54 protein-coding genes and 1 riboswitch (1 of these 55 running past the window's edge) are annotated in these 57671 nt (G+C 32.8%); of the genes, 23 read left to right on the top strand and 31 right to left on the bottom strand.

Features of this window, described 5'->3' with window-relative positions; all coding sequences use genetic code 11:
* From OEA66_RS07790 to OEA66_RS07780, 3 genes are all read left to right on the top strand, one after another.
* On the top strand, window positions 1–764 hold the 3' portion of the coding sequence (locus tag OEA66_RS07790) for a hypothetical protein (protein ID WP_267280835.1). It extends 775 nt beyond the left edge of the window; only the last 764 of its 1539 coding nucleotides appear in the window; the start codon falls outside the window, past its left edge; it ends in the stop codon at window positions 762–764.
* A 129-nt stretch (window positions 765–893) separates the two neighbouring features.
* Entirely contained in the window at window positions 894–1400 is a 507-nt protein-coding gene (locus tag OEA66_RS07785) for a thermonuclease family protein (RefSeq protein WP_267280834.1), read from the top strand.
* A 404-nt stretch (window positions 1401–1804) separates the two neighbouring features.
* Entirely contained in the window at window positions 1805–2446 is a 642-nt protein-coding gene (locus OEA66_RS07780; RefSeq protein WP_267280833.1) for a TerD family protein, read from the top strand.
* 102 nt (window positions 2447–2548) lie between these two features.
* Here the strand turns inward: OEA66_RS07780 and OEA66_RS07775 are convergent, their stop codons facing one another.
* From OEA66_RS07775 to OEA66_RS07760, 4 genes are all read right to left on the bottom strand, one after another.
* A complete protein-coding gene (locus tag OEA66_RS07775; RefSeq protein WP_267280832.1) occupies window positions 2549–3619 on the bottom strand; it encodes a leucine-rich repeat domain-containing protein in 1071 nt (356 codons plus the stop codon).
* Window positions 3620–3622: 3 nt separating this feature from the next.
* Entirely contained in the window at window positions 3623–4993 is a 1371-nt protein-coding gene (hisS, locus tag OEA66_RS07770; protein WP_267280831.1) for a histidine--tRNA ligase, read from the bottom strand.
* A gap of 143 nt (window positions 4994–5136) precedes the next feature.
* Entirely contained in the window at window positions 5137–5598 is a 462-nt protein-coding gene (locus OEA66_RS07765) for an HRDC domain-containing protein (RefSeq protein WP_267280830.1), read from the bottom strand.
* 22 nt (window positions 5599–5620) lie between these two features.
* Window positions 5621–5953 carry a single-stranded DNA-binding protein gene (locus OEA66_RS07760; RefSeq protein WP_267280829.1) on the bottom strand — a complete coding sequence of 111 codons (333 nt, stop codon included), beginning with the start codon at window positions 5951–5953 and terminating at the stop codon, window positions 5621–5623.
* Between the two features lie 254 nt (window positions 5954–6207).
* On the opposite strand from OEA66_RS07760, the gene OEA66_RS07755 reads away from it, so the two are divergent.
* Both OEA66_RS07755 and OEA66_RS07750 read left to right on the top strand, forming a co-directional pair.
* Window positions 6208–6747, top strand: a complete 540-nt coding sequence (locus OEA66_RS07755; RefSeq protein WP_267280828.1) for a DMP19 family protein — start codon at window positions 6208–6210, stop codon at window positions 6745–6747.
* 210 nt (window positions 6748–6957) lie between these two features.
* A complete protein-coding gene (locus tag OEA66_RS07750; RefSeq protein ID WP_267280827.1) occupies window positions 6958–9276 on the top strand; it encodes an outer membrane beta-barrel family protein in 2319 nt (772 codons plus the stop codon).
* Between the two features lie 415 nt (window positions 9277–9691).
* Here the strand turns inward: OEA66_RS07750 and OEA66_RS07745 are convergent, their stop codons facing one another.
* Both OEA66_RS07745 and pnuC read right to left on the bottom strand, forming a co-directional pair.
* Window positions 9692–10708: an acyl-CoA dehydrogenase family protein gene (locus OEA66_RS07745; RefSeq protein ID WP_267280826.1), complete on the bottom strand. Its 1017-nt coding sequence runs from the start codon at window positions 10706–10708 to the stop codon at window positions 9692–9694.
* 130 nt (window positions 10709–10838) lie between these two features.
* A complete protein-coding gene (pnuC, locus tag OEA66_RS07740) occupies window positions 10839–11438 on the bottom strand; it encodes a nicotinamide riboside transporter PnuC (protein WP_267280825.1) in 600 nt (199 codons plus the stop codon).
* Window positions 11439–11844: 406 nt separating this feature from the next.
* Here pnuC and OEA66_RS07735 point away from each other — a divergent pair, with 406 nt between their 5' ends.
* From OEA66_RS07735 to OEA66_RS07700, 8 genes are all read left to right on the top strand, one after another.
* Window positions 11845–12441: an HPP family protein gene (locus OEA66_RS07735; protein ID WP_267280824.1), complete on the top strand. Its 597-nt coding sequence runs from the start codon at window positions 11845–11847 to the stop codon at window positions 12439–12441.
* Between the two features lie 5 nt (window positions 12442–12446).
* The gene (locus tag OEA66_RS07730) at window positions 12447–12785 is read left to right on the top strand and encodes a hypothetical protein (protein WP_267264660.1); all 339 of its coding nucleotides are present in this window, start codon (window positions 12447–12449) and stop codon (window positions 12783–12785) included.
* A 10-nt stretch (window positions 12786–12795) separates the two neighbouring features.
* Window positions 12796–13701, top strand: coding sequence for a TIGR01777 family oxidoreductase (locus OEA66_RS07725; RefSeq protein ID WP_267280823.1), 906 nt, complete (start codon window positions 12796–12798; stop codon window positions 13699–13701).
* Window positions 13702–13836: 135 nt separating this feature from the next.
* Window positions 13837–14418, top strand: coding sequence for a GDP-mannose pyrophosphatase NudK (nudK, locus tag OEA66_RS07720; protein ID WP_267280822.1), 582 nt, complete (start codon window positions 13837–13839; stop codon window positions 14416–14418).
* Window positions 14419–14449: 31 nt separating this feature from the next.
* Window positions 14450–15022 carry a hypothetical protein gene (locus tag OEA66_RS07715; RefSeq protein ID WP_267280821.1) on the top strand — a complete coding sequence of 191 codons (573 nt, stop codon included), beginning with the start codon at window positions 14450–14452 and terminating at the stop codon, window positions 15020–15022.
* A 7-nt stretch (window positions 15023–15029) separates the two neighbouring features.
* On the top strand, window positions 15030–15566 hold the full coding sequence (locus OEA66_RS07710) for a hypothetical protein (RefSeq protein ID WP_267280820.1): 537 nt from the start codon (window positions 15030–15032) through the stop codon (window positions 15564–15566).
* A complete protein-coding gene (locus tag OEA66_RS07705; protein ID WP_267280819.1) occupies window positions 15553–15933 on the top strand; it encodes a VOC family protein in 381 nt (126 codons plus the stop codon). The genes OEA66_RS07710 and OEA66_RS07705 overlap by 14 nt, the downstream gene beginning before the upstream one ends.
* A 207-nt stretch (window positions 15934–16140) precedes the next feature.
* Window positions 16141–16524, top strand: coding sequence for a hypothetical protein (locus OEA66_RS07700; protein ID WP_267280818.1), 384 nt, complete (start codon window positions 16141–16143; stop codon window positions 16522–16524).
* Between the two features lie 8 nt (window positions 16525–16532).
* Here OEA66_RS07700 and OEA66_RS07695 read toward each other — a convergent pair whose 3' ends face one another.
* Window positions 16533–16994 carry an Lrp/AsnC family transcriptional regulator gene (locus OEA66_RS07695; protein ID WP_267280817.1) on the bottom strand — a complete coding sequence of 154 codons (462 nt, stop codon included), beginning with the start codon at window positions 16992–16994 and terminating at the stop codon, window positions 16533–16535.
* 153 nt (window positions 16995–17147) lie between these two features.
* Window positions 17148–17331, top strand: a riboswitch (cobalamin riboswitch).
* Window positions 17332–17696: 365 nt separating this feature from the next.
* On the opposite strand from OEA66_RS07695, the gene metE reads away from it, so the two are divergent.
* Entirely contained in the window at window positions 17697–20021 is a 2325-nt protein-coding gene (metE, locus tag OEA66_RS07690) for a 5-methyltetrahydropteroyltriglutamate--homocysteine S-methyltransferase (RefSeq protein WP_267280816.1), read from the top strand.
* A 51-nt stretch (window positions 20022–20072) separates the two neighbouring features.
* Here the strand turns inward: metE and OEA66_RS07685 are convergent, their stop codons facing one another.
* From OEA66_RS07685 to OEA66_RS07670, 4 genes are all read right to left on the bottom strand, one after another.
* On the bottom strand, window positions 20073–21074 hold the full coding sequence (locus OEA66_RS07685; RefSeq protein ID WP_267280815.1) for an NADP-dependent oxidoreductase: 1002 nt from the start codon (window positions 21072–21074) through the stop codon (window positions 20073–20075).
* Window positions 21061–21849, bottom strand: coding sequence for an SDR family oxidoreductase (locus OEA66_RS07680; protein ID WP_267280814.1), 789 nt, complete (start codon window positions 21847–21849; stop codon window positions 21061–21063). The genes OEA66_RS07685 and OEA66_RS07680 overlap by 14 nt, the downstream gene beginning before the upstream one ends.
* A 223-nt stretch (window positions 21850–22072) precedes the next feature.
* Entirely contained in the window at window positions 22073–22777 is a 705-nt protein-coding gene (locus OEA66_RS07675; protein ID WP_267280813.1) for an SDR family oxidoreductase, read from the bottom strand.
* 123 nt (window positions 22778–22900) lie between these two features.
* Window positions 22901–23992, bottom strand: a complete 1092-nt coding sequence (locus OEA66_RS07670; protein ID WP_267280812.1) for an alkene reductase — start codon at window positions 23990–23992, stop codon at window positions 22901–22903.
* Between the two features lie 108 nt (window positions 23993–24100).
* Between OEA66_RS07670 and OEA66_RS07665 the strand changes: the two genes are divergently transcribed.
* The 3 genes from OEA66_RS07665 (at window position 24101) to OEA66_RS07655 (ending at window position 25708) form a co-directional block, all read left to right on the top strand.
* The gene (locus tag OEA66_RS07665; RefSeq protein WP_264750058.1) at window positions 24101–24517 is read left to right on the top strand and encodes a winged helix-turn-helix transcriptional regulator; all 417 of its coding nucleotides are present in this window, start codon (window positions 24101–24103) and stop codon (window positions 24515–24517) included.
* A gap of 164 nt (window positions 24518–24681) precedes the next feature.
* On the top strand, window positions 24682–24975 hold the full coding sequence (locus OEA66_RS07660) for a hypothetical protein (protein ID WP_267280811.1): 294 nt from the start codon (window positions 24682–24684) through the stop codon (window positions 24973–24975).
* A 286-nt stretch (window positions 24976–25261) separates the two neighbouring features.
* Window positions 25262–25708 carry a KTSC domain-containing protein gene (locus OEA66_RS07655; RefSeq protein ID WP_047444253.1) on the top strand — a complete coding sequence of 149 codons (447 nt, stop codon included), beginning with the start codon at window positions 25262–25264 and terminating at the stop codon, window positions 25706–25708.
* A 95-nt stretch (window positions 25709–25803) separates the two neighbouring features.
* Here OEA66_RS07655 and OEA66_RS07650 read toward each other — a convergent pair whose 3' ends face one another.
* Together OEA66_RS07650 and OEA66_RS07645 are read right to left on the bottom strand one after the other, a co-directional pair.
* Window positions 25804–26604 carry a Cof-type HAD-IIB family hydrolase gene (locus OEA66_RS07650; protein ID WP_267280810.1) on the bottom strand — a complete coding sequence of 267 codons (801 nt, stop codon included), beginning with the start codon at window positions 26602–26604 and terminating at the stop codon, window positions 25804–25806.
* A 312-nt stretch (window positions 26605–26916) separates the two neighbouring features.
* Window positions 26917–27789, bottom strand: coding sequence for an AraC family transcriptional regulator (locus OEA66_RS07645; RefSeq protein WP_267280809.1), 873 nt, complete (start codon window positions 27787–27789; stop codon window positions 26917–26919).
* Window positions 27790–27943: 154 nt separating this feature from the next.
* On the opposite strand from OEA66_RS07645, the gene OEA66_RS07640 reads away from it, so the two are divergent.
* A complete protein-coding gene (locus tag OEA66_RS07640; protein WP_267280808.1) occupies window positions 27944–28540 on the top strand; it encodes a T9SS type A sorting domain-containing protein in 597 nt (198 codons plus the stop codon).
* Between the two features lie 655 nt (window positions 28541–29195).
* Here the strand turns inward: OEA66_RS07640 and OEA66_RS07635 are convergent.
* The 12 genes from OEA66_RS07635 to recQ all read right to left on the bottom strand — a co-directional run bounded on the left by OEA66_RS07635 (window position 29196) and on the right by recQ (window position 43698).
* Window positions 29196–32384, bottom strand: coding sequence for an efflux RND transporter permease subunit (locus tag OEA66_RS07635; protein ID WP_267280807.1), 3189 nt, complete (start codon window positions 32382–32384; stop codon window positions 29196–29198).
* A 6-nt stretch (window positions 32385–32390) separates the two neighbouring features.
* Window positions 32391–33452, bottom strand: coding sequence for an efflux RND transporter periplasmic adaptor subunit (locus OEA66_RS07630; protein ID WP_267280806.1), 1062 nt, complete (start codon window positions 33450–33452; stop codon window positions 32391–32393).
* Window positions 33453–33457: 5 nt separating this feature from the next.
* The gene (locus tag OEA66_RS07625; RefSeq protein WP_267280805.1) at window positions 33458–34810 is read right to left on the bottom strand and encodes a TolC family protein; all 1353 of its coding nucleotides are present in this window, start codon (window positions 34808–34810) and stop codon (window positions 33458–33460) included.
* An 85-nt stretch (window positions 34811–34895) separates the two neighbouring features.
* Window positions 34896–35489 (bottom strand): TetR/AcrR family transcriptional regulator, encoded by a 594-nt coding sequence (locus OEA66_RS07620; protein ID WP_267280804.1) that lies wholly within the window; start codon window positions 35487–35489, stop codon window positions 34896–34898.
* 150 nt (window positions 35490–35639) lie between these two features.
* The gene (locus OEA66_RS07615; protein WP_267280803.1) at window positions 35640–36464 is read right to left on the bottom strand and encodes a CvfB family protein; all 825 of its coding nucleotides are present in this window, start codon (window positions 36462–36464) and stop codon (window positions 35640–35642) included.
* Window positions 36465–36577: 113 nt separating this feature from the next.
* A complete protein-coding gene (locus tag OEA66_RS07610) occupies window positions 36578–37063 on the bottom strand; it encodes a hypothetical protein (protein ID WP_267280802.1) in 486 nt (161 codons plus the stop codon).
* Window positions 37064–37162: 99 nt separating this feature from the next.
* Window positions 37163–38566 (bottom strand): dihydrolipoyl dehydrogenase, encoded by a 1404-nt coding sequence (gene lpdA, locus OEA66_RS07605; RefSeq protein WP_267280801.1) that lies wholly within the window; start codon window positions 38564–38566, stop codon window positions 37163–37165.
* Window positions 38567–38728: 162 nt separating this feature from the next.
* Window positions 38729–39079, bottom strand: coding sequence for a hypothetical protein (locus OEA66_RS07600; protein ID WP_267280800.1), 351 nt, complete (start codon window positions 39077–39079; stop codon window positions 38729–38731).
* Between the two features lie 54 nt (window positions 39080–39133).
* Window positions 39134–39781, bottom strand: a complete 648-nt coding sequence (locus OEA66_RS07595) for a hypothetical protein (protein ID WP_267280799.1) — start codon at window positions 39779–39781, stop codon at window positions 39134–39136.
* Window positions 39782–39795: 14 nt separating this feature from the next.
* Window positions 39796–40881 carry a glycosyltransferase gene (locus OEA66_RS07590; RefSeq protein ID WP_267280798.1) on the bottom strand — a complete coding sequence of 362 codons (1086 nt, stop codon included), beginning with the start codon at window positions 40879–40881 and terminating at the stop codon, window positions 39796–39798.
* Between the two features lie 343 nt (window positions 40882–41224).
* Entirely contained in the window at window positions 41225–41419 is a 195-nt protein-coding gene (locus tag OEA66_RS07585; protein WP_267280797.1) for a hypothetical protein, read from the bottom strand.
* A gap of 74 nt (window positions 41420–41493) precedes the next feature.
* The gene (gene recQ / locus OEA66_RS07580; protein ID WP_267280796.1) at window positions 41494–43698 is read right to left on the bottom strand and encodes a DNA helicase RecQ; all 2205 of its coding nucleotides are present in this window, start codon (window positions 43696–43698) and stop codon (window positions 41494–41496) included.
* A gap of 146 nt (window positions 43699–43844) precedes the next feature.
* Here recQ and OEA66_RS07575 point away from each other — a divergent pair, with 146 nt between their 5' ends.
* The 4 genes from OEA66_RS07575 (at window position 43845) to OEA66_RS07560 (ending at window position 49540) form a co-directional block, all read left to right on the top strand.
* A complete protein-coding gene (locus tag OEA66_RS07575; protein ID WP_267280795.1) occupies window positions 43845–44804 on the top strand; it encodes a KpsF/GutQ family sugar-phosphate isomerase in 960 nt (319 codons plus the stop codon).
* A 157-nt stretch (window positions 44805–44961) separates the two neighbouring features.
* Complete coding sequence (gene tatC / locus OEA66_RS07570) at window positions 44962–45789, top strand: twin-arginine translocase subunit TatC (RefSeq protein WP_267280794.1); 828 nt, start codon at window positions 44962–44964, stop codon at window positions 45787–45789.
* A gap of 141 nt (window positions 45790–45930) precedes the next feature.
* A complete protein-coding gene (locus tag OEA66_RS07565) occupies window positions 45931–47562 on the top strand; it encodes a M1 family metallopeptidase (protein WP_267280793.1) in 1632 nt (543 codons plus the stop codon).
* Between the two features lie 121 nt (window positions 47563–47683).
* Window positions 47684–49540: a M61 family metallopeptidase gene (locus OEA66_RS07560; protein ID WP_267280792.1), complete on the top strand. Its 1857-nt coding sequence runs from the start codon at window positions 47684–47686 to the stop codon at window positions 49538–49540.
* 649 nt (window positions 49541–50189) lie between these two features.
* Here the strand turns inward: OEA66_RS07560 and OEA66_RS07555 are convergent.
* From OEA66_RS07555 to OEA66_RS07535, 5 genes are read right to left on the bottom strand one after another with little or no spacing between them, the layout of a single operon-like run.
* Window positions 50190–51086, bottom strand: a complete 897-nt coding sequence (locus OEA66_RS07555; protein WP_267280791.1) for a GLPGLI family protein — start codon at window positions 51084–51086, stop codon at window positions 50190–50192.
* A 5-nt stretch (window positions 51087–51091) separates the two neighbouring features.
* Window positions 51092–51916 (bottom strand): GLPGLI family protein, encoded by an 825-nt coding sequence (locus tag OEA66_RS07550; RefSeq protein ID WP_267280790.1) that lies wholly within the window; start codon window positions 51914–51916, stop codon window positions 51092–51094.
* An 8-nt stretch (window positions 51917–51924) separates the two neighbouring features.
* Complete coding sequence (locus tag OEA66_RS07545; RefSeq protein ID WP_267280789.1) at window positions 51925–53988, bottom strand: M56 family metallopeptidase; 2064 nt, start codon at window positions 53986–53988, stop codon at window positions 51925–51927.
* Between the two features lie 11 nt (window positions 53989–53999).
* The gene (locus OEA66_RS07540; protein WP_267280788.1) at window positions 54000–55973 is read right to left on the bottom strand and encodes a M56 family metallopeptidase; all 1974 of its coding nucleotides are present in this window, start codon (window positions 55971–55973) and stop codon (window positions 54000–54002) included.
* 1 nt (window position 55974) lies between these two features.
* Window positions 55975–56340 (bottom strand): BlaI/MecI/CopY family transcriptional regulator, encoded by a 366-nt coding sequence (locus OEA66_RS07535; protein ID WP_267280787.1) that lies wholly within the window; start codon window positions 56338–56340, stop codon window positions 55975–55977.
* 329 nt (window positions 56341–56669) lie between these two features.
* Here OEA66_RS07535 and OEA66_RS07530 point away from each other — a divergent pair, with 329 nt between their 5' ends.
* Window positions 56670–57239: a hypothetical protein gene (locus tag OEA66_RS07530; protein ID WP_267280786.1), complete on the top strand. Its 570-nt coding sequence runs from the start codon at window positions 56670–56672 to the stop codon at window positions 57237–57239.
* A 54-nt stretch (window positions 57240–57293) separates the two neighbouring features.
* Here OEA66_RS07530 and OEA66_RS07525 read toward each other — a convergent pair whose 3' ends face one another.
* Window positions 57294–57530 carry a glutathione synthase gene (locus OEA66_RS07525; protein ID WP_267280785.1) on the bottom strand — a complete coding sequence of 79 codons (237 nt, stop codon included), beginning with the start codon at window positions 57528–57530 and terminating at the stop codon, window positions 57294–57296.
* Window positions 57531–57671: the final 141 nt, after the last annotated feature.

Below are 57671 nucleotides of genomic sequence, written 5' to 3'. Positions count from 1 at the left end.
CTTTAAAAAAGAAAATCGAACAAAATGAGCAAAAGCATTCTGAAAACAGCAAAATAATTGAGGAATCAGATCGTAATCTTACAGCTTTGAATAGTCTATATCAGTCTTTTTTAAGAAAATCTGATGAATTAATTTCAAAATTGAGCCAGGAAAAAGAATTGGGTGACATCAGTTACTCTTTTAATCAACTGGAAAAAGAATTTATTCAAGAGAAAAATAAATTAAATTCTGCACGGGAAATTTCATCTTTTTCTACTACAAGAATAGTTTTACCCAAACCGACCAGTAGATTTATTCAAGAAGAAGAGCAGAAAGAAAGAAAATTGGATATTTTCAAAATCATTTCATTAATTTTAAATTTAATTTTAATGGGTGGAGTAATCGTTTTTTACACAATGTTTTATGAAAAACCACAGGAACAAATTCCCATTAACATACCTGAAAATAAAGAAAATGTAACTCCTGAAACCATCATTTCAGATTCGGTATCAAATAAATTGAATCCTATACCCAATGCTGTTGCAGAAAATAAGGAAAACATAGCAGAAATGTTTAAAAAATTCGATAGCACATCCAAAATAAACTATGTTGTTGAAGTTATTTTCGAAAAGAATAAAAGCATTAAAGATGTTTATCAATTTCAGAAAAATGATTACAAAAAATTACTTTTTGAAAGAAATATCAATGCTTTCAAAATAAATAATTCTGATACTATTTTAATAAATAAAGATTTACTATTGCAAATTCTGACTTATAAAAACTAAAATTTTCAATATCCTTAATATCTTCTTAGGTTCTAAATTTCCTGAGAGTATTTTTTATAAGAATAAAGGTTCCTATCAAGTAAACTAAGAATCCTTGGATAACAACAATAAAATACTTATCTTGGAATAATGTACAAAACTTTAATTCTCCTGTTTTTCCCACTCATACTCTTTTCTCAAACCAAAACCTACAAAGTAATTGGTGTAAAAGATGGTGATACGGTTGAACTTTTGATGAATGGAAAACCACAAGTTGTAAGATTATCAAACATTGATTGCCCTGAAAAGAAACAACCTTTTGGAAATAATGCAAAACAGTTTGTATCAGATTTATGTTTTGGGAAAATGGTGAAAATCTCAACAGACAACAAGAAAGACAGAAATAAAAGATTGATTGCAGAAATCATTTTATCTAATGGCAAAAACATCAATAAAGAATTGGTTAAAAATGGTTTAGCTTGGCATTTCAAAAGATATTCAAAAGACAACAGTTACGATATTTTAGAAAAACAAGCACAAAAACTAAAACTTGGTTTATGGAAAGACAAAAATCCAATAGCGCCATGGGATTGGAGAAAATCACGAAAATCAACTTCACCTAAATCTACTAATACGGTATCTTCCAAAAATTTTTAAGAATTAAGGGGGGATTTTAAATCCTGATTTATATAAGTATTCCCAAATTTTCAATTAATATGTGAATTTTCTCTGATTTGACTGATTTAAACAATAGTTAAAAAAAATCTACATTTTAATATTAAATATTGCTTAAATAATTAAAAATATTAAGCTTATTTCAAAAAACTATGTTAAATTTGTCCCAAACTAAGAGCTAAAAACCTAAATTAACAACTGTATTTCAAATTATTGAATTAAACAATAATCCACACCTTATCCTTTATTATTTTTATGAATTTTGGTTAATATATTAAATCAAAACTATAATTGTATTTTATTTTTTTATCGTTAAAAATACTTTTGTTTTAAACACAAGCACAACTTGAGATTAGTTTTTTTAGTGAAAATTTATATTAAAAATTATGACCGCAATTTTAGAGAAAAGCCAGGCTATCAATATCTTTGAAGATTCTAAGAGCAATGATGTAAGTTATACATTTGGAATTAATTGGGGAAAAGTAGAAATGCAAAAACGTAACTTTTTAGGAATTAAAACACGAAAAGTAAGTTCAGATATAGACCTCGATTTTACCTGTGTTATGTTTGATTCACAAAAAAAAGCAATCGACTGGATTTACTCGCCGAAATATAACAGTTGGTTGATTCAAAACAATTTTCCTTTAGGGAAATTTCAGTCAAAGGATGGTGCTTTTAAGCATTATGACAAAAGTTCAAATGAAAATTCTGATTATAAAAAACTGATCGAAGTAGATCCTGCAAAAATAAGCGATGATATTTACACTATTTTCTTTTATTTAAATATTGATGCAAGAAGTGCGAAGCAAACCGATTTCTCTTTAGTTGATTCTATAGAACTTAAAATTAATCGTCCGGAAATTGATAAAACGCTTTCTGAATTTAAAATTCAGCCCAACAATAATAAAAAGAATAAAGGAACTTTAGTTTTGGGTAAACTTTATCGTGACAACGGAAGTTGGAAATTTATGGCGATGGATAAAGCTATTGATGAGAAAAGATTTATCCGTTTTACACGAGGTTTTTAATCGTTTCTCTTAAATATTATAGAGTAATTCTCTACATAAAAAAATTCCGGCTGTTTTGCAGTCGGAATTTTAATTTATACTTATCAAGTCTTTCTATCCTGATTAGTTTGTCATATTAATTCTTAGATTCGGTAATAGCATTTGTACTTTATCAATCTCAGAATTCGGAACACTATTTCCTTTTAAATAAATTGTCTTCAGTTTTTTCATTTTCTCAATTCCGGCAGGAAAGACTGTAATTTTATTGTTTCTGAGATCTAAAACCTCAAGATTTTCAAGGTTATAGATTTCCGTCAAATCTTCATTAGAAATATTATTATCATTGATGAATAAACCTGTTAAGCTTTTCATTTTAGACATTCCTGAAGGAAAAGATTCAATCTTGTTTTTGTAAATATCCAGTCTTTTTAAGTTCTCAAGTCCATAAATTGAAGCAGGAAAAACTTTGAAAAAATTATCATGTAAATTTAACGTTTTAAGTTCGCTTAGTTTTGAAAAACTGTTGGGTAATTTTTCAAGACTGTTATTTGAAAGTGATAAATCCTGGAGATTACTTAGACTTCCTATTTCTTCTGGAAGAGCGGTCATTAAATTGGCTGAACAAGAAAATGATTCAAGATTCACCAAGTTTTTAATCGTTGAAGGCAAATTAAGCTCTTTCGATTTTACATTTTCTCTGCTTCTTTGGTCTAATCCTCGAGTAAGCATTAATTTTTTCAGCGTCTTCAATTTTCCTATTTCTTTCGGAAAAGAGAAGTAGCTGTATCTTATAAATTCAAGTTCTTCAAGTCCTTTCAAATTGAAAATCTGTAAAGGCATTGTTTCGCTTCGCATATTATGAATATTCAAAACCTTAAGATGATCTAAGGACGAAAATTCCTTTGGGAAATCTGTAATACCGTGACCTCCAGTTATGACAAATTTTTCAAGATTTTTAAAATTTGATATTTTCGGAGGAATAGATTTCAAATTATCAGACTCACTGATAATTAAAGTTTTCACATTCCATGAAAAAATATGATCGGGAATCTTATCAATTTCTCTTAGCAAAACACGGTCACTCTCTTTCGACAAATCCATTTTTTCCGGAGGTGGCATCTTTGGAGATTCATGATATTGTGCTAAACTCAGATTAAATAAGAAATAAAGCGATAAAAAGGAAAATTTCTTCATCGTTTAGCTCTTTAAAAATTCTTCTAGAGAAACCGTTTTCTGTTCTCCAGCTTCAAGATTTTTGAAAGTTACCGTTCCATTTTTAAGTTCTTCCTCACCTAAGAAAACAAGGTTTTTAATCCCTTTCTTTTCTGCATAAGTAAATTGCTTTCCGATTTTAGCATTTTCGGGATACAATTCTGCAGAAATTCCTTTTTCTCTTAATTGAATGATTAGTTTTAAAGCGTCTAAAGTTTCTTCACCTCCAAAATTTGCAAAAAGATATTCTACGTTTGAAGTGGCATCTTCAGGGAAAAGATTCAGTTCTTCCATTACAAGATAAATTCGGTCTAGACCGAATGAAATCCCAATTCCAGGTATATTTTTCACTCCGAAAACCTCTGTAAGATTATCGTATCTTCCTCCACCGCCGATAGAACCCATTAGTGCTTCATCCGCTTTCACTTCAAAAATCGCTCCTGTATAATAATCCAATCCACGAGCTAAAGTAATATCAAAAACTAAATTTTGAATATCAACCCCAAGATTTAAAGATTGGGTAATCACAAATTCCAATTCTTCAACACCTTTCAATCCGATTTCGTTTCCTGCAAATTTTTCTTTAAGTTGAAGAAGATTTTCTAAAGCATCATCAGATTGATTAAACAGGAAATCTAGTTTATCAATAGAATCCTGAGAAATTTCTCTTTCCAGAAGTTCTTTCACTACTCCATCTTTACCGATTTTATCTAATTTATCTAAAGCAACCGTAAAATCAATTAATTTATCTGTAATTCCGGCATATTCCGCTAAACCTGAAAGGATTTTTCTGTTGTTGATGTGAATCGTCACTGAAACTTTCAGTTCAGCAAAAGATTTTAAGTATAATTGAATCAAATCAACTTCCTGCAAAAGACTTTCGCTTCCCACAACATCGGCGTCACACTGATAAAACTCTCTGTATCTCCCTTTCTGAGGACGGTCTGCTCTCCAAACCGGCTGAATCTGATAACGTTTATAAGGAAAAGTAAGCTTTCCATGATTCATTGCAACGAATCTTGCAAAAGGTACGGTTAAATCATAACGAAGCGCTTTGTCTGTAAGATTTTCTGAGCTGAAAGGTTTATCTAAAGCTTTTTGAAAATCATTCTGCATTTGAGTTTTTTTGTCATCTTTAGCTTCATTAATACTTGAATTTAAAATCTTAAAAATCAAACGATCTCCTTCTTCTCCATACTTCCCTGTTAAAGTAGAAAGATTTTCAAAACTTGGTGTTTCCAGAGGCTGAAAACCAAAAAGTTCAAAATTTTTCTGTAATATATTGATGATGTATTTTCTTCTAGAAACTTCCAAAGACGTAAAATCTCTTGTTCCTTTTGCTAAACTTGGCTTCATATTATATGCGTAATGAATAATAAGTAATGAATAATTGCTTGCAAAAATAAGCAATTGAAAGGACTTTTAAACCAACAAAAAGCCAGAGGTTTTATTCTCTGGCTTTCGGTTTATCATTTGTGTTTTATTGTTAAATACACTTTTCATACACTTTCTAAAATTTCGAGAATTTCTTCGCCATAATTTTCAATTTTATGCTTTCCGAAACCTTTAATTTCTAAAAGCTCTTCTTTCTTGGCTGGTTTATATTTCGCAACAGATATAAGTTCTTTGTTTGTCGCAATAAAATAAGTAGGAAGATTCTGTTCTTTTGCTTTTTCAGAGCGCCAAAGTTTGAGAGCATCTAAAATTTTTATTTCATCATGATTCAGAGTTTCGTCTTCTGCAGAATATTTTGCAGCTTTAGAATCTTTTACACTGGTTTTATTAATAATAGATTCTATGTCATTAAAATACAGTACAACCGACCAAAACTGTTCGTCATGTATAAATGCTGTTTCAGTTTTAATAATTTCGTGATTTTCCAAGAAATTATCAATTACCTTTTGATCTTCACGTAGAAATTCGTCAGCAATTCTGATTTTTAAAACTTTTATTTTCATCATTTATGAATTTAAAGTTGATCAATTATTTACCACCTAAAAGCAGAAGTTCATCTACTCTTATTTCTGTAATATATCTTTTCACGCCGTCTTTATCATCGTACGATCTGTACGTTAACTTTCCTTCGATGGCAATCTCTTTTCCTTTCGGAACATATTTCTGAAAAATCTCAGCTGTTTTTCCGAAAGCAACCAAGCTGTGCCATTGTGTTTCTTCCACCTTCTCGCCTTTTGCATTGGTGTAATGGTCATTTGTAGCCAATGATACGGAAACTTTCATTCCTCCGTTTTCGAAGTTTACTGTTTCAACTTCTTTTCCTGTGAAACCAATTAAGGTTACTTTGTTTCTTAGTGACATAACTTTGTATTTTTTTAAATTAATATTCAGATAAGAGACGTTCACTTGTTTTCTCAAATCTCTGTTGCAAAGATTCGTCAGATTCGAAAATTTAGTCGGTGATAAACTATTTAAATTCGTTTGTAGTCGTTTGAAAACGGATTAATAATTAAATATCAATTAATTATCATCTTTATTATTTTTCTTCAATTATTTATATATTGTTTTATATTTAAACTTTATCAGAAATATTAAAAGAATAAGAAAACTTTAAAATGAAAAAATTAGATAAAATTATTGTTTCAGACAACTCTTACAAAAGTAGCGACCCATACAAATTAATTGAATCAAACATTTCTGTAATTAATTTGTTAAGAGATGAGAGAATTCACCCGGAATTCTATCATCCTGATTCCAGAATCAGCTACTACCTCGACTATTATCTCGCACAATACAATAATGGTAACTTTTCTCAATTTGTCTGGAATTCAAAATGGGAAAATAAATTAAACAATGAAATTAGAGGCGGTTTGAAAATAATAGGCGCCGAAAAGCATTTAAAACTATTTATTGAACAAAGTGAGAAAGTAGATTCCCTTTCGAAACCTCAACTTCAGGATTTTTTAAAAAGTGAATATTTCGGAGATAATTCTACAAGAGACTCTCTTAATAACGATGAATTTTATAATTTAAATGAAGATTTGATTACACTAAATTCACAATGGTTGAGAGATCACCCGGATTTATTAGTTTTAAGTATTAGTGATATGTTCACCGAATTAGAAAAATGTATTGGAAAAAAAATAAATCATTAAACAGAAAATCAGCATTGCCACCAACAAAGTTTTTCAAAATGAAGAATTACATTGTTGGTATATTTTGTTAATATTCTTCCCTCACACAGTAATAATTTCTTTTATGATCTCAAATTTAGAGCAGATTTATGTTGACTATTAAAAATTAAAATTTCTGAAAACCTATGTAATAAAATATCACACTTGATTGTTTTAAACTAAAAGACAAGAATGAAATATATACTTTTCCAGGTTTTACTTTTTACATCCATATTTACTTTTGCACAAAATGAATTAAAAATTACAGGCACAATTTTCAACCAAAAAGATTCAAAAATCAATCAGCCAATTGATGTTTATTTATTTGACAGCGAAAATCATTTAATAAAGTCAACCATTACTCAGGATGCAAAATTTGAATTCAATCATTTAAATTCCGGAAATTATCATATCCAAATATCTTCTGAAGAGAGCATTCAAAATGAAAAACCATTTCTTTTGGAAAAAGATGCAGAACTGACTATTATTTACCATCCAAAAACTCAAGAAATTCAAGAAGTTACCATTGAAGAAAAAAGAAAAAATTTCTCTGTGGAAAATGGAAATATTACTTTAGAAATTGCCAATTCGCCATTAAATAAATTACCTACATCTATTGATTTACTTTCAAAACTGCCATTTATAAGAGTTGATGCCAATGGTGAAGGTTTAAACTTCGTGGGAAAAGGCGTTCCACTGCTTTATATCGACAATCAAAGAGTTGATTTTACCACCTTATCCGGAATTTCTGTAGAAGATATAAAATCGGTAGAAATCATTAGAAATCCTTCTGTAAAATACGAATCTGAAGGAAAAGCAGTTATTAAAATCAATCTCAAAAAAAGCAGAAAAGACGGATCTCAACTCAGTATATCCGAAACTGCAATGTTTCAGAAAAAATTCAGCAATTATCTGAATGCCAATTTTCAACATAAAAAAAATAAAACTGAGTGGAAACTCAATGCAGCCTACAATCAGATCAATCATTGGGAAAGCAATGGTTTTGATTATCAAGTTCCTTCCGAAAATATAAAATCAGATTACATTATAAAGTCGATTACAAAGCGGCCACAAACGATTTTTGGAGGAAGTTTTTATCAGCAAATTAACGAAAACGATTATGTTACGCTATCCGTAAATGCGAACTTTAGACCCGATGTAGGAGATAATAATACCGTGACGAATTATTCTGAAAATGGTAATTTTAATCATATTAAAACACTGAATCATCAAAACAGTAGCCGAGCCACCTTCAATTCGATTTTTAATTACAATAAAAAATTGACAGAAATTGACGCCAACATTTTCACAGGTTTACAGTACAAAAGAGAAAGCAAAAATGTAGATTACGATTTTTATAATGATATCAACAATTCGGGCTACTTATTTAATCAGTTTAGAAATCAGCATTATTCGGGAAATGTATATTCGGGAAGAATTGATGTTGAGAAAAAATTTGGAGAAAAATATCTTATGGAACTTGGCGGAAGTTTTACGACAGCAGAAACCAAAACCGATAATAAAACTAATTATTCTGAGACCTTACCCATAGAATATTTCAAATATAATTTCAGGGAAAGCAATATTGCCTCTTATTTAAATCTTGGATCTACATTTAATAAATGGCAGTTTAAAGGCGGTTTACGTATGGAAACTACTCGTGCGAAAGGTTTTGATGTCGTAGAAAATTCAACCAAAATAGAAAGAAATTATATCGACTGGTTTCCCAATGCAGAGATTACCTTTGAACAAGACGATAAAAAAACATTTACCTTAAATTACCGCAAAAGCATTTCCCGTCCCAATTACAGCAATCTGGCTTCTGGTGGTTTATACGGAAGTCCGTATGTGGAATATGTAGGAAACCCGGACCTTATTCCAACGTATTCAAATACGGTTTCTTTTGCAATGAATATTAATAAATGGTCTTTGAATGCTTCTGTTTATTCTTCAAAAAATCCGATGGGTTACACTTTGGTTTATGACGAAAACAGCCATATTTCAAAGTTCACGATGGTGAATTTCGAGAAAGAACTTGGTGCAAACGTAGGTTTAGATTATCCATTTAATTGGAAAAAATGGAGTTCACAAAACAGTCTTTCATTAAACTATGACAAGACAGAAGACTCTTTGGCAATCTTAAAAAAGTCTACTCCATATCTTTATTTTTCGACTAATAATACAGTTGTTCTGCGGAAATATCTGAGCTTTTTATTGGATGGTTCTTACATTACAAAACGGGTAGAAGGATTATATGAAGGCAATGCAATGTGTCTGGTCAACCTTGGCTTCACTTCTTCGGTTTCTGATTTTGATTTTACCTTTCGATACAATGATGTCTTCAGACAGATGGATTATATTCAACAAATGACGTATCAAAAAATAACATCCAAAGGAACTTTTTTCGGCAACACTCCTACTCTTTCAATCGCTGTAAAATACAATTTCGGCAAACTGAGAAAATCGAATTATAAAGAAAATACAGTCAATGAAAATTCGAATAGACTGTAGAGATAATTAATTATTGAATCCTAAATTTATACTTCAAACATCTGATATTTCCGTGAATTGTATTTCTTTGCTAAATGAAATCGAAGATTCGACGTAGTCAAATACCCTTCTTTAACTTGAAAAGCATTTAGTTTAAAAACTTTGTCTTTCATTGCGATAAAGTAGAGCCGTTATAATTTAATATTCTCAGATAGTAATTGAATATTTAAGTTAAATGTTTTTATATTCTTGCATCTGTATTTAATATTGGCATACCTGTAAATTATATTCTTGCATCCGTAAACAATATTTTTGCACCTGTAAGTCATATTCTTGTATCTGTAAACTATATTTTTGTGCCTGAAAGTTATATTCTTGTGCCTTCAAATAATATTGTGGCGTCCGAAAGTTATATTCTTCTGTTATTATTATAGAATCACTCTCCAAATTCCCTCCTAAAATTAGAGTGCTGAGTTGCCGTAAAATAATCACAAAAAACCTGATAGACTGCAGAATCGGTATGACTTGCTTTAATTCCTAACTGAAAATAAATATCAAGAATCTGATGCGACAAACTTTCAACCAAATTTGAAGAATAATCATGAATTTCAGATTGCTTTTCAGAAACAATTAATTTGGAATCATGTAATAAAGATTCAATTTCATCAGCAAAATCAATTACTTTCTCCATCGATTCTTCTATTTTATTATTAAAAAAATCCAGGTTAAGATAAGGTCGAATTTTAGCTGCTTCTTCTGAAAAATGATAAGCCATCCCGAGATAATTAACCAACAAAGTCAAATCTGCAAAAATCCTGAACGGAATTTTATCTAAAACATCATCCGTAAAAAACTCATCATAAATAAAACTGTAATCTTCCGAAACTTTTACATTGTCCACTTTAAAAGAATACGTTCCGGTTGCTTTCATTCCCATCGATTTCCAATTCGGGATGATTTCAGCCTGATTTTTAGTAATAACAAATGACCTGATTATTTCAGAACCAGATTCATCAACTAAGGGATTTCCGTTTTCAGTCAATTTAGCATTTAAAGTAAAATGACTCAAGTGTGGCGCTCCGGTTGCAAAATGCCAAAGTCCGTTAATCAAAAAAGTTTCGTCAGTTTGTTTTTCTGCAGTTCCGCCAATCATTCCGATTCCTCCGAAACAGGTTTTTGAGTTGGAGAAAAGTTCTCTTGCAATTTCAGGTTTTAAATTTCTTGAGAAAAAGTTGGCTCCGGAGCATAAAGTCAGCATCCAACCTAAACTTCCATCAATCTTTGACCAATCAAAAAGTAACCGTAAACCTTGATTTAACCGTAATCCTAATCCGCCATACACTTTCGGAACCCAAATCTGAAGCAATCTTTCCTGATGAATATGATAGATCACCGATTGCGGAACTTCAGAAACACCGTGCATTTTTTCTCTTATTTCCTTATGCAAAAGCATTATTCCAAAATTTTTTTTTGAGAGGTTCTTATTATTCATTGTTGCTTTTTCATTTTTTATCTCTCACTGATTAAGCAGATTTTACATATAGTCAAAAAAATCTGCATACTTGCTACATCTGCGTGAAAATTTATTCAATAACCGTTGCGGTTTTTGATTTAATAATCTTCCGCCATTCCAGATAACCAGAAATAGCGACAATAAATAAGAAAGCCGTCAAAGCAGCATACAGATAAAGACCTTTATGAATCAACAACGGAATTGCGATGATGTTGCTCATATTCAACAAAACCCAATTTTCGATTTTTCTTCGAGCCATCAACCACATTCCTGCCCAAGCAAAAGCACTGACCAAAGAATCTAAAATCGGAACATCAGAATCGGTAAACTGCGTTAGAAAAAACCAAAACAAGCCGAAAGTTCCCACCACAATTCCTGTAGTAATCAATTTCTCTTGATTTGTGGTTTCAGAAATCACCGTTTCTGATTTTCGTTTACCAAACTTCCAGTAGAGCCATCCGTAAATGCTCATGACGAGATAGTAAAGATTTAAGGTAAATTCCGCATAAAGTTTAGCGAAAAACATCACGTAAAGTGAAAGAGAAATTCCGGCAATTCCGAAAAGATAATTGTTTGAATTGTTTTTTCTGGCTAATAAAACCTGAACTACTGAAAAGCAGACACCAAGCCATTCTTGCCATGTTGTCTGTTGTAAAATTTCCTGCATCAAATTAACTTATATAAATTAAATGATGAGATGATAAATCATAAAAATCCCTACGTCGGCATTATCCGAATCAGGTGTGGAAAAATTTCCCGGGTATCATCTCAGCCGCTGTTGCAGCACCCCATTGATGGCGCAAATGTGAGACTTTTTTTTGGAAAATGAAAGACTTTTGCTTTTTAGCACAAAAGATATTTTAAGTTTTCAGAAATTTCAACATTGTGTTTGTCATGCTGAAAGCATCTCTACATCTTTCCTCAGATTCTTTCAGAATGACAAAAACACGTTTTTGTTTTCAATAATTCTCCAACAAAACATCTTCTTAGATAAAAATTCAAATAATCATTTTATACACTTTTACAGTCGTTTACAAACGGATATTTTGTACCTTTAAATTCCAAATAAATTTATTGTGAAAAAAACTTTCAAAAGAACGCTCAGAGTTTCGAAATATGTTATTTATAAAGAAACATTAGTCGATTATAAAGAACATTTCTGGTCATTTTTAGGAGCTTTTTTTGGTATTGGAATTATCGCTTTTTTACAATCACAATTTTTATTTAAACAGGAGAATATTTTTTTAATCGGTTCATTTGGAGCTTCGTGTGTATTAATTTACGGAGCGATTCAAAGTCCGCTTGCTCAACCTAGAAACTTAATTGGTGGTCATGTGATTTCAGCAATAATCGGAGTTACAGTTTTTAAAATTGTTCCTGATATTATTTGGATTTCGGCTCCTTTGGCGGTTGGTTTATCGATAGTTTTTATGCAATTTTCCAAAACACTTCATCCTCCCGGTGGAGCAACAGCATTAATTGCAGTGAGTTCTACAGGAAAAATTCCTGAATTGGGTTATTGGTATGTACTTTCGCCTGTTTTATCAGGTTGTTTAATCTTACTTTTAGTGGCTTTGGTTTTTAATAATATGACAAAAAACCGAAGCTATCCTACTCACAGCAGATTTATTAAAGCTTTAAAGAAAAAACATCAACACAAACTGAAAAATTAATTAGTATGGAATGTATCGAATGTGGCGAAAAAATAATCGGCAGGTCTGATAAAAAATTCTGTAACGACGCTTGCAGAAATGCTTTTAACAATAAACAGAACAAAGATTCGAGCAATCTTATGCGGAATGTAAACAACAAACTCCGCAAAAATTATCGTATTCTGAGTGAAATTAATATTGATGGAAAAACTAAAATTGCAAAGTCAAAATTAGATGGCTTAGGTTTTGATTTTAAATATTTTACCAATATTAAAGTTTACAAAAATGGTTCTGAATATAAATTCGTTTACGACCAAGGCTATAAACTATTGGAAGAAGATTTTATATTAATTGTTAAAAATTAATTTCACAAAAATGAAAGAAATTGTCTTAATTACCGGTGCAAGTGGAGCCATTGCAAGAACACTTTCAAAAAAAATAGAAAATGAATACTCAATTCGGTTTTTAACCAGAAAAAAAGAAGCCGATAACGAATTTGAATGGGATTTGGAAAACCAAATTGTCGATGAAAAAGCTTTTGAAAACGTAAGCCATATCATCCATCTTGCAGGAGCGAATATTTCTGAAAAGCGCTGGACTGAAGACCGAAAAAAGGAATTAATTTCCAGCCGTGTAGATTCTGCAAAACTGATTTTAAACACATTAAAAAAGAAAAATTTAAAGTTAAAATCATTTATTTCAGCTTCAGGAATTAATTATTACGGAACAAAAACTACAGATACTATTTTTACGGAAAATGATGCTTCAGGAAATGATTTTCTAAGTGAAGTTGTTGTTGTTTGGGAGAAAGCTGCAGATGAATTTAAGGTTGAAAATATTGCGGAAAGAGTTGTGAAAATAAGAACTGCTGTCGTTCTTTCTAAAACTGAAGGCGCCTTAGAAAAAATGATGACTCCGATAAAATTTGGAATTGGTTCACCACTTGGAAACGGAAAACAATATATGCCGTGGATTCATATCGATGATATTTGTTCGATTTACGAATTTGCTTTAAAAAATCCTGAAATCGAAGGTTCTTTTAATGCTTCTGCTCCACAGCATACAACCAATGAAAATTTAACGAAATTAATTGCTCAGGTTTTAAAGAAACCTTTATTTATGCCGAATGTTCCAAGTTTTATTTTAAAACTAATATTTGGAGAATTGGCAGATGCTTTATTGGAAGGTTCGAGGGCTTCTTCGGAGAAAATTCAAAAAGCAGGTTTTGAATTTAAATTTCCTGATTTGAAAATGGCTTTGGAAGATTTGCTGAAGAAATAATTCTATTATTAATTTTTAAACGCAAAGGACTCAAAGATTTATACAATATAAACTGTTTTTAAGTTCGCAAAGGCGTTTCACTCAGCTAAGATTAATAGAATTATAAATTAATAATAAACAGACATAAAATATAGAATGCAAGAGACGAATGTAAGTATCGAAAAAACAGAAATTTTATCTGATAATTGGTACACTTTGAAGAAAGTAACTTTTAACATTAAAAAACAAAACGGAGAAACCGAAAGTCAAAGCAGAGAAGCTTATGACAGAGGGAATGGAGCCGTTATTTTGCTTTATAACACAGATTCCAAAAAAGTAATTTTAACGAGACAATTTCGACTTCCAACGTACATCAACGGAAATTCTGACGGAATGTTGATTGAAGCTTGTGCCGGTTTATTAGATAACAATAATCCTGAAGACTGCATTAAAAAGGAAACGGAAGAAGAAACTGGATATAAAATCTCCCAAGTAAAAAAGATTTTTGAAGCCTATATGTCGCCTGGTTCGGTAACAGAAATTCTATATTTTTTCATTGCTGAATATTCTGATGAAATGAAAATCAATGAAGGAGGCGGACTTGAAGAAGAAGGCGAAAACATTGAAGTTTTAGAATTAGATTTCAATGAAACACTTTCTATGATTGATAACGGAGAAATAAAAGATGCGAAAACCATTATGCTTTTGCAACATCTTCGACTGAAAAATATTTTGTAGAATTCTACATTCACACCTAAATTAAAATATTATGAAATTTTTATTCTCAATTGGGCTTTCATTATTGCTTTCTTCGAATTTTTTCGCTCAGAAAATTGAAAAGTTAAGCACAAAAGATGTTGCCATTGTAGAGCATTTTAAAAATGATTATAAAAAGAAAAACTATAAAAAATTTGCAGGAAAAATTCTTGTAAAAGATAATCTTGTTCAGTTTGATGACAAAACAGTTTATTACGATAAAGCAGATAAAATTATGGCAACCATTCTAAAAGAAGGCTTAATTTACCCTCAGCTTTTAACCGATTTTCAAATGCAGAAATTTTTGGATGAAACAACCGATAAAACCCAAAAAAGATTTTTAAAACTACAAAAAGACCCGAAAGCTTCTTTTGATGTAAATAATATTAAGTTGAGTAATACTGCAGAATTGACCTTTTTAAATTCAAATCTCAAAACCAAAAGATTTAAAATTTCCTTGAAAGACATCAGATTAAATTCAACATCAACTTATCTTTTTGAATTGATGAATGATAAAGCAACGAAAGATATTTCTTTGGAAGAATATATTAAAGGGGCGAAATTAACGTATATTGATACTGAATAAGTTTCTTATGAAGTCAAAAATATTGTTTCTTTTCTTTTTATTTCCTTGCTATTTTTTTTCACAGGATGGTTCTAATATTCGATATATAAATACATCGAAAATCAATAACGAAACGCTTGGGAAATTTATTCATCTTGATTTTTATAATCAATCATTTGGAAGAAAGAGAATTCAGGATTCGGTTGATTTGTCGATTAACAAAAACATCATAGAGTTTCTGGAAATAAGAAATGACAACGGATTTCATAATTGGTTTGATGACCAATCTCTACTATCCGTTTTAAAAATTAATGGTCAAAAATTACAGATAGAGAAATTTCAGTTAACAGGATTTGATGACAAAAATTTATACGTCACTGCTTTTATAAATTATCTGAAACATGATAAAATTGTAAAGAAAAGCACCGAAAACATGATTATTGAAAAGAGTAAAGTCGTTGAAATTTTGGTAAAAAAACCCGGAAATGATGATATTACAATTAAAAATAAGGGATCAGAATATACTTATGAAAAGGGAATTAATTTAAAAAATGAAAATAAATAATATTGACCATCTTGTTTTAACCGTCGCTGATATTGATAAAACAATAGAATTTTATACGAACATTTTAGGTTTCGAAGTTGTAACATTTGGAGACAACAGAAAAGCTCTGACTTTCGGAAATCAAAAAATCAACCTTCATCAAAAAGGAAAAGAGTTTGAACCCAAAGCAGAATATCCGACTTCCGGTTCGGCAGATTTATGTTTTATTGCTAAAACAGAAATCCACCAAGTTTTGGAAGAATTAAAACAGAAAAATATTGAAATTATCGAAGGAATTGTTGACAGAACCGGAGCTCTGGGAAAAATCAAGTCGGTATATTTCAGAGATCCCGATTTCAATTTGATTGAGGTGAGTAATTATTTTTGAAATGAATTATCAATGCTTAATTCTGATTTAAAATTCTATTTTTGTAAAAAAACACCATTGAAAGCCATTAACATTATTACAATATTGACTCTACTACTTTATTGTCATCCACAAAATGAAAACAATAAAATCGTCAATTTCAATTCTAATCAAATAAAAATTAGTGATACAATAAATAATCAAAAGCAAAAAAATCAATCCTATCAAATGACAGACAGTGAACTAATTGAAAATGTAAAATTAGCAATAAATCCTAAATTCCAGGATTGGGTACTTTTTAAAAACGGAACATACATTATTTTTGATGATATAACTAAAGTAAAAAATGCAAATGATGAAGCAATCGCTATAATGAAAGAATTTGGACCCGTATTCGCTGGCGGACCTGCAGGAGATTTTAATACAATTCATTTAACAAAAACTGAGGGCTGGATTGTTGCAGGACACGGGTATGGAATGTACACATTTGTTTCTCCTGCTGAACTAGAAAACAAATCTCCAGATGACCTTGAAGTTGGATTATTTGGGAGATCAAAAAGAGATCTGGATGGTAAAAAACCGGAAATAATTTATGTAAATAAAAGTAAATAGTTCTCCTTCTAAATACTCAATCCATGCGTATTCTTCACCTCCGCCATCACAAAAGTGCTGTGCGTGCTTCCGATAGAATCTACTGATCCCAGTTTATTGAAAACAAAATCCTGATAATGTTTCATATCCCGCACCTGAACTTTCAGGAGAAAATCAAAATCGCCTGAGATGTTGTAGCATTCGGCAACTTCATCAATTTTCAAAATATCTTCCACAAACTGATTTCCCACTGCACGGTCATGAATTTTCAGTTTGATCTGACAGAAAACGGTAAATCCACGGTTCAGTTTTTCAGCTTCCAAGACTGCTGCGTAATGTTTGATAAATCCGTCCTGTTCGAGTCTTTTCACTCTCTCAAAAACTGGCGATGTTGAGAGATTTACTTCGGCTGCGAGCTCTTTGACGGTCAGTTTTGCATTTTTTTGAAGGATTCTCAAGAGCTGAATATCCTTTTCATCTAATCTGTCCACGGAATAATATTCTTTTTAACACTATAATTTTCAAATGTAAAGAATATTAATCTGATTTAAATAATTTAAACCAAACAAAATCCTTTATTTTCAAATTTAAACCAATCAATTCACTTAACTATTATCTTTACCAAAGAAATTGTTCTTTCACATACTTCATCAATCGGAAAGGTTTTATTTAAAATGAATGAAAAGGGAATCGTGTGAAAATCACGAGCTGTCGCGCAACTGTAAGTAATATCCCAAAAGCTTCTGTCCACGAATGTCCACTGTGAAAATGGGAAGGACGACAGAAACTGTTACAAGTCAGGAGACCTACCTTTACCGAATGATCAGTGCTCTCGCGGTTGGAGTTTTTGGATTGATAGATGATACATTGAATATATTGAGTTTAAATTTAAACGCAAAGATTTTTTATTGTAAACGTATAATTTTAGGTAGCAAAGAGTTGCGACTTTGTCGCTGATGAAGCTCATTTATAAACACAAGCTTCATCAAATCATTTTATTGATTCGATCTTTGCCTGCTTAAATATTTTAATTTTAAGTTAAAACTTTGCGTTTAAAAAGCAGCAGATAAAAAAACCAATTAAAGAATCTCCTTCATTCAAAGTATCTAAATTCTCAAAACTCTTACTAACAAAGCATTTCGAAGCATCTGAAGAACTTTTAAAATCATTAATTATTAAAAGTTTAAAAGAAAATGCAAACACACATTCTTGGCTATCCGCGTATTGGTAGCAACAGAGAACTCAAAAAAGCCTGCGAGCAGTATTGGTCGGGCAAAATTGTTTTGGACGAATTACTGGAAGTCGGAAAAACCATTACTCAAAACAACTGGAAATTACAGCAGGAAGCAGGAATAGACTGGATTCCCTGCAACGATTTTTCGTATTACGATCAGGTTTTGGATATGACTCTTACAGTTGGAGCGATTCCGGAGCGTTATCAGGAAATTGCTTTCAAAAAATCTGAAACTGATCTGTATTTTGCGATGGCAAGAGGCTTTCAGAAAGAAGGTTTGGATATTACGGCAATGGAAATGACCAAATGGTTTGACACCAATTATCACTACATCGTCCCCGAGTTTCAGAAAAATCAGGAGTTCAAATTATTCTCCAACAAAATTATTCAGGAATTCATCAGTGCCAGACAGGCTGGAATCAATGCAAAGCCCGTAATCACCGGTTTACTGACGTATTTATTATTGGGTAAAGAAAAAGAAGAAGGTTTTGATAAATTAGATTTAGCACAGAATTTACTGCCGGTTTATATTCAGATTTTAAAAGAACTTGAAAATCACGGTGCGGAATATATTCAGTTTGACGAGCCATTTTTAGCTTTAGATTTAAATGAAAAAGCAAAGGAAACCTATAAGTTCATCTATGCTGAAATCAGAAAACAGTTCCCAAATCTAAAATTTATCGTGGCAACTTACTTTGAAGGTTTAAAAGACAATCTTTCATTAGCGACTTCCCTGCCGATCGATGTTCTGCATATTGATTTGGTCCGTTCGCCTGAACAGTTGGATGAAGTTTTAAATTCAATTCCAAATACTTTAAGTCTTTCGCTGGGAATCGTTGACGGAAGAAATATCTGGAAAAATGATTTCACACAGTCTTTGCATTTCATTAAAAAAGCAGTTGAGAAAATCGGTTCGGACAGAGTTTTCATTGCACCTTCGTGCTCATTGCTGCACTCTCCTTTCGATTTGGATTCAGAGAAAAACGAAGAGATTCTTTCTCCCGAGATTAAACAGTGGATGGCTTTCGCAAAACAGAAAGTTTATGAAATTGTAAACCTGAAAAAATTAGCATCAGAAAATCCGGATTACAATACTTTACAGGAATTAGCTGAAAATAAGAAGGCGATTGAAAACCGTAAAAAATCTTCACTAATTCACAATCAGGACGTGAAAAACCGTGTAGATGTGACGACAGAGGAAAATGCACAAAGAAATTCTCCCTTCAATGTAAGAAAAGAAACTCAGCAGAAAGTATTGAAGCTTCCATTATTTCCAACGACAACGATTGGTTCTTTTCCGCAGACAAAAGAAGTGAGAACCTGGCGTTCAAAATTTAAAAAAGGAGAATTAGATGCCGAACAGTACGATACTTTACTGAAACAGGAGACAGAAAGAACCATCCGTTGGCAGGAAGAAATCGGGATCGATGTGTTGGTTCACGGAGAGTTTGAGCGAAACGATATGGTGGAATATTTCGGCGAACAGCTGGCCGGATTTGCCTTTACCCAAAACGGCTGGGTTCAGAGCTACGGAAGCCGTTGCGTAAAACCTCCTGTAATTTTAGGAGATGTTCACAGACCCAATCCGATGACGGTTTACTGGTCTGAATACGCTCAGTCTTTAACTCAAAAATGGGTAAAAGGAATGTTGACCGGACCTGTAACGATTCTTCAGTGGTCATTTGTGCGTGACGACCAGCCGCGTTCTTTAACCTGTAAACAGATTGCTTTGGCGATTCGTGATGAAGTGAATGATTTGGAAAAAGCAGGAATCAGAATTATTCAGATTGATGAACCTGCGATTCGTGAAGGTCTTCCGTTGAGAACTTCAGATTGGCAGAATTATCTGAAATGGGCGGTTGAAGCTTTCAGAATTTCGGCAAGCGGCGTGGAAGATGCAACGCAGATTCATACGCACATGTGTTATTCAGAATTCAATGATATCATCCAGAATATCGCCGATATGGATGCCGATGTCATTACCATTGAATGCTCCAGAAGTCAGATGGAACTGCTGAATGCTTTTGCAGATTTTAAATATCCGAATGAGATTGGCCCGGGAGTTTACGATATTCACTCGCCGAGAGTTCCGTCAAAAGAGGAAATGGTGGAATTGCTGAAAAAAGCACAAGCCGTGATTCCTGCACAGCAACTTTGGGTAAATCCTGACTGTGGTTTGAAAACCCGTCATTGGGATGAAACGGAAAAGGCGCTGATTGCGATGGTAGAGGCTTCAAGGGAAGCATCTGAAACTTTTGAAAAAGAAAGAAATTTAGTTCAGTAAATTATTAAAGCGGGAGTTTTGAAACTCCTGCCTTTTTTATTCTATAAAAGATTATTTCATCTTAATCACCACTTTTCCTTTTGCACGGCCACTTTCTACGTATTTTACAGCTTCGTTGGTATTTTCGAACGGAAATACTTTATCGATGACAGATCTTATTTTTCCCGCTTCTATCAATTTTGTAATTTCTGCCAACTGTTTTCGATTAGCTTTCATAAAGAGAAAAGAATAATTCACATTTTTTTTCTCTGCAATTTTTCTGATTTTACTGCTCATCAGTTTTATAGCAAATTTCACATACCATGGAAGGTTGAATTCTTTTGCAAACACAGGCGTTGGCGGACCGGAAATGGAAATTATTTTACCGCCGGGTTTTACAACTTCTAACGATTTCTCAAGCGTTTTAGGATCCTGACTGTTCAAGACCATATCGTAACCGCTCAACATATCTTCGAAATTCTGTTTTTTATAATCAATCAGAACATCAGCACCAAGATCTTTTAAAAACTCAAAACTTTTTTCACTGGCTGTGGTTGCTACCGTCGCACCCAAATCTTTTGCCAGCTGAATGGCGAAGGTTCCCACTCCACCCGATCCGGCCTGTATAAAGACTTTCTGACCTTTCTGAATATTGGCTCTTTCAACCAAAGCTTGCCAAGCCGTCAACCCAACCAACGGGATGGAAGCTGCCTCCTCCATCGTCAGGTTTTTTGGTTTTAAGGCAACATCTTTTTCATCAATCGAAATAAATTCCGCAAAAGTTCCGATGTGAAAATCTGCAGGTCTGGCATAAATTTCATCACCCACATTAAAGCTTTTCACTTCTGAGCCGACTTTTACTACAATGCCTGCCACATCGTGACCGAGGATCAACGGTAATTTGTAGGGCACAATTAATTTGAACTCACCACTTTTTAATTTTGAGTCTAAAAGATTGACACTGGCAGCGTGAATCTCCACCAGCACTTCATTTTCTTTTAATACCGGTTTGGGAACATCCACCAATTGCAGGTCACTGTTTTTTTTGTAATGGCTGATACTAAATGCTTTCATGTTTTGAGTTTTGTTTTAAAATTTGTTCCTGATTTTTTGGATTGACCAACCCGAACGTTAATTTAGGGAAAAATCGGTTCAGATAATACACCAACTTCGCATCACCAATTCTGATGGTAAACTGATCTTTTTTTAATCCATTGATCAAACCTTTTACCAATTCTTCAGTTGTGATTTTTTTATCTTTTCTGGTCGCAGTCATTTCTGTATCAACGACCGGAGGAAGCAATTCAAATATTTTTACTTTGCTCTTGTTTATTCGCAGATGCTCTCTGAGTGATTTTGTATAAAACGCCAAAGCGGTTTTGGATGCTGAATAGGTTGCTTCAACCAATGACGGAACATAACTTAGAATCGAAGTCGTGTTAATAATCGCTGCTTGTTTTCTGGACTGAAGCATGTTCAGGAAAATATTATTCAGCCGGATGACGCCCAAATAATTAATTTCCATTTCGTAAGCAGCGTTTTCCAGATGCTTTTCGTTGGGAACACCTAAGTTGATCGGAGCAGATCCCACTCCAGCATTGTTATACAGAATATCAATACCGCCAAGTTGAGAAACTTTCTCAAAAAGCACACTCGCATCTTGTGCCACCGAAACATCACTTTTGATCACCGTAAGATTGGGATACTGTCTTTTAGCCAAATCTAATCTCTGCTGATTCCGGCCTGTGATGATGACTTTAGCTCCGATTTCTGAAAACTGTTTTGCTGCTTCCAGACCAATGCCGGAAGCTCCGCCAGTGATTAAAATTGTTTTTCCTTTTAATTCCATATTTGAATGTTTTTAAAGTGCACGTAATCCGTCAGTAAACTTAAATTGTATCTAAAAATTTCATCAAAATTATTTTCCCCCGTCCCTAAAGGGTGTAATTTCGATGAAATTTTCAGAGCGTTTCAGCCCTTTAGAGTTGCGAATAGAAAAATGTTTTGAAAATTTAACTGTTTTAGCATCTTTTAAGTTATTGAATATCCAAAAAAGAATTTTTCTCAGTAGATTAAGCTAATTCTTTTGCGAAAAACTGTTTGGTATCACCTACAGGAACATCAAACTGATTTTTTTCCAGTGCCAAAAAGAACTCATCGGCAACTTCCGAGGCCGGAATTCCGTTGGCTCCACCGATTTCTGCCGAAAATTCTGTATTAACTAAGGGTGGATAGACCTCGTAAATCTGAATATTTTCCCGGTCTTCATAAGTCTGTCTCAGAGCCTGGGTGTAGCTGTGCAATGCTGCTTTCGTCGCACCGTAGGTCGGCAACATTTTGTGACTTCCAAAAACTGCAATCGAAGAAATATTGACTACCGCTGAATCTGTTTTCTGAAGCAGATGAGGAAGTAATAGTTCTGTAAAGTGAATCACGCTGAAATAATTGGTGTTCATTTCGATCGCTGCTTTTTCGTGTGCGTTTTGGGTTTCGTTCAGCAAATAAGTAAACGCTGCTCCTGCATTATTGATGATGATATTGACTTCGGGATGATTGTTTTTTAAATCTTCTGCGATTCTTAATCTGTCTGCCTCAATAGAAAGATCGCCCTGAATTGCTACCGCATTATCCAATTGTTGTAAGGCATTCCGAAGACGTTCTTCATTTCTTCCGTTGATGATTATTCTGTTGCCTTCCGCACTCAGTTTTTTTGCGATGGCTAAACCGATTCCGGCACTTCCGCCGCTGATGAATACTGTATTTCCTGTTGTTTTCATTTTTTTGTTTTGTTTAAATGTTGTGTATTGTGGTTATGGTAGGGTTTGCGACAGGGATTGCAGCGGCATCCTTTTGTGAAACAAAAGATACAGCGGAAAGCCCGGCCGTTCGCCCAAATTATTTTAACTGTTCAGAGTCGGATAATCGGTGTAGCCTTTTTCACCCGGCGTATAAAAAGTCGCCTGATCCGGTTGATTGAGTCGCGCATCGGTCTTGAAACGCTCTACCAGATCGGGATTGGCTATAAACGGAGTTCCGAAAGAAACCAAATCTGCATCGCCATCCTGTAACGCTTTTGTGGCAGTTTCTTTGTTGAAGCCTCTGTTAATAATGATGGTTCCGTTGTAGATTTTCCGGAAATGTTTTGCGACTTCCTGAATAGCATTTGAATTTCCTGAAACGTCTGTAAAAGGCTCTATCAAATGTAAATATGCCAAATCGTAACCGTTGAGGCGGTTGACGATGTAATTGTAAAGTTCAATCGTTTCGTCATCGACTAAGATTCCCATAATTCCGTTAAGCGAAGGATTTAAACGTAGTCCAACCTTATTTAAATCTGCAACTTCTTTGATGGCATCGAGAATTTCGAAAAGAATTCTCGCTCTGTTTTCTACCGAACCACCATATTCATCGGTGCGGAGATTGGAATTTTTGCTGAAAAACTGCTGAAGAAGATAGCCATTCGCCCCATGAAGCTCTACTCCATCAAAACCGGCTTCAAAAGCATTGACTGCAGCCTGCTTGAAATCATTCACGGTCTGTTTGATATCTGCAGTAGTCATTGGTTGAGGCTCTTCGCTCGTCTGAAAACCTGTAGCCGTAAAAATCTGTTGCTGAGGATTGACGTTTGACGGAGCCAAAGGCTTCTGACCGTTGTGCAAATCGGGATGAGAGTATGCGCCCGTGTGCCAAAGCTGTGCAAAAATTTTCCCTCCTTCCTGATGAACTGTTTCTGTACTCAGTTTCCAGCCTTCGATTTGTGCTGAACTGTATATTGCGGGAACATTGATGACACCAACTGCTTCCGGACTGATGAATGTACCCTCTGTAATAATCAAACCAGCGGAAGCTCTCTGTTGGTAGTACTTTGCTGTAAGTTCGGTTGCTTTATTTTCTGGATTATCAGAACGGCTTCTGGTCATTGGAGCCATCACGATACGGTTTTTCAGATCTAAGTTTTTACTCTTGTAAGCATCAAAAAGAATGTTTTCCATTGTATTTTAAATTTAATTCGGTAAATTTGCTTGCGTTTTGCAAGTACAAATCTATAACATTACTTTCAAAACGCAAGTGTTTTTATTTAATTATTTAAAAATAATTTTATGCCGAGTTCAAAAAAGAGATCAGATTGCCCCATCAGCAGCTCATTAGACGTGTGGGGAGACAAATGGTCATTGCTCATTGTGAGAGATCTGATGTTTAAAAAACAGAGTACGTACGGAGAATTTCTAAAATCTGACGAGAAAATAGCGACTAATATTCTCGCTTCACGTCTTTTAATGCTTGAGGAAAACGGAATTATCAGTAAGCAGGATCACCCAGACAGTAAGGCAAAAGTATTATATAAGCTGACCGAAAAAGGCATTAATCTGCTTCCTTTGCTGATAGAAATTAATTTGTGGGCAGAAAAATATTCTGAGATTCCTGAAAGTCAGAAGATGATTCTGACTGCGGTGAAGAAGGATAAGGTTGGTTTTATTGAGGAGAAAATTGGGGAGATGATGAGGGAGGTTTTGTGAATTAATTGAGTATTGTTAACTGTAAATCACAATAAATGATTGATATAAACCATTCTAATTCTGAATTTATTTTTAAAGCGTCAGCGTTTACAGATAGAATTAGAAATTTTTGTAGAAAATACATCGTAACAACATTTGACGATCGACAACTCACTTTTTAGGAAATGGAACTTGAAGGCTTGTTATTGATAGAATTTTCAGAAGTACATTTTAAAGAAAATTTTACGGTTATTACTGAGTTAGTAAGTGATTTAACTAATGAAATCCATAAACTGAAAGCAATTAATATTAACTATGAAAGTGGAAATTGTACAGTTTGTAATACAAAACTTAGAACTTTTGATACTTTAATTAAGGAAAAGGATTTGAGATTCATGACAATATGTGAAAAATGTCCTGAGAAAATTTATAAAATTATCAGCATGATTGATTGGGCGACTGGAGCTGCATTTATTTAACGGACTTAAGTAAATTATAAGCTCATACATATTATTCAAATTAATCATTAAAAGAAGAGTTCTGCATATTACCAATAGAATTTTATGAGCTCAAATTTTTGTGACTAAAATTAGTGATAGTAATCTTATAAAACTGCAACCAGTTCTGAGTTTTCTTTAATTCAAGATCTTGCTATAACTAAATAATTTAAAATTAATTTTCACTCAAATAAATTAATAATCAAAAACTTACGGTTTTTAAAATTAAAAAGACTAATTTTGCACCCCGAAATAAGGATTGTACGTTATGAAAAAAATAGGTGATTACAGAAAACTTCTTGAGGTAGACAATACCGCTACTTTGAAAGATTTAAAAACAGTTTACAGAAATGTGATGAAAGATACGCATCCTGATAAATTTGTGAATAATGAAGAAGGGAAACTGGAAGCGGAAGAAAAAAGTAAATCTGTGATTGAAGCCTATCACTTTTTGGTAAGCATCAACCCTGAAACTCAGGAAAAATATAAAGAAGAATACACAGAAACGATTACTACTTCTATTATCACTGATTTTTATCTTGAAAAATCAATCTTGAAAGTTCAGCATTTGAATGGTAAAATGTTTGAATACATTGGAGTTCCGAGAAATACGTACATCAAAATGGTGAACGCTGATTCACCAAGCCGTTTTGCAAGAAGACATATCTATGGAAATTTTATCTACAGAAAGTCTGGTGAAGTGATGGCTGATTAATTTCCGTTTTGAAAATACAAATTTGCTGTAACAGCAGTTTAAAATATAAAACCGTATTCTGAGAATACGGTTTTTGCTTGTTATATGGTGGAAATTTAATTTCCGTTGAGATAGGTTTTTATCGTTTCCAAAACTCCAAAACTATCATTGGAACAAGCTTCATATTTTGCTGCTTCCTTTACCGATGGATGTGCATTTTTCATAGCGTAGGAATAATGAGCATTTTTCAGCATTTCAATATCATTCAGATAATCACCGAAAGCCATCGTTTGTTCAGGAAGAATATTTAAAGATTTCTGAAGTTTCTCAATTGCATTTCCTTTGTTGGTGTGTTTATTCATAATATCCAACCAATATTTACCTGAAACTACAACGACTAAATCTTCATCTTCAAACTTTTTCAGTGCGGGATACAAAAATTCTTCTGCGCTCACAGGATGATAAACAGCAATTTTAAAAACAGAATCATCAACTTCCTGCGTAAGGTCTTCCTTTTTCTGATTTTCAATATAATATTGTGAGAAGTAATCTACAAAATTTTGGTCTGTACTTTCGTAGTATGAACTCTCCCTTGCACTTAAAACAGCTCTCGCGTCAGGAATTTCCCTCACCGTACGAATAATATCTGCAATGGATTTTTGACTCAGTTTATCCGCAAAAACTTCTTCATTTTTATAAACTACATACCCTCCGTTTTCAGCGATAAAACCTATTTCATTTTCAATATCGCCAAAATATTTTGTGATTCCAGACATCTGTCTTCCACTCGCAGGAACAAAAAGAATATCCCTTTTTTTCAGTTCTTCATACACCTTTGGAAAATCCGGACTTACCTCGTATTTTGAGTTCAGGAAAGTTCCGTCCATATCGGTTACAATCAGCTTTATATCCATCATAAAATTCTTTTTTCTTCTTCTTTTTGTTAAACCTTGTACAAATATAGAGGTTAAAATCTTAAACGTTGATTTAGTTTCTGTTATAAATAGTTAGTTTTATTTTACGTTTTGTTAAAACAGAAATGAACTTTGACAAAACTTAACTCTCTTAATTTAAAATAAACTTTGTTTATTTCTTTTAACATTAAGATTTTTATTAAGACTGCTCATATTTTTAAGAAATCAATTAATTGATTTTCATTAAGTTAATTAAGCTTAAAATCTAAAATTTTTTTAATGGTTCAAAAATATTTAATCTTATAATTATAAAACTTATTCAATCAAATAATTAAATTCTTTTCTGTATTGGGAAGGGCTTTTCCCGGTATATTCTTTAAATGTTTTATTGAAATAACTGAAATTATTAAAACCCGATTCAAAACAAACCTCCGTAATACTTAATGGTTTTTCAGCCAGCAGTTTTAAAGAATGGGTAATTCTATATTCGTTCACGAACTGCGTGAATGTTTTATTGGTGATTTTCTTAAAATAACGGCAAAACGATGGCACTTTCATGCTTGCCAAATCAGAAATCTGATCCAAAGTGATCTGTTCTTTAAAATGATCTTTCACATAATTAAAGATATGATTAATTCGCTCATTATCTTCTACCTGAGTCTGAAGATAATATTTTCCGGCATTTAAAATCCTGTATTCCTGAGTTGAGGAGAGTTCTTCTAAAATTTTAAGAAATTTCATCAGTTTATCCAAAGAAGAAGATTCATGCATTTCTGTGATTTTCAGACCAATTTCTTTTTTGATGTTTTCTGAAAATACAATTCCTGCTTTTGCCTTTTCCAGCAGATTGGTAATTTTCTGCATTTCAGGCAAATCCCATATTTCTTCACCCAAAAAATCAGGTTTAAACTGAATCACCATTTCATAATCATTATTGGTATTCTCATTGGTCATTCCACAATGAGGGAGGTTGGTTCCCATTAAAACCAAATCTCCATCCGAAAAATAAGAAATATTACTACCAATCTGCCGCTTACCGGAACCTCCACAAACGAAAATTAACTCAATTTCAGGATGATAGTGCCAAACATGCGACTTGTTATTTTCGTTTTTCAAAAACTTTAAACTCGTGAAACTGCTTCCCAGATTAGGTTTCACAGCTTCGAAGGCGGGATGAGAATGCTTCATATCACAATCACTAATTCATATACAAAATTAACAATTAATATTTAAATAATTAATTTAAAGGTTAAAATAGCATATATATTAGAAAATTAAGCAGTAGAACTGCGTTAAGGTATGCTCTAATTTTGCAGTATTAACAAATGAAAAAATTAATGTTATGAAAAAAGTATTTACCTCAGTTTTAGTGATCGGTTTCTTATCTATTTCAATGAGTGCGATGAGTAAAGACAAAGACTTTTCTCTTTCATTTGGAAAAACTGAAGCAGAAACGGTCAATTTTGAGTTGTTGAACGCCAAAGATGTCTCAGTTGCTATTTACAGCGATGTGTATGGCGAATTACTTTCTGAAGAATTAAATTCAGATAAAAATATTGCGAAATCATACAATTTTAAAAATTTAGATTCAGGAATTTATTATTTAGTAATTGAATCTCCGCAGAAAATTGAGAAATATAAAATCAAAGTAGATTCTGATAAAAAAGTTTTGATTGAAAACGAACCTGTTTCTGAAGTATTCAAGCCTGAATTTTTGGTGAATGGTAATAGGGTTAAAGTACATCTATCGGGTGTAAAAAACGCAGCTAAGATTTCAGTAACCGATTTTCAAGATACGCTTTACTACAACGCGACAAAAAAAGCATTAAATGGTGAAGTTGAACTTACTTTTGATTTAAGTAAAAAAACAGCCGATCAATACATTATCACTGTTGAAGAAAACGGTAAAGTTTTTAATAAAATAGTCAGTGTGAGATAATTTCTTACTTCAAACTGGCAAAAGAATTTTTATATAGTTTGTTCTTAAAGTTAGGTTTTTCTGAAATTCTCAGAAGAATCTGACTTTTTTCTTTACTTTTTAACTCAAGTCCACAAAAATTTCTTTTTACTACTCAACGTTTTTAAGTTTACGAAGGCATTTGGCTCCGTCGAATCTTCGATTTCACTTAGCAAAAATCACAAAGAATTTTTAATATTTAAACCAATGCTTTTAGGTTATTTACAGACCCGGAGAGGTTATTAATATATCTGTTGAGGTTGTAAAATCTTCCGTTCATCTGTTTTATATATCTGTTGCAGTTAAAGATATATCCGAAACGGTTCTAGACCTATCGGTTGGGGTTGGATAACCTGATAGCATTGGTTGTTAACGTATAATTTATGGCTCAGAACCTCTAGATTGAGTTGTGAAACATATAATTTACGGTTCAAGAAACCACCAAATGGGTTAGAGATGTATCCTGAGTACTTTGGAACGTATTGGAATACTTTTAGAACGTTGCTTCGAGGACCTCAGCTGTCGATTGACGATAAAAATCAGTCAAATTTCTTATTTTATTAAATGTAGCAAGATCACTTAAATAAAAAAGCGCACCAATAAATAGATGCGCTTTCAGGTTAATGAGTTTGTTATATTAATCTACGTGTTTCGGGGTGTAGCCGTCTTCACTTAGTTCTTTGTGTTCATAATCTGCTTTCATTTCAGCATCATAATCCGGCTTTTCATCTTTACCCATTCTTCTTAAGATAGAATCAAATAATGAGTAAACTACCGGTACGATAATCAATGTAAGGAATAAAGATGATGTTAAACCACCGATAATTACCCAAGCCAATCCGTTGTTCATCTCCGCTCCTGCTCCTTTTGCAATCGCAATCGGGATCATACCGAAGATCATCGCAATCGTTGTCATCAAAATCGGACGAAGACGGGCGTGGTTTGCCTGAATCAAAGCGTCATGTGTATTGGCTCCGGCTGCTTTTCTCATATTGGCAAAATCGACAATCATAATCGCATTTTTCGCTACCAAACCAATCAACATAATCATCCCCAACATCGTGAAGATATTTAATGAGTTTCCGGTAATTGCCAGAATGACCATTACTCCAATCAATGCCAATGGAATTGAGAACAATACAACAAACGGATAAACGAATGAGTCATAAAGCGAAACCATTACCAGATAAACCAATACGATAGCGGCTAATAAAGCAATTCCTAACGTACCGAAACCTTCAGTTTGGTTTTCCATATCACCACTCCAAATGTAGCTTACTCCGGCAGGTTTTGTTTTTTCGTTATCCATAAACTGAGCCGCCCATTCGTTGGCAACATCACCTACAGGACGACCTACAACTTTAGATTTTACCTTTACAGAAGGTGCTTTGTCTCTACGTTCCAATAAACTTGGTCCAGAACCCATTTTCACATCAGCAAACTGGCTCAATCTTACTTGTTCACCTTGAGGATTTGTAAACATTAAGTTTCTAACGTCATCAATCGATTGTCTGTTTGCGTCACCAAAACGGATGTTGATATCATATTCATATTCTCCGGCTCTGAATTTTCCGTCTGTATTTCCACTAAATGCAGTCTGCATCGTTTGTCCAACATTTGAAAGATTTAAGCCTAAAGAAGACATTTTATCTCTGTCGATATTCACCTGAACTTCCGGGCTTCCAGAGTCGGTTGATAATTCAGCATCCACAGAACCAGGAACTTTTTTAAGTAAAGCAAGAATTCTATTGGCTTCTTTATTTGCTGTTGCATTATCTTGAGCAGTTACCACCATTTCGATCGGCGCATTATCTGCTCCCATTAATCCGATTGGTGCTGTTTTAAATTCAACTCCGGTGAATTTTTCTTCTAAAGCTCTCTTTATTTTTGCAGATTTAATATCTGTACTTTCATTACGTTCAGCTTTATCAACTAAAATTACCTGAATTTCTGATTGATACAAAGTTGCCTGAGCTCCACCAAAACCTGATGACTGCTGACCAACTGTGGTAATCATATCTACTACATCTTTATCTGCTCTCAAATATTTTTCAACAGCTAAAGTAATCTGGTTGGTTTTCTCTACAGAAGCATCTTTTGGTAATTCCATCTGAACAAGAAACTGACCTCTATCCATTTTCGGGAAGAATTCACCTCCGATGAATCCGAATGCAACCAACATGAAAGAAGAAATCAAGATAATAAATGTAACAATAACAGTCATTACTCTTCTTAAAGTTGATTTTAAGGCCCACTCTAAAATTCCTGTAATCCAATGTGTGAATTTATCCAATTGCTTTTCAAACCAAAGGATAAATTTCTCGAAAGGATTTTTACCCGTTAAATGTACCAACTTCCCAAATCTTGATGACAACCACGGAATGATCGTAAATGATGCCAATAAAGAGAACATCGTTGCAATTACCACCGTTACACAGAACTGCGCCAAGATATCAGCAACAAGACCTGAACTCATTGCAATCGGTAAGAATACCACCACGATTACCAAAGTAATAGCCGTTACGGTAAACCCAATTTCTGAAGCACCATCGTACGCTGCACGAATTCTGCTTTTACCCATCTCCATGTGACGGTAAACGTTCTCTAGAACCACAATCGCATCATCCACAAGAATACCAACTACTAATGAAAGTCCTAATAAGCTCATTAAGTTTAAGGTATATCCCATCAAATACATTCCGATTACCGTTGCAATCAAGGACATCGGAATAGAAACCATTACAATAAATGCATTTCTGATGTTGTGAAGGAATAATAACATTACCACTGCCACCAAAATAATCGCTAAGAATAAATCGAAAATTACGTGATCAGCTGCTTCAAGCGTAAAGTCTGTTGTATCATCTACAATATTGATCTTAATCGCCTGAGTTTTATAATTGTTTTGAACATCACCAATTGTTTTCTGAACCAATTCTGAAACCGATACTGCATTGGCATCAGATTGTTTTTTAACCTGCAATAAAATGGTAGAATTTTGGTTAAATCTTGCTACTTTCTCGATATCTTTTTGAGTATCGAAAACCGTTGCTATATCAGATAAACGAACCTGAGCTCCGTTTTTATTTGAAACAACAAGACTATTCATTTCAGCGACATCTCTATACTTTCCAGAAAGTCTGATGGTAGATCTTGAAGTTCTTGTTTTCAAAGCTCCGGTAGGGAAATCTAAGTTTGAAGAAAGTATTGCCTGCTGTACATCTCCGATTGAAAGACCGTAACCCTGCAATTTCTTTTCATCTAAATTTACCTGAATCTCTCTTTCCTGTCCACCAACAAGATCAACTTGTGCAACACCATTTACACGGGAAAATATAGGTTCAATTTTCTTATCTAAAAGATCATAAAGTTCCTTATTATTCAATTTATCACTGGAAATACTCAACGTCATGATCGGTAAATCATCTAATGAGAATTTCTGTAATGATGGTGGATCTGCATCCTCCGGAAGATCTGCTAAAATAGCGTTTACCTTTCTTTGAGCATCATTTAATGCATAGTTTACATCAGCTCCTGTGTTTAGCTGAACCATGATAACCGATAAACTTTCGTAAGAAGAAGATTCTACTTTTTTTACGTTTTCCAAAGAACCAACGGCATCTTCAATCTTTCTCGTAACCGAAGTTTCCACTTCTGAAGGCGAAGCTCCAGGATACACGGTAGAAATTGTTACCATGTTGGTTTCAAACTTCGGAATCAACTCATACCCCATCATGGAGTAACTTAATAAACCTCCCAAAGTCAGAATCGTAAATAAAACGATGACAAGGGACGGTCTTTTAATGGATATTTCTGCTAACTTCATCTTCTCTTACTTTACGATATTGATTTTTGAACCGTTATCAAGGTTGATTTGTCCACTTGTAATGACTTGTTCACCACCATTCAATCCGCTTAAGATTTGAACTTTATCACCGTAAACTTTTCCGGTTTGAACTTTAATCATTTTAGCAGTTCCATTGCTCACAATAAATAACTGCCCTGAACTTACTCCATTTACGAAAGCTTCTGCAGGAACTGTTAACATATTTTGAGTTTCTGCTCCATTATTTGTTTTAAACAAAGCCGTTGCATACATACCTGCTTTTAAGTTTCCTCTGTTCTGAACTTCAATTTCTACCGGGAAATTTAAAGAAGCATCACTTTTGGGTGCGATAAATGTAATTCTTCCGCTGAAAGAATCGTCAGGTAAAACGTTTACATTGATAGCCACTTCCTGACCTAATTGAATTCTTCCAATCTGGCTTTCGTCAACCAAAACCGAAAGTTTTAATGAATTGATATTTACAATTTCAAATAAAGCTGTTCCAGGAGCAACAACCATTCCCGGCTCAACCATTTTTTTGTTGATTGTACCGCTGATTCCAGCTCTGATGCTTGTATCGTTAATTTTAACGCCTTGAGCTCTTACTGCAGCCTGCATATTTTTAAGCTGAAGTCTTGAGTTATCCAATTGCTGTTTTGTAACACCTCCTGTTTTGAAAGCATTTTCGTAACGTTGGTTATCTGCAATTGCATTCTGTAAATTATTTTGAGCCTGAGTAACATCAACCTCAATCGCATCTCTTTTGATAGTTGCTAAAGTTTGTCCTGCTCCCACTTTCGAACCTACTTTAACCAAAACGCTCACAATACGTCCTGAAATTTCAGAAGACTGCTGCATTTCCTGCTTTGGAATAAAAGTTCCATTTGCTGAATAGTCTGTGTCGATATTTTCTCTTGAAACAGTGATTACATTCACGTTGATTTTATCAACCTGTTTTGCTACTTCTTTTACTTCTGTTTCCTGTTTCTTTTTATTGTCGGAAATTTTCCAAGCGGCTAAACCAACAAGTACAGCGGCTACGATGATGTATATTAAAGTTTTTTTCATTTCAATTATGGGTTTTGTAAAGTATTAAGCTCTCCTTTAGCTTTTATTAATTTAATTTCAGCCTGTTTGTAGTCTAATAATGCAGTGGTGTAATTCTGTTTTGCATCTGTTAGAGCATTTTCAGAATCTAAAACTTCCGTCAGTGTTGCTAAACCGTACTGATAATTTGACTGAGTGTCTTTCTGTACTTTTTCGGCAAGCGTTACGTTGTTTTTCATGCTTTCAATATTGATTAATGAATTTTCAATATTGGTAACTGCATTTTTATATTCAAGACTTAACTGAAGCTGTGTATTCTGAATATCCTGATCTAAATCCTGAATATCGATTTCAGCCTGAGCAATTTTAGATTTTGTAGAACCACCCGTAAAAATCGGAATGTTTATATTTAAACCAATCGCTGAATAATCACTCCAAAGAACACCGTTATTCAAACCGTTTGTGAGAGGGAATTTTTTACCCATTCCTGCCCAACCATAGTTTGCCTGTAATCCTACTGTAGGATAAAGATACGCTTCCGTTGCTTTTTTGTTGTATACTAAAAGCTCTCTGTTTTTCTGTAAAACTTTAACTTCTGAGCGATTATCAAGATTTACCATTTCCGCTAAAAGCTGAGGTCGTGGATCTATTGCTTTTTCTTCTACCTCAATTTCAGTATCAATCGGAATTCCCATGTAGAACTTCAAAGAATTCTTTGAAAGCTGAACAGCATTTACCAATTGTTGTCTGCTTGAACTGATATTTGTTAACTGTACATTGGTACGATCTAAGTCAATACCTTTTGCTAAACCATTATCTACCAAACTCTTAATTACATTTCTTACCTTTTCGGTATTTGTGTAACTTACATTTAAAGTTTTAAGATTTTCTTCCTGCACAAAAACCTGATAATATGCTGTCGCTACATTTTCAATTAATTGTTCGTTGGTCAACTGAGCATTTAAAACATAAAATTCTCTTGTTGATTTTGCTGCTTTAAGACCTGTAAAAACTCTTTGATCAAAAATTGTTTGATTTAAAGTCACCACAGCTTGTGATTGCCAAGCCTGTCCCAGCTGAGCACGGATTCTTTCACCTCCAAACTCAAGCAATGACTCCTGAATTACCGGATTGTAAGTAACTCCTGCCGTTGCACCGATTTGTGGCAAAGCGCCAGATCTGGCTTCAGCAATCTTGTATTCCGCTTTTTTAATCTGTAAAGCCGCTTTTTTGGCTTCAGCTTTATTTTGCAACGCCTGTTTAATGGCTTCCTGCAGAGTAATCTGCTGTTGCGCATAAGCTGATGAAGAGGCCAACATCATAAATGCCGCAGCTACTCCAATTTTGAGCTTTTTAGCAGTTATACGTTTTCTGTTCATAATTTTATACTTCGTTTATTTTTTGTTGTAATAATGTTATTCCTAAAGGACGATTCATTTCTTAAAATACTTTAACAGTTTTTAATTATTTCTTAAAAAGCATATTTAAGATAATATCTTTTCTGTCTGCAATCAGTAAATCAAATTCTTTGTCATCAATCATCATATTTTCCAGAAAAAGTGGGCGCACCGCACTTGGGAATACTAAAAGTGAAATCATATTGAGTACAAATTGTACGGGTGCCATTTTTTCGATGTTTCCCAATTCCATTTCTTTTTCAATATCTGCATACAGTTTTTTTAGTTCTTCTTCTTCCACATCTCTTTTATGACAGCTTCCCTTATTGATTTGAGAAACAATGTAGGTTTCCAAATATGGATATTGAAGACTTGTCTGTAAGCTGCCATCAATGAAATTGGCAATCTTTTCTTTAAAAGGAAGATCTGAATTCATGATCAATTCAGACTTTTCTTTTTCTACTCGATGAGCTTCATCAAAAATAATTTGAATCAAATTATCTCTCGATCTGAAATAGTAATTAATCAGTGTTCTGTTAACACCTGCTTCATCTGCTATTTCCTGTGTTGTCGCATCAAACTTACCTTGTACAAAGAACAAATTCTTTGCAGTTTGCTTGATTAACTCTTGGGTTTGATCTTTCTTTTCTTGTTTTGACATTTTTGTTAAACAATTTTGTGCAAATATATATCAATCATTTGTTTTGACAAAATTGTTAAACAAAATAATTAAGTAATTTCTTGTGATTATTATCATAAAAAAACTCCGAACAAATGTTCGGAGTTTCAATTTTATATTTGAGAAATAATTCTATACTAACCTTATTTTATCATCTAAAATATCAACGATTTTGTCTTTGTACAAACCGCCAAGTGCCTTCTTAAAGTTTTTCTTGCTCATTTGCAGTTCGTCTTTAATTTCCTCTGGAGAAGATTTGTCTGAAAGATGTAGTAAACCGAAATTTTCTTCTAATTTGTTTAGAATTTTTTGTCTGAATTCATCAATATTTTCAAAGCCTACAGGTTGAAGAGAAACATCTATTTTTCCGTCTTCTCGAATTTCTTTAATGTAACCTTCTTCTTCAGATAGCGGATACAGTTTTTTGTAAACATCGGTGGTATAAATCAGTCCGATATATTTTTTATTAATGATAACATTCCAGCCTAGTTCACTTTCGTTCATCATCAGCAACTCAACTTTATCACCCTTTTGGAAAGGCAAATCCTGATATTGAGGATTTCTCTTAAACTTGGTAGTTCCGGTAATTAATTTTAAATCTTCATCAATATAAAGATTCACCAAATATCTTTTCCCTTCAATAATCTTTGTTTTCTGCTGTTTATACGGAATAAAAAGATCTTTGATAATACCCCAATCCATGAAAGCTCCGCTCGGAAGACTCTGTACACAATTCATCACAGCAAATTCACCTACTTCAGCCAAAGGAGTTTCGGTTGTAGCTTTTAGTTTATTATCATCCTGATAAACAAAAACTTCCAATTCGTCGCCAATTTCTTTTTCTTCACGAATGAAAACTTTAGACATAAAAGCGGTTTCGCCAGAATCGTCTTTAAGCATCCATCCCGAATGATTTTTTTCTGAAATTTTTAAAGTTTGGGTTTTTCCGATTTGCATCAATGATAAATTTAGGATGCAAAGGTAAGGAAAATATGTTGGAGAGTTTTAAGGGTTTTTGAGTTGGAGAATTTCAAAGTTATAGAGTTTAAGCTTACTGAATTGATTTAAAATTAATTACTATAATTTTTCAAATCATTAATAAGGTTCTTAGATTCTATTAAATAATCTGTATTTTCATCATCATTCAATACGCCAACAGATTTTATCAGTTTATCTTTTTCATAATAGCGTCTTAGATCAGACAACTGTTGAGGTTTTTCTAAATATCCATTTTCATCAACAGTCTGATATTTTTTTGAATGCACGAAAACCAATTTACCATTTTCTGTAAAGAAATATTCGGTTGTAATTATCCTTGCAGATAAGCCTACCCAATGTTCTATTTTCAAAAGTTTATTATTTTTATAATATCCTTTTAATTCAATTCCATTGTCTGTCACTATATTTCTATCCAAATAGTAGGAGTTTGGAATTTTTTTAATTTTCAATCCTTTTGTCTGATTGATTTGCTCAACAATTTTTCTGACAGTATTTACATTTTGTCCAAACATAAATCCGCAGATAACAACCATTAAAAATAATGTCAGTTTTTTCATTGTCAGATATTTGTTGAAAAATACAAAAAAAAGAGAAGCAATAACTTCTCTTTTTATATATCCGCCAAAACTTGGCTCTTTGTATTTATTACTTAACTCTTACATGTGAAGAGCTCTCTTGCCGGTAGCATCCAAAGCAGCTTCTTTAATAGCTTCTGCGTAAGTTGGATGTGCATGAGAACTTCTTGCAATATCTTCAGCACTTGCACGGAATTCCATTGCAATGACTCCTTCAGCAACCAAATCTGCAGCTCTCGCTCCAATCATGTGGAAACCAAGAACCTCATCAGTTTTTTCGTCAGCGATAATTTTCACCAAACCATCAACATCACCACTTGCACGGCTTCTTCCTAAAGCTCTCATTGGGAAAGTTCCGATTTTGTAAGCTATACCTTCTTCTTTCAGTTGCTCTTCAGTTTTACCAACTCCAGCTACTTCAGGCCAAGTATAAACAACTCCAGGAATTAAGTTATAATTGATGTGAGGTTTTTGTCCTGCCAAAGTTTCAGCAACAAAAACTCCTTCTTCTTCAGCTTTGTGAGCCAACATTGCTCCTTTAATGACATCACCGATTGCATAAATGTTTGCAACATTAGTCTGTAGATGATCGTTGGTTTTAATTCTTCCTCTTTCGTCTAATTCAACACCCGCTTTCTCAAGAGCAAGTCCGTCTGTGAAAGGTCTTCTTCCCACAGAAACTAAACAGTAATCTCCTTCAACTGTAACCTCTTCTCCTTTTTTATCTTTAGCAGTAATTTTTACAGAATCTCCGTTTCTTTCAACTGCTGAAACCGCTGTAGAAAGCATGAATTTCATTCCCTGCTTTTTAAGAACTTTAGTCAATTCTTTGCTTAAAGCTCCATCCATTGTAGGAATGATCTTGTCCATAAATTCAACAACAGTAACTTGAGAACCTAATCTTAAATAAACTGAACCTAATTCAAGACCGATTACTCCACCACCGATTACTACCAAATGCTTAGGAATTTCTTTTAAATTCAAAGCTTCTGTAGAAGTAATCACTCTTTCTTTATCTAATGTAATGAAAGGCAAAGAAGATGGTTTAGAACCAGTTGCAATGATTGTATATTTAGATTCTACAGTTTCCGAAGAACCGTCGTTTTTAGTCACTTTTATCTGAGTAGCAGATTCGAAGCTTCCAAGACCTTCAAAAACAGTAATTTTGTTTTTATCCATCAGGAAGTTGATTCCTTTTGTAGTCTGCTCTACCACTTCATTCTTTCTCGCAATCATTCTTGCGATATCTGCTTTTGGCTCGTTAATGATAATTCCGTGATTTTCGAAATTGTGTTTTGCATTTTCGAAATGCTCAGAACTGTCTAAAAGCGCTTTTGAAGGAATACACCCAACGTTAAGACAAGTTCCTCCCAACGTAGAATATTTTTCAATAATTGCTGTTTTGAAACCTAATTGTGCAGCGCGAATTGCAGCTACATAACCTCCAGGACCGGAACCGATTACGGTAACATCAAATTGACTCATTTTATATTTTAATTTATTTATTATTCAGTTGATTAATTATTACAAATTTACTGATTAATTACCACGCCACAAAGTGAGTTTTGTCAAGTTTTCAGGTGTTGGATGTGACAGTAATTGTTAATAGAATTCTAGTCCTTGCAATGTCTTTCAGCTTTTATCAATTTACAAATCAACATTCATCTTGCCTTGTCCAAATATTCCGGCGCTTTCAAAATAAGAACCTCCGTAAATATACCAGTCAAGATTTTCCAAATATTCAACCGCATTTTCTGGTTTCATTCCTGCAACTTCTTTTTTTGCGATAATACCTTTGTACCATCTTCCCGATTTTGAAAAACTTTCAAATTCCACCAAATATTTAAGCCAAATTCTCTGACAAAGTTTACATTGTAAAATACTTACTTCTGCATATCTTCCTTTAGTTTCATCGACTCCTACAGATGAAGTTCTGTAATCAGTGTGATGTAATTCAGGTTTTTCGCAGATACAACCTAATTTTTGGATTTTATTCATGAATGAAGTATTGATTTTAAATAAGATGAGATGCAAATTTAAGGAATATAAAGATTATTTACTCGTCGTTTTTTCATGTGAGAAACAATCATCTGCAAATTTTAAAATTCTTTTCTTAATAGTTTCGTCACAGTTTCGACAATTTGAATTCATTGTTTTTACAAGATTTCCCTTAATTCCATCTTTGTCTTTATAGTATTCAAAATCATAAAAACCACTGTATGCAATAGAATTATACCAACTTAAATATTTTTCACCAGATTGATCAAAATCCATATATTCAAAAAATTCTTTTGGGAATTTTTCAGCGTATTTTCTAGCTGGAACTCCAGTGTACTCTCCTAAAGCTCCATCCTGAATAAGTATTGTTTTATCTAAAATCCATCGGTAAAATGGTCTTAAAGAATCATTATCTGTTGTAATCAAATTTAATAATCTCGCAGTTTCAGGTTCATCTTTAGGTCTATAGTTGCCTAAATAAAACTTTAAAGCTTTTGAATCCAAATTTTTATTACTGATATAATATCTCACAGGTTTACCCCAAACAGAATCGAGATCAATAGAATGCGTTAATCCGAAACCTTCTTGCCAATTTGTAGATTCATATTCAACTGTATCTTTATTTTCTTTAATCACTAAATTTTCTTGCTTTTTACAGGAGAATAAAGTTAGTAGAAATAGTAAGAAAATAATTCTTTGCATTTTTAAAAAAAATATTATTTGTTCATCAAATCCAACAGAATTTTCTCATATCTATCTAGAATAATTTCCTTTGAAAACCTCGATTTTATAGAATTTTTTATTGAATCTGAATCATAATCCCTGTGAATTAGGGTAAGAATTTTTTGTGAAAAATCTTCAGGATTTTCAATATCCGCAATTTCCCCATTTGTATTGTGCTGAATGATTTCGTTGATTCCACCTTTACAATTATTGACCAAAGAATACGTTCCGCAAGCTCCGGCTTCCAATAAAACGTTAGGGAAACCTTCGTAACGCGAGGATAGAATAAATAGATCGGCAAATTTCAAAAACTGATAAGGATTCTCTTGTCTTCCATGGAAAATAACCTGTTTTAAACCTAAAACTTCTTTCATTTGATGAAGTATCTCACGATCTTTTCCATCCCCTAAAATATGAAGGATGATTTTTTCATTTTTAAGCCTTGAGAAAACTTTTAGTAAATTATCAAAACCTTTTCTTGCCGACAAATTACCGATGGCAACTACGTTTTTATAATTATATTTAAAACTTTCTGGTTTAGCTGAAATTAAAAGTTTTTCATTAATGAAATCAAAATCTACAGGATTATTGATTTTCGTAATTTTGTGTTTTTTAATATTAAAATTGGTTACCAAATCATTCATCATATCATCGCTTTGCGCAATAATCTGTTGATAATTATTGTAGAAATTATAGAAAAATTTTATTTCTTTTCTTGTAATGTGTTCAGAAACAACGTTTGTTTCTCTTGCAATAAATTTGGTTTTCGGAAAAAGCTTAATAAATAAAGATAAATACGCATTGACTTCACCAAATCCAGAAAAAACAATATCGGGTTTTCTGCGATAAATTTGAGAAAGAATTGGTTTTAGAGAATTTCTGATTCGCTCGATATTCAAATCGATAATCTCAACGTCTTTTTTAAGTAAATTCAAGTAACCGCCCTGTTTACGAAGAAGCAAAATTTTAGTTTCAAAACGATCTCTAGAGAGATGATTTGCGATAGTAGTAACTATTCTTTCTGCACCTCCGGTTTCCAAATCCGGCAGAATAAACATAACAGAAATTTTCTTATTCATCCTGAAAAACTAATTAATGATAAATTTAATCATTTTAAAACAACTCAGGAAAATCTTGAGAATGATTGTTGATAATATGATTTACTAAGAATTTCTTGCCTCTTTGATCGAAAAAATATACCAAGATGGTTGTTATTTGCCTTATACTTGATAAATTTCTTACCAAACTTTTGTAATTTTTAAGGAGTTTTTCTGCTAATTGGTTTCATCATATTATAATCAACAAAGTCGTAAATCTTCTCTGAATACAAAAAACAGTCTACTTCGAATCCAAAATATTCTTTGATGAATAAAACTTCGACTAATCTTTCAATAGATTGATGAAATTCCTCCGAATAAATAATTATTTCTTCCAAGGTAACCTTGCAATAAAAGCTCTAGTTCTTTTCCTCGATTCCTCAGATGATAATCCTTTTGCAAATCTTTCATCAAAATCATCTTTTACAACATACTCTGTTTGAAGTTCTGCAATTACATTTCTTGAAATCATTTTTTCTTTAATTTCAAGCAAATCTGCAATATCTTCAAACTCATTCATTTCTTTTATCCATTGAATGAGTTCTTTTTTTCACTTCTACTATTGGATTTTCCATTTTGATTTAACTGAAAAAATTAATTCGCAACGTCACTGATAAATTTAATCCTTAGCATTCTTACTTCTTCGTCAGACAATTCGTCTCCAAATTCATCTAATAAAACTTTCATGCTGTCGCTTTCAGATTCTGTCATAAATTCCATGAATTCATCTACAATATCTTCATCAAAATTTTCTTCAATGTAATAATCGATATTCAGTTTTGTCCCCTGATAAACAATACGTTCCATTTCTTTCAGTAAATCATTCATTGAAAGGTTTTTCGCTCTTGCAATATCTTCAAGGTCAATTTTTTTGTCAGTACTCTGAATAATGAAAACTTTGTGACTTGATTTATTAGCCACATTTTTCAAGACCATATCCTGAGTACGTTCTATATTGTTGTCTTCAACATATTTTGCAATGAAATCTGCAAATTCTTTTCCGTATTTTTTAGATTTTCCCTCACCTACGCCATATACTTTTGCAATTTCTTCAACTGTAATCGGATATTGCACCGTCATATCTTCCAAACTCGGATCCATAAAAACCGTGTAAGGTGGAATCCCGTGTTTCTTGGCAACTTTTTTCCTAAGTTCTTTTAAAAGTGCAAAAAGATTTTGGTCTAAACCTCCGCTAGATTGTTGCTGTACCTGATCGCTTTCTGCTTTTGTCTGAGACAAGTCAAATTCACGGTCTTCAGCAATTAAAAAACTTTCTTTATAGGTATTATCTAAAACCTGATGACCTTTTGGTGAAATTTTTAAAACGCCATAGGTTTCAATATCTTTTTGTAAGAAATTCTGAACCGTTGCCTGTCTTAGAATTGTTTTCCAATAATTATCTTTTTCAGATTTTCCAAAACCAAAAAATGAACTTTGCTCCATTTTATAAGATTTTGTAACCGAATTTTCTTTTCCGACAATCACAGAAATTAAATCTTTAGACTTAAATTTCTCTTTAGTTTCATTAATTAATTCTAATGCTTTTTTCAAATCTTCTGAAGCATCTTTCAGCTTTGGCGGGTTTGCTGCATTATCACACATTTTCGCTCCTTCACCATTTACAGGATCAAAAATTTCTCCGAAATAATATAAAATATACTGTCTTCGGCTCATTGAAGTTTCGGCATAACCAACCACTTCATTTAAAAGCTGCAAACCAATTTCTCTTTCCGAAACAGGTTTTTGAGCCAAAAATTTCTCCAGTTTTTCAATATCTTTAGGATCATAGAAAGCAAGGCAATAACCTTCTCCTCCATCACGGCCTGCTCTACCGGTTTCCTGATAATAACTTTCCAAAGATTTTGGGAAATCGTAGTGAATTACAAAACGGACATCAGGCTTATCAATTCCCATTCCAAAAGCAATTGTAGCAACGATTATATCAGCTTCTTCCATCAGAAATTTATCCTGATTGGCAACTCTTACTTTTTGGTCAAGACCTGCATGATAAGGAAGAGCATTGATTCCGTTTACCTGAAGAAGCTGTGCAAATTCTTCTACTTTTCTTCGGCTTAAACAATATATAATCCCAGATTTACCTTTATTTTTATTGATAAATTTTACGATTTCCTTGTCAATATTAACTTTAGGAGTTACTTCATAAAATAAATTAGCCCTGTTAAAACTTTCTTTAAAGACTAAAGCATTCGACATTCCTAAAGTTTTTTGGATGTCATCCTGCACTTTTGGAGTCGCAGTTGCCGTTAAAGCAATCACTGGTACATCTGCAATTTTATCGATAATTTGTTTTAAATTTCGATATTCAGGTCTGAAATCGTGTCCCCATTCTGAAATACAGTGCGCTTCATCAATCGCAAAGAATGATATTTTTACATCTTTCAAAAATTCAAGATAATCTTCTTTAATTAAAGATTCCGGAGCAACATATAAAAGTTTTGTTTTTCCGCTTTTTATATCATCAAAAACCTGTTTGGTTTGGGTTTTGTTTAGAGAAGAATTCAGAACGTGGGCAATACCCGTTTCAGAAGAAAGCCCGTTTACAGCATCTACCTGATTTTTCATCAGTGCAATCAGCGGTGAAACGACAATCGCAGTTCCTTCAGAAATAAGGGCTGGAAGCTGGTAACACAGAGATTTACCACCTCCTGTAGGCATCAGGACAAAAATATCTTTTCCGTTTAAGAGATTATTAATGATCTCTTCCTGCTGTCCTTTAAAGGTAGAAAATCCGAAGTATTTTTTTAATTCGCCCGATAAATTGGCTTTTTTTGCGCTCATCTAATTTTGTATTGCTAAATTTGCATCCAACCCAAAGTTATAAAATTTTTACTTAAAATGAAAGCAATAGCTTTTTTTACTGTTTAAATTTATATTGAGTATAAATTGAATTCTTTGGTAATTTACATACTAATTTCGTTATAAAAATGGAAAGAGACAAAATAATCTCAATCGCAAAAAGCACATTAACTATAGAAATTTCTGAACTGGAGAAATTAAAAGAAAGAATTTCAGACGAATTTGTAAAAGCCGTAGAACTAATTCATTCAGCAACCGGAAAATTAATCGTTGTAGGAATCGGAAAATCTGCACATGTTGGAAATAAGATTGTTGCCACTTTAAATTCTACGGGAACGCCTTCACAATTTTTACATGCTTCGGAGGCAATTCACGGAGATTTGGGAGTTATTCAGAAGCAGGATGTGGTTTTGTGCATTTCAAATTCAGGAAATTCACCTGAGATCACCAATTTGGTTTCTTATTTAAAAGATTATTCTTCCGCTTTAATTGCAATGACGGGAAATAGAAAAAGTAAATTAGCAGAATATTCTGATGTAATTTTAGATACTCATGTTGATTTAGAGGCTTGTCCGAATAAACTGGCTCCGACAAGTTCTACAACCAATCAAATGGCTTTGGGAGACGCTCTGGCAATTTGTTTAATGGAATTGAATGATTTTAAAGAAAACGATTTTGCAAAATTTCATCCGGGTGGAAGTTTAGGTAAAAATTTAACGGCAAGAGTTGAGCAGTTTGTTTCTTCGCAAAAACCACAAGTTACTGAAGATTCATCAATAAGAGATGTGATTATTTCTATCAGTTCTTCAAGCCATGGAATTACTGTTGTAACCAATGAAAAGAAGATTATTGGAGTTATTACCGACGGAGATTTACGAAGAATGCTTCTCAATGGTGATGATATTTCTACTATTTTAGCGAAAGATATTATGTCTGCAAACCCGAAAACCATTGAAAAAGATGCTTTAGCAAAAGAAGCAATGAAAATTTTAAAAGACAATAATATCGGACAATTAATCGTAACAGAAAACGGTCAGTATTTTGGAATTATAGATTTGCATAAATTATTAGACGAAGGAATAAATTAGGTTGAAGTTGAGGTTTAGATTTAGGTTTAAATTAAAATCAAATAAGAGGTAGCTTGAAAATTATACTTTTAAAATAAATCTAAAAACTCTGCATCCAATTTCAAAATTCCAGCATAAAGAAACTTTTCCATACATTTGAAACTTTAAAAAATTATCTGTGAGCGAAGAAAAAGACATGTCTTTTTGGGGACATATTGGCGAACTGAGAGGACATTTGATCCGTTCTATTATAGCAATCATTGTTGCCGCATTTGTTGTCGGTTTTAATATCAATTGGATTATGGATCATATCTTTTTTGGTCCTACAAGAAATGATTTCCCGACATTTAAATTGGTGAATGACTTTTCACAATGGATTTTGGGCGAAGACAGCATTACTTTACCGGACGAATTTCCGGTGCGTGTTCAGAGATTATACCAGCAGTTTAATGTGATGATGGCGGTTTCCATTTTTGGAGGAATTGTATTGGCATTTCCATACATCGTGTGGGAATTGTGGCGATTTATCGGCCCTGCTTTGCATCCGAATGAAAGGAAAAATTCCATTTTCGTTATTAATTCGGTTTGGATTTTATTTATGACCGGAGTTTTATGCGGATATTTTCTGATTTTACCTTTTGCTGTAAATTTTGGAGTTATTTTTAAAATCTCAGACATTATTATTCCACTCTATGACTTAAGTGATTACACTACCTTATTTTTACAGGTAGTTTTAGGAATGGGAGTAGTATTTTTATTTCCGGTTTTGATTTATTTCTTAACCAATATTGGAATTTTAAATCCGAAATTCATGAAAACATATAGAAGACACGCCATCGTTTTAATTATGGTTGTTGCGGCAATTATTACTCCTGCAGACGTTTTGAGTATGATGATGGCAGCTTTACCTCTGCTGTTATTATATGAATTCAGCATCGTGATGTGTGGTTATACATTCAGAAAAGTACAAAAACGTGAAGCAGCTTTGACAAAAGCACAAAATTAATTTTGAACTAAATAAATAACAAGAAGCGGCGCAAAAATCTTTGATTTTTTGCGCCGCTTCTTGTTACAATCCTCTTAAAAACCAATCAATATTAATAATATTCTTTAATTTTGACAAAAGTCAAATTTCATCATCATTAAAATGAAAAAAATTTCATATTCTCTTCTATTGATTTCCAGTCTTGCTTTCGGACAGTTTTTCGAGCAGAATAAAACATTCACAAAACAAGATACTTTAAAAGGTTCAAATACAAAATTCCGTGATTTTTGGGATGTGAAAAAGTATGATTTGTCTGTAGAACCCAATTTTGAACAGAAAAGCATTAAAGGAAATAATACAATCAGTTTTGAAATCACTAAAAACATAAAGAATCCTGTCTTTCAGATTGACTTACAACAGCCGATGAAAGCAGACAGGGTTCAGTGCAGTTTTCCTACAATCGGCAACTTCAAAAGAGACGGCGATTTCATCTTTATTTCAGCCAATAAATCTTTCAAAAAGGGAGAAAAATACACTATTGATATAAATTATTCAGGAAATCCAATTGTTGCCAAAAATGCACCTTGGGACGGAGGCTGGATTTTCAAAACCGATGAAAAAGGAAATCCTTGGATGAGCGTTGCCGATGAAGGAATCGGCGCATCAGTCTGGCTTCCTACAAAGGACATTTGGAGTGATGAACCAGATTCCGGAATTGTAATGAAAATTATTACTTCGAAAAACTTAATTGGAGTCGGAAACGGAAGGCTAATCAATCAGAAAACAGAAAATAATAAGAACGTTTTCACTTGGGAAGTGAAAAATCCAATTAATGCATATTCAATCATTCCAAGTATTGGAAATTATGTGAATTTCAAAGATTCTTATGACGGTGAAAAGGGAAAACTTGACTTAGATTACTGGGTTTTAGATTATAATTTAGACAAAGCAAAAAAGCAGTTTCAGCAGGTGAAACCGATGATGAAATCTTTTGAATATTGGTTTGGACCCTATCCTTTTTATGAGGATTCTTACAAATTGGTTGAATCTCCGCATCTGGGAATGGAACATCAAAGTAATGTCGCCTACGGAAACGGCTACCAAAATGGATATTTGGGAAGAGATTTATCAGAAACCGGAGTCGGATTAAAGTGGGATTTCATCATTATTCATGAAAGCGGACACGAATGGTTTGCCAACAATATTACTGCGAAAGATCAAGCAGATATGTGGATTCATGAATCTTTTACCAATTATTCTGAAGTTCTTTTTACCGAAAATTATATTGATAAAAAATCAGCAGAAATTTATGCACAGGGAATTCAGCATAATATTATGAACGACGTTTCTATTATTGGAAAATATGGTGTAAGAAATGAAGGAAGCGGCGATATGTATGCAAAAGGTGCAAGTATGATTCACACAATGCGACAGATTATCAATGATGATGCTAAATTCAGACAAATTCTGAGAGGTTTGAATAAAGATTTTTATCATCAAACTGTCACTACAGAACAAGTAGAAAAATACATTTCTGAAAAGGCTGGATTTGATTTTTCGAGTATTTTCAACCAATACTTAAGAACGGTCGATGTTCCTGTTTTGGAATATTCTCAAAATGGATCTGAATTAAAATATCGTTTTGTGAATGGAGTTAAAAATTTAAATCTTCCGATAAGGTTTGGTAATCAAACTATTTCTCCGAATGAAAACTGGCAGATTTTAAAGCTACAAAATTCAAATCCCGTGCAGTTTAGCAAAAACTATTACATCAGATATAAAAAAGTTCAGTAAAATATTAAAAGCAAAACCGGTTTTAGGTTTTGCTTTTTTAACGAAAATTTAGCAATAAATTATATTTCTGCTTGTAACAAATTCAATTTAAAATCAACTACTTATCTATAAATTAAACCTAATGAAAAAAATAGCAATAAGTTTAGGAATTCTGGCAACAGCTTTCGTTCAGGCACAGTCAATTAAAACCAATATTGATTTGGTCAACGTAAAAGATGATAAAGTAGCCGTAACGATGGAATTTCCGAAAATGAAATCGAATGACGTAAAATTTCACTTTCCTAAAACCGTTCCCGGAACATATTCTGTGGATGATTACGGAAGATTTGTAGAAGGAATCAAATTTTTAGACAACAAAGGAAAAGAAATCGCTTTTACCAAAGTAAATGACAATACGTATTCTTTGAAAAATGCAAAAGCTTTAACTAAAATCACGTATTTCGTTAACGACAGTTTTGATGAAGAAAACGAAACTCAAAAACACAAAGCTGTATTTTCTCCTTCCGGAACTGATATTGAGGAAGGAAAAGTTTATTTGATCAATACCCATGGTTTTGTTGGTTATATCGACAATATGCAGGACGTACCTTATCAGTTAATTATTCAGAAACCAAATGATTTTTATGGAACAACCGCTTTAGTAGATCAGGATAAATCTGAAGCGACCGACACTTTCACTTTGGCAAATTATGCTAAACTTACGGATTCTCCATTAATGTATTCAAAACCTGATTACATTACTTTCAATGCAGGTGGAATGGATCTTGTTTTAGGCGTTTATTCTCCAACGGGAAAATATAAAGCAGCAGACTTTAAAGAAAATTTAGAAAAAATGGTTGTTGCTCAGAAGAAATTTTTGGGTGATATGAATACCAATAAGAAATATGCTATCATGCTATATCTTGCAGGAACTCAAGGTCCGCAGATTAAAGGTTTCGGAGCTTTGGAACATCATGAATCTACAAGTGTCGTTCTGCATGAAATGATGCCTAAAGAAGCAATTGATGAAGCGATTGTAGATGTTGTTTCACATGAGTTTTTCCATACGGTAAATCCTTTAAAGACACACTCTGAGGAAATTCACTATTTTGATTATGCAGACCCGAAAATGTCTCAACATCTCTGGATGTACGAAGGCGGAACTGAGTATTTTGCCAATTTATTCCAGATTCAGGAAGGATTGATTACGAAAGACCAATTTTTACAAAGAATTGGTGATAAAATCAAAAACTCGAAAAGTTACAATGATACGATGCCATTCACAGTGATGAGTAAAAATATTCTTCAGGATCAATACAAAGATCAGTACAGAAACGTGTATGAAAAAGGAACGCTTTTGACGATGTGTCTGGATATTGAACTGAGAAAACTATCCAACGGTGAAATGGGTTATCGTGATATGATCAGAAAACTCTCTCAGAGATTCGGTGAAAATAAGCCATTTAAAGACGACAAACTGATTGACGAATTGGTAACGATCACAGGATTTCCACAGGTAAAAGATTTTTACAATAAGTATATTGCAGGAAGCAACCCAACTCCTTATGTTGAATACCTTAAAGAAGTGGGTATTGAAATCAACAAACAGGAAACTCCGCCAATGTTCTGGTTTATTAAAGATCCTGCACAAACAGGATACAACGAGAAAAATAAAACATTTGTTTTTGATGAAAGTTCGGCACTTTCTCCGTTCTCAAGAAGTATCGGTTTTAAAATTACAGATGAAGTTCTAGCTTTAGACGGAAAAGCAATCAATATCCAAAATGCGCAGGAATTTATCGGTTACGCTCAATCCATCAAAGACGGACAAGATGTGACGGTAACGGTTCTTCGTAAAAATGGCGATAAAGAAGATAAAATTGAGTTAAAAGGAAAAGCTATTTTAGACAAGATGACTATGGAAACGCTTCAGTTTAAAGCTAATCCTACTCCTGCTGAGCAGAAACTTCAGGATCAGTGGTTGACCGGAAAGAAGTAAATTCTTGATAATAAGTCAAACAATTTTTAAAGTCAGTAAGTTTATCTTGCTGGCTTTTTTACTTAAAAACATATCCGTTTAGGTTGTTTAATGGTCTGTTTCAGTTGTTCAGCGAATCATTCCGGTCTTTTACTTAAAAGATTCGGTTTTCTCCCAAACGTTTCCGTTCTTAACCAGAACATTTTCAATTTCGAACCGAATCGTATGGGTTCGGAACCATAATTTTCCGGTTGATAACCGAATCACTTCATTAAACAACCGAATCGATGGGGCGTAGAACCAGATCAATATGGTTTTGAACCACAAATTTTTGTTATTTATCCTAATCGACACGCAAAATAACCTAATCGTTGTGATTTCAAACCGAATTATTAAACTAATTTAATTTGAGCTTGATTTTTTTTAACGCAATAGGTGGCAATCATTTATTCATTTATCTTGAAAATATTTCCCGTTCGCAAGGGCGTTCAACTCAGCTAAGTACGCAATCAGTTATTGCTGAATAAAGCGCCTTTGCGAATAGAAAAATAAGAACACCATTTTATAAATCCTTTTTGAACATTGCTTTAAAAATAATTATAGCAGTGTAAACAAAAAAACAGCTCTCACGGAGAAAGCTGCTTTTCTTTGTTAAATATGAAGTGAAAATTTAATATAAATCTAATTCTATCGGATTATTGTTCTTTTTGAAACCTTCTTTAGCGTTTTTTTCCATTTCTCTGAAAACCTGATTAGGATCTGAAATCTCTCGTCCATCAGCAGATTTTGTTTTGAAAACAACCTTATTGGTTTCAGAATTTTTAGACATCATTTCGCGCATATTTTTAGTAGGATCATTCTTGTAATTTTTCCATACTTTTTTAAACTGCTCTTTCGTGGCTTCGATATCTTTTGTTCCTACTCCGTAAATCTGCATTCCATTTGGAAGTGCGACTTCTTCAGTTTCAATTTTATTTATTTTTTTATTTCCGGCTAAAGTCATCGAATGTGTTCCCGTTTTATCTTCAATTTTCACGATTAAACCTGGAAGTCCGTAGAATTTATAAGGTCCGTCCTGAAAAGGAATTTCTGTTGTAAACCAGACCGTCCATTGTCTTCCAAGATAATTGGTCGTTGCTTTTTGAGCATTATATTCTCCTATTTTTTGTTTGTCAGGAAGAATTTTCCATTCCGGTTTTTTATTTTCTTCGACTTTATAACTGTCACTTGCAACTCTTGTAAACAGATACGTTTTAAACTCAGGATACTGTTTGGTTACTTTATAACTAATTTGTCCGGATTTCTCAGATCTGTTGATGGTAAAACTACCAGAATTGAGCTTCATTTGTTTTGCCAATTCGGCATTTTGAGTAGAATCTGCAATATACTTCTGATTATCCATAAAAACAGAGCCCTTTTGATCGATATCTAAAAGCATTACGGCATTTATAATTTTAGCTTTATCGGTAGAATCTGGTACAAATTTATAATCGTAAAAGAAACGATTGGTCTGCGAAAAAACTAATATTGATAAAAGTAAAAAGCTTAAATTTAAAGTTGTTTTCATAGTTTTTATTTATTAACCAATTCAATTCGGTTGTTGTCTTTTTTAATTTTTTCGATTTGGCGCTGTTCCATTTCTTTCATGTGATTATTTTGTCCGTCAACCATTTTCATAGTAATTCCGCCTGACTGAATCATTTTTAATCCACTCGTAGGGTCTTTTTCAAAATCTCTGATCAGCTTATCATATTGCTTTTGGTTAATCGAAATATTTTTATCAGAAATAATGTCTTTTGAAAGTTCCTCTATATTTTTTATACCCTGTAAATTAAAAATATGAGATTTTGTCTTGTCTTCCAATTTCACAATAAGTCCCGGAAGACCATGGAACTTATAGGGTCCATCCTGAATTGGAATATCTGAAGTAAACCACGCAGTCCAATGTCTTCCACTAAAATCAGTTTCTGCTTTTTGCGTATTCCACTCTCCTATTTTTTGTTTTTCTGAGCTGATTTTCCAGTTGATTTTTCTTTCTTCGGCTACCTTATAATTATCAAGAAGAACTCTGTTGTGAAAAAACACGTTGTAACCGGGATATTTTTTTGAAATCTTATATTTCACTGATCCTTTCCCCGCATCTGCACTTATAGAAATGGCACCTCCACTAGAAGCCATTTTCCTAATCTCGGCTCTTCTCAGAGAATCTGAACTGTACTTGTCATAACTGTAAAATTGAGACCCTTCATCTGAAACATCAAGATTCATCATCTCAGATTTTACTTCAGATACATTGGTAGAATCCGGAATAAATTGGTATTCGTAAATGAAACGTTTGTTTTGGGCGTTCGCTAAAGTTGCGATAAGTAATAAACTGAAAGTGGTTAATAATTTCATTCTAAAATTTATTTGGTGAAAAATTCCATTTTGTCAAGTCTTGAAAAACCTTTGTCTCCATAAGGAGTTCTATACATTTTCACAGATTTGAAAGGTGCTTTTGCCAGTTTTTCTTTGCCAAACATTTCTTCTTCATACCCCTTCATATACATTTTTATTTCTTCTTTTGTATATTCTTTTCCATCTATAAAAAACTGACCGTCTTTTAAAGGCATTACCATCGTATTTGAATTTACCGGTGCGTAACTTTTTTTATCTTTTGTAAGTGGCTGGTCTTTACCGGTAATATACGAGGCAATAAGATCAGATTTAAAAATAATCATATTATCTCTGTTAACCTGAGACTGTTTTTCAACTTTCGCCTGAAGTCTTTCCGCATCATCTCTCAGTTCTTTAATTTCTGCCTTAGTTAACGGATTTTTATCATAATCTCTTTTAGCTGAAACTTTTACTTCTTCTGCAACAATTTTTCCTGTATTTTCTTTTTCTCCGTTTTGTCTTTTTATTTCATTTTCACGAGTGGTATATTTTTGGTTAATGTATTGTTCATAATACCATTTCGGATTTATTTTTTTGACAAGTTGATGAAACTTCTCACTATTTTCTTTACTCATTTTAGAAATATCAGTTGCATGAAAAACTCCATACTGTTCTCTTTCCCCAAAAACCCAGTGGTCTTTGTCATTGTTTACATGAGAGTTTGAACTGAAAGCAATTGTTTTATTTTTATTTTGCTGATAATACTCTTCAAATTTTTGTTTAGAAACAATTTCAGCATTAATCACATATAGAGCTTTTTCATGGGCTTTATTCAACTGCTCTTGATAAGGAATATCATTTGCTTCAGCACTGTATTTTACTTTTTCTAATGCAGGTGTATCCCAAACAACAGCAACAATTTTTCCTATAAACTGGTCGTCTTTCTTTACATTTTTATTTTTCCCGCCAACGTAAATAATTGGTAAATCATTACTCAAAAAGTTTTTGTTTGCAGAGAAATAATAATTTTTATCAGCGATAAATGCATTCTTTTTCTGAGAAAATATCTCCTGACTTACTTTTTTACCTTCAAAAATGAAAATATCATTTGCCTTAAACTCTGACGTTACATTTGTTTCATCAGAAATCGTATCATGAGTTATAGATGAAATTTCCTCCTGATTTTTAATTAAATCAGCAATTGTTTCTATTTTCTCATTCTGCTTTTCAATTTCCTTATTTTTTGCATCGACCATATAAGCAAAAGCAATGGTAAACATAATTGGAAGCGCAAAAAAACGTCTTGCGTAAGCGTATTTTGTTTTTGGTTTTTGTATCATTTTGAGTCTTTTTTTAAGATTTGAATTCAGAAACGGACTTGTTCCCGGCAAAATATTTCCTGAAAAATGGCTTGATAACAACATTTCTGCAAAAGCCTTGGTATCAGATTGTTTTACAGCTTTTTTATCAGCCAAATATTCGTGAATTAAACTAATTTCTTTTTTAACAATGTGAAAAATTGGATTAAACCAAAAAATTGCAGTAACGATTTCGATGAAAATTTTATCATACGAATGTTTTTGTTCAATATGAACCATTTCATGCTTTAAAATTTGCTTTCCCAAATCGGATTGTATGAGAATGCTGTCTTTCCAAAATAGATTTTTAAAGAACGAAAAAGGTGCATCGTGCAGATTAGTCTGGTAAAAATTAATCCCACTGATTTTTTCTTGTCTGAATTTATTTTTAAGACGGTTGATTCTGATAATTCCAATAAAAATTTTAATTAACAAAACTGTTGTAATTCCAGCGATTAAAAGAGGAATGTATTTTAAAAACTCATTCTCATCACTTGTATTTTTTATCTCTGTGAAATTTTGAAATTTATTGAGAATCAGAAAAACTTTGTCATTAAGTTCTATGGTAAAATATTCAATTTTTAGCAATGGTAAAACCAATGAAACCACAATCAGCAACAAAAGATAAAATCTGTTATAGTGATGAAAAGTCTTGTCTTTCAGGAAAAATAAGTAATAAGCATACATAATTCCCGAGCAGATCAATACCTTAAAACAATAGATTGCGGTTTCCATGATTTTGTAATTTATTTCTTAGTTTTAATATGAATTTCTCCTGCTTTTTTCCCTGTAGTTTTTGTTTTATTTACAGTTATTGATTCGATATTTTTAGGATTGAGATTTTTCATCTCTTCGTTAGAACTTGCTTTTTCATCGATGAAAATTTTAATATCTTCATCAGAATTAATGTCAATTATATCTTTCACATTTGTTTTAAAAGTAGAACCATTGGAAATTATTCTACTTTTTGAAAGCATGGGAGATTCTGTATAAGAAGAAGTTGCTGAGTAATTTACTTTTGGAGCATGAGCATTCACTGCAACAATCCAAGGACTTCCCTGCAATTCAGCTTGTTCTTTTCTTATTTCTTTTAGTTTCTTTTCAGCTTCAGCTCTTTCTTTATTTAATTTATCAAGCTTTCTCTGTTCTTTTTTAGTAAGTTCTTTCTTTGAAAAATTACTTGTTCCATTGAAAAAACTATACCCATTTCCTGAATAACTTTTTGCAATTTTCTTTAATTCTTCAGAATTAGTATTAATATCTTTTCCATTAATGTAAAACTTATTAAGTTTTCCGTATTTTTCTTTAAACTCAGGTGAATTAAATTTCTCCTTTATTGCTTTAATTTTTTCTTCGCTTAACTCTAAATCTTTAAAATCTTTGGAGTTAAACATTTTATCAAAATCAAGTTCTTCCCCATGAACAGTTATTTTATAGTTATCTCCATCAGGGAAAACTCTTTTTACTTGCATATCTTTAAGAATAACTTTAGCATCTTTTTCAGCTAACATTTTATCTCTTCTTGCTAAAAGCTCTTCAAAATCGGTTTGATATATTTTGTCACGGGCAATCTTATCCATTTCTCCAGAAAGCTGCTTCAATTCTTTAGCTTTTAATTCAAATTCGTAGCTTTTTTCACCTTTTTCTTTAGCTATTTTTTGAAGTTCAGTAGCTTTTTCTTGTGATTTTTCGCTTAACGTTTTTAGTTTTTCAGATTGAATTTTTAATTTTTCGTTGGCTTTTGAAATTTTTTCCTGCTGTAATCTTACAATTTGATCGGTTTCGTTTTTAGGAGATAAAGTATCTCTTTTAATTTCAGCAACGGCTTTTTCAATTTCAATATTGGTTTCTTTTATTTCTTTGTTTTTGGCATTCACCATGTAAGCAAATGCAACGGTAAATAAAACCGGCAGAGCAAATATTCTTCGCGCATAAGCGAATTTTGTTTGAGGTTTTTGTAACATTTTAAGTCTTTTTTTAAGGTTTGAACTTAGAAACGGACTGGTCACAGGCAACTCTTTTCCGGAAAAGTGGCTTGCTAAAAGCATCTGCGCAAATGCTTTTGTGTCCGATTGTTTTACGGCTTTTTTATCAGCCAAATATTCGTGAATTAAGCTTATTTCTTTTTTGATGATATGAAAAAACGGATTGAACCAGAAAACTGCGGTGATAATCTCCATAAAAATCTTATCTACAGAATGTTTCTGCTCAATATGAACCATTTCGTGCTTTAAAATTTGTTTTCCGATGTCTGAATTGATGACAATCGTATTTTTCCAAAAAAGATTTTTGAAATAGGAAAATGGAGCTTCAGAAAGATTGGTCTGGTAAAAATTTACCCCTTCAAAACTTTCTTTCTTAAACTGGCTTTTGAGTTGTTGGATTCTGAAAATTCCGTAAAGAAATTTTCCTAAAAAATAGAGAGAAACCAATCCCAAAGCTGAAAAAATAATTCTAAAATAAATGTAGTCATGGTCTATGGTTTTATTTGCATTTAAATTTTGTAGCTTACTAATCAACAAAAACAAATTTTCATTAACCTCAATTGTGAAATCTTCCACTTTAACAAGAGGCAGGAAAATTGAAATCAACATTGCAGACAAAAGGTAAAATCTGTTGTAATGATGAAATGTCTTGTCTTTTAAAGACAACTGATAATACAAAAACATTACACCTGAACAAATCACAACTTTTATGAAGTAAAAAATCAGCGCTTCCATCTTAGTCCTTATTTTTAAGTTCGTTTAATAACATTTCAAGATCTTCAACGGTCATTTCATTTTTTTCAACCAAAAAAGAAACAGCACTTTTGTAAGAACCTTTAAAGTAATTCTTCACCAAACTTTTCATTGTCTTTCCGGAATATTGCTCTTTTGTTATCAAAGGAAAATATTCATGCTGTCTTCCGTAGACATTATAATCAACAAATTCTTTATCCTTTAGAACTTTCAGAATTGTAGAAACTGTATTCGTATGCGGTTTCGGTTCTGGATAGAGATCCAAAAAATCTTTTAGGAAACCTTTTTCGAGTTTCCACAAAAACTGCATTACCTGTTCTTCTGCTTTTGTTAAAGTCTGGATGATCATAATATGATTTTTAATTATTGTGATAAAGTTACCAAAAAATCCATATCACTAATAAATTAGTTATACAAATGTAGAAATATTTTTCACTCGAACAACTATTTTTTTAGTGATAAAAAATAAATTTAAATAAATATTTGAAAATCAATATTTTACAAAATATTAAAATATGTTAAATTTTCAATTAACAGAATTATGCTCTAATTAATTATCATAGAATTGCTGAATTTTAATATAAATTCTTAAAACTTGTTAAAATTTATTAAATAAAATGAATATGAATGTGCTGAGAATGAGAAAATATATTTATTTTAGTGCTTTAAAAATTTCTAATGAAAAGATATACTCTACTTTCTGTTTTAATGCTGTTGATTTTTAATGTAACTTCAGCTCAAACATCATCTGTTTTCGGATCTGTGACAGAGGCAAAAACAAAAATTGAAAACACCGTTCCTTTGGTTTTGGAACATTTGAAAAAAATAAGCGAGTCTCAAAAAGACAATTCAATACTTACTAATGGTATAACCGCACTTAAAAAAGAATATGATGCGGTAGCTTTAGAATTTGATCTTTACAGAGGAAATATGGCAAGTTGCATCGTTAATAAATCTAAGAAAGCGACAAAATGTATGAATTATCATACACAATACTTCAAAAATACATTAGGAAATTACGATAACTTCATCAATTATATCACAAAGAAAAACGGATACTTAGGAGTTGATGATGACAGCGTGAAAAAAGATTTCAAACCAACAGAAATTGCTACTAAAATTGATACTGACTTTACAGCAGCTTCAAAAGCAGTGGGAAGACTAAAAGGAAACAGCAAATCATCTTATTTTGAGCAGGTAAAATCTGAAGATTTTAAACTGGCTCCATTTGAGACTTTGATTAAATAAAAATTTTAATAATTCATAAAAAAGTCCCGCTTCATTGAAACGGGGCTTTTTTTGTTATAATTTTTTGTATTCGTCTGAAACAACTTTGCCATTGAATGGTTCGCTCCAGGCTACGAAAACTCTTTCATCTGTAGATCTCAAAATTTCAGCCTGAATAACTTCATACTCACCATTCTCATCTTCTCTCTGCACAATATGATCTACACCTTTGCCAGCTCCCTGATCAACTTCAACTTTGTACCTTTCACCATCCTTGATGAAATCTTCTTTTCTAAATGTTATATCTGCCATAATTATTTATTTTTAATAATACGACAAGCAATTTATAAACCAAAAAAGCAAAATTTCAAGCACAAAAAAGGAGAACCATTTCTGATTCTCCTGTTGGTAGCGGGGACACGACTCGAACGTGCGACCTCCGGGTTATGAGCC

The organism is Chryseobacterium luquanense, from assembly GCF_026460945.1.
Taxonomy (GTDB): domain Bacteria; phylum Bacteroidota; class Bacteroidia; order Flavobacteriales; family Weeksellaceae; genus Chryseobacterium; species Chryseobacterium luquanense.
The sequence above is the reverse complement of the archived record's forward strand: the minus strand, read 5'-3'. Positions and strand labels throughout refer to the sequence as shown.

Bases quoted from the DNA above. Each gene is read 5' to 3' on its own strand.
- OEA66_RS07785 (WP_267280834.1), top strand. From the start codon at position 894: ATGTACAAAACTTTAATTCTCCTGTTTTTCCCACTCATACTCTTTTCT.
- OEA66_RS07780 (WP_267280833.1), top strand. From the start codon at position 1,805: ATGACCGCAATTTTAGAGAAAAGCCAGGCTATCAATATCTTTGAAGAT.
- OEA66_RS07775 (WP_267280832.1), bottom strand. From the start codon at position 3,619: ATGAAGAAATTTTCCTTTTTATCGCTTTATTTCTTATTTAATCTGAGT.
- hisS (WP_267280831.1), bottom strand. From the start codon at position 4,993: ATGAAGCCAAGTTTAGCAAAAGGAACAAGAGATTTTACGTCTTTGGAA.
- OEA66_RS07765 (WP_267280830.1), bottom strand. From the start codon at position 5,598: ATGATGAAAATAAAAGTTTTAAAAATCAGAATTGCTGACGAATTTCTA.
- OEA66_RS07760 (WP_267280829.1), bottom strand. From the start codon at position 5,953: ATGTCACTAAGAAACAAAGTAACCTTAATTGGTTTCACAGGAAAAGAA.
- OEA66_RS07755 (WP_267280828.1), top strand. From the start codon at position 6,208: ATGAAAAAATTAGATAAAATTATTGTTTCAGACAACTCTTACAAAAGT.
- OEA66_RS07750 (WP_267280827.1), top strand. From the start codon at position 6,958: ATGAAATATATACTTTTCCAGGTTTTACTTTTTACATCCATATTTACT.
- OEA66_RS07745 (WP_267280826.1), bottom strand. From the start codon at position 10,708: ATGCTTTTGCATAAGGAAATAAGAGAAAAAATGCACGGTGTTTCTGAA.
- OEA66_RS07730 (WP_267264660.1), top strand. From the start codon at position 12,447: ATGGAATGTATCGAATGTGGCGAAAAAATAATCGGCAGGTCTGATAAA.
- OEA66_RS07725 (WP_267280823.1), top strand. From the start codon at position 12,796: ATGAAAGAAATTGTCTTAATTACCGGTGCAAGTGGAGCCATTGCAAGA.
- nudK (WP_267280822.1), top strand. From the start codon at position 13,837: ATGCAAGAGACGAATGTAAGTATCGAAAAAACAGAAATTTTATCTGAT.
- OEA66_RS07715 (WP_267280821.1), top strand. From the start codon at position 14,450: ATGAAATTTTTATTCTCAATTGGGCTTTCATTATTGCTTTCTTCGAAT.
- OEA66_RS07710 (WP_267280820.1), top strand. From the start codon at position 15,030: ATGAAGTCAAAAATATTGTTTCTTTTCTTTTTATTTCCTTGCTATTTT.
- OEA66_RS07705 (WP_267280819.1), top strand. From the start codon at position 15,553: ATGAAAATAAATAATATTGACCATCTTGTTTTAACCGTCGCTGATATT.
- OEA66_RS07700 (WP_267280818.1), top strand. From the start codon at position 16,141: ATGACAGACAGTGAACTAATTGAAAATGTAAAATTAGCAATAAATCCT.
- metE (WP_267280816.1), top strand. From the start codon at position 17,697: ATGCAAACACACATTCTTGGCTATCCGCGTATTGGTAGCAACAGAGAA.
- OEA66_RS07685 (WP_267280815.1), bottom strand. From the start codon at position 21,074: ATGAAAGCATTTAGTATCAGCCATTACAAAAAAAACAGTGACCTGCAA.
- OEA66_RS07680 (WP_267280814.1), bottom strand. From the start codon at position 21,849: ATGGAATTAAAAGGAAAAACAATTTTAATCACTGGCGGAGCTTCCGGC.
- OEA66_RS07675 (WP_267280813.1), bottom strand. From the start codon at position 22,777: ATGAAAACAACAGGAAATACAGTATTCATCAGCGGCGGAAGTGCCGGA.
- OEA66_RS07670 (WP_267280812.1), bottom strand. From the start codon at position 23,992: ATGGAAAACATTCTTTTTGATGCTTACAAGAGTAAAAACTTAGATCTG.
- OEA66_RS07665 (WP_264750058.1), top strand. From the start codon at position 24,101: ATGCCGAGTTCAAAAAAGAGATCAGATTGCCCCATCAGCAGCTCATTA.
- OEA66_RS07660 (WP_267280811.1), top strand. From the start codon at position 24,682: ATGGAACTTGAAGGCTTGTTATTGATAGAATTTTCAGAAGTACATTTT.
- OEA66_RS07655 (WP_047444253.1), top strand. From the start codon at position 25,262: ATGAAAAAAATAGGTGATTACAGAAAACTTCTTGAGGTAGACAATACC.
- OEA66_RS07650 (WP_267280810.1), bottom strand. From the start codon at position 26,604: ATGATGGATATAAAGCTGATTGTAACCGATATGGACGGAACTTTCCTG.
- OEA66_RS07645 (WP_267280809.1), bottom strand. From the start codon at position 27,789: ATGAAGCATTCTCATCCCGCCTTCGAAGCTGTGAAACCTAATCTGGGA.
- OEA66_RS07640 (WP_267280808.1), top strand. From the start codon at position 27,944: ATGAAAAAAGTATTTACCTCAGTTTTAGTGATCGGTTTCTTATCTATT.
- OEA66_RS07635 (WP_267280807.1), bottom strand. From the start codon at position 32,384: ATGAAGTTAGCAGAAATATCCATTAAAAGACCGTCCCTTGTCATCGTT.
- OEA66_RS07630 (WP_267280806.1), bottom strand. From the start codon at position 33,452: ATGAAAAAAACTTTAATATACATCATCGTAGCCGCTGTACTTGTTGGT.
- OEA66_RS07625 (WP_267280805.1), bottom strand. From the start codon at position 34,810: ATGAACAGAAAACGTATAACTGCTAAAAAGCTCAAAATTGGAGTAGCT.
- OEA66_RS07620 (WP_267280804.1), bottom strand. From the start codon at position 35,489: ATGTCAAAACAAGAAAAGAAAGATCAAACCCAAGAGTTAATCAAGCAA.
- OEA66_RS07615 (WP_267280803.1), bottom strand. From the start codon at position 36,464: ATGCAAATCGGAAAAACCCAAACTTTAAAAATTTCAGAAAAAAATCAT.
- OEA66_RS07610 (WP_267280802.1), bottom strand. From the start codon at position 37,063: ATGAAAAAACTGACATTATTTTTAATGGTTGTTATCTGCGGATTTATG.
- lpdA (WP_267280801.1), bottom strand. From the start codon at position 38,566: ATGAGTCAATTTGATGTTACCGTAATCGGTTCCGGTCCTGGAGGTTAT.
- OEA66_RS07600 (WP_267280800.1), bottom strand. From the start codon at position 39,079: ATGAATAAAATCCAAAAATTAGGTTGTATCTGCGAAAAACCTGAATTA.
- OEA66_RS07595 (WP_267280799.1), bottom strand. From the start codon at position 39,781: ATGCAAAGAATTATTTTCTTACTATTTCTACTAACTTTATTCTCCTGT.
- OEA66_RS07590 (WP_267280798.1), bottom strand. From the start codon at position 40,881: ATGAATAAGAAAATTTCTGTTATGTTTATTCTGCCGGATTTGGAAACC.
- OEA66_RS07585 (WP_267280797.1), bottom strand. From the start codon at position 41,419: ATGAATGAGTTTGAAGATATTGCAGATTTGCTTGAAATTAAAGAAAAA.
- recQ (WP_267280796.1), bottom strand. From the start codon at position 43,698: ATGAGCGCAAAAAAAGCCAATTTATCGGGCGAATTAAAAAAATACTTC.
- OEA66_RS07575 (WP_267280795.1), top strand. From the start codon at position 43,845: ATGGAAAGAGACAAAATAATCTCAATCGCAAAAAGCACATTAACTATA.
- OEA66_RS07565 (WP_267280793.1), top strand. From the start codon at position 45,931: ATGAAAAAAATTTCATATTCTCTTCTATTGATTTCCAGTCTTGCTTTC.
- OEA66_RS07560 (WP_267280792.1), top strand. From the start codon at position 47,684: ATGAAAAAAATAGCAATAAGTTTAGGAATTCTGGCAACAGCTTTCGTT.
- OEA66_RS07555 (WP_267280791.1), bottom strand. From the start codon at position 51,086: ATGAAAACAACTTTAAATTTAAGCTTTTTACTTTTATCAATATTAGTT.
- OEA66_RS07550 (WP_267280790.1), bottom strand. From the start codon at position 51,916: ATGAAATTATTAACCACTTTCAGTTTATTACTTATCGCAACTTTAGCG.
- OEA66_RS07545 (WP_267280789.1), bottom strand. From the start codon at position 53,988: ATGGAAACCGCAATCTATTGTTTTAAGGTATTGATCTGCTCGGGAATT.
- OEA66_RS07540 (WP_267280788.1), bottom strand. From the start codon at position 55,973: ATGGAAGCGCTGATTTTTTACTTCATAAAAGTTGTGATTTGTTCAGGT.
- OEA66_RS07535 (WP_267280787.1), bottom strand. From the start codon at position 56,340: ATGATCATCCAGACTTTAACAAAAGCAGAAGAACAGGTAATGCAGTTT.
- OEA66_RS07530 (WP_267280786.1), top strand. From the start codon at position 56,670: ATGAAAAGATATACTCTACTTTCTGTTTTAATGCTGTTGATTTTTAAT.
- OEA66_RS07525 (WP_267280785.1), bottom strand. From the start codon at position 57,530: ATGGCAGATATAACATTTAGAAAAGAAGATTTCATCAAGGATGGTGAA.